General features: G+C 72.5%; 58 protein-coding genes, 5 tRNA genes and 1 riboswitch (2 of these 64 cut by a window edge). Of the genes, 41 read left to right on the top strand and 22 right to left on the bottom strand.

The features are described from left to right. The 7 genes from ACPCK6_RS05215 to ACPCK6_RS05185 form a co-directional block, all read left to right on the top strand. A protein-coding gene (locus ACPCK6_RS05215) for an NADH-quinone oxidoreductase subunit J family protein (RefSeq protein WP_396881082.1) crosses the window boundary here: on the top strand, positions 1-449 show its 3' portion. 76 nt of this gene lie to the left of the window's left edge; only the last 449 of its 525 coding nucleotides appear in the window; its start codon lies beyond the left edge, outside the window; the stop codon is at positions 447-449. Continuing rightward, positions 446-826 (top strand): NADH-quinone oxidoreductase subunit NuoK, encoded by a 381-nt coding sequence (nuoK, locus tag ACPCK6_RS05210; RefSeq protein WP_396881083.1) that lies wholly within the window; start codon positions 446-448, stop codon positions 824-826. The genes ACPCK6_RS05215 and nuoK overlap by 4 nt, the downstream gene beginning before the upstream one ends. Beyond that, positions 823-2,748: an NADH-quinone oxidoreductase subunit 5 family protein gene (locus tag ACPCK6_RS05205; protein ID WP_423480468.1), complete on the top strand. Its 1,926-nt coding sequence runs from the start codon at positions 823-825 to the stop codon at positions 2,746-2,748. The genes nuoK and ACPCK6_RS05205 overlap by 4 nt, the downstream gene beginning before the upstream one ends. Next, positions 2,745-4,250: a complex I subunit 4 family protein gene (locus ACPCK6_RS05200; RefSeq protein WP_423480467.1), complete on the top strand. Its 1,506-nt coding sequence runs from the start codon at positions 2,745-2,747 to the stop codon at positions 4,248-4,250. The genes ACPCK6_RS05205 and ACPCK6_RS05200 overlap by 4 nt, the downstream gene beginning before the upstream one ends. After that, entirely contained in the window at positions 4,247-5,713 is a 1,467-nt protein-coding gene (locus ACPCK6_RS05195; RefSeq protein ID WP_423480466.1) for an NADH-quinone oxidoreductase subunit N, read from the top strand. Before ACPCK6_RS05200 ends, ACPCK6_RS05195 begins: the two co-directional genes overlap by 4 nt. A 149-nt stretch (positions 5,714-5,862) precedes the next feature. Further along, positions 5,863-6,741, top strand: a complete 879-nt coding sequence (htpX, locus tag ACPCK6_RS05190; protein ID WP_194801442.1) for a zinc metalloprotease HtpX — start codon at positions 5,863-5,865, stop codon at positions 6,739-6,741. A gap of 137 nt (positions 6,742-6,878) precedes the next feature. Continuing rightward, the gene (locus tag ACPCK6_RS05185) at positions 6,879-8,138 is read left to right on the top strand and encodes an MFS transporter (protein ID WP_396881087.1); all 1,260 of its coding nucleotides are present in this window, start codon (positions 6,879-6,881) and stop codon (positions 8,136-8,138) included. Between the two features lie 4 nt (positions 8,139-8,142). Here the strand turns inward: ACPCK6_RS05185 and ACPCK6_RS05180 are convergent, their stop codons facing one another. From ACPCK6_RS05180 to ACPCK6_RS05165, 4 genes are all read right to left on the bottom strand, one after another. Next, positions 8,143-8,658 (bottom strand): hypothetical protein, encoded by a 516-nt coding sequence (locus ACPCK6_RS05180; RefSeq protein WP_423480465.1) that lies wholly within the window; start codon positions 8,656-8,658, stop codon positions 8,143-8,145. Beyond that, on the bottom strand, positions 8,639-9,145 hold the full coding sequence (locus tag ACPCK6_RS05175) for a SigE family RNA polymerase sigma factor (protein WP_423480464.1): 507 nt from the start codon (positions 9,143-9,145) through the stop codon (positions 8,639-8,641). Before ACPCK6_RS05175 ends, ACPCK6_RS05180 begins: the two co-directional genes overlap by 20 nt. Positions 9,146-9,596: 451 nt before the next feature. Further along, complete coding sequence (locus ACPCK6_RS05170) at positions 9,597-10,040, bottom strand: YunG family protein (protein WP_423480463.1); 444 nt, start codon at positions 10,038-10,040, stop codon at positions 9,597-9,599. A 231-nt stretch (positions 10,041-10,271) separates the two neighbouring features. Then, entirely contained in the window at positions 10,272-10,766 is a 495-nt protein-coding gene (locus ACPCK6_RS05165) for a YajQ family cyclic di-GMP-binding protein (RefSeq protein WP_128137601.1), read from the bottom strand. A 147-nt stretch (positions 10,767-10,913) separates the two neighbouring features. Between ACPCK6_RS05165 and ACPCK6_RS05160 the strand changes: the two genes are divergently transcribed. Next, positions 10,914-10,997 (top strand) — tRNA-Tyr (locus ACPCK6_RS05160). Between the two features lie 368 nt (positions 10,998-11,365). Continuing rightward, a complete protein-coding gene (locus ACPCK6_RS05155; RefSeq protein ID WP_423480462.1) occupies positions 11,366-12,715 on the top strand; it encodes a pentapeptide repeat-containing protein in 1,350 nt (449 codons plus the stop codon). 19 nt (positions 12,716-12,734) lie between these two features. Here the strand turns inward: ACPCK6_RS05155 and ACPCK6_RS05150 are convergent, their stop codons facing one another. After that, positions 12,735-13,214, bottom strand: a complete 480-nt coding sequence (locus ACPCK6_RS05150) for a hypothetical protein (protein ID WP_423480461.1) — start codon at positions 13,212-13,214, stop codon at positions 12,735-12,737. Between the two features lie 492 nt (positions 13,215-13,706). Between ACPCK6_RS05150 and ACPCK6_RS05145 the strand changes: the two genes are divergently transcribed. The 14 genes from ACPCK6_RS05145 (at position 13,707) to ACPCK6_RS05080 (ending at position 22,591) form a co-directional block, all read left to right on the top strand. Then, entirely contained in the window at positions 13,707-13,844 is a 138-nt protein-coding gene (locus tag ACPCK6_RS05145) for a hypothetical protein (RefSeq protein WP_175438858.1), read from the top strand. 50 nt (positions 13,845-13,894) lie between these two features. Further along, the gene (locus ACPCK6_RS05140) at positions 13,895-16,417 is read left to right on the top strand and encodes a putative bifunctional diguanylate cyclase/phosphodiesterase (RefSeq protein ID WP_396883402.1); all 2,523 of its coding nucleotides are present in this window, start codon (positions 13,895-13,897) and stop codon (positions 16,415-16,417) included. A 96-nt stretch (positions 16,418-16,513) separates the two neighbouring features. After that, positions 16,514-16,586, top strand: a tRNA-Thr gene (locus tag ACPCK6_RS05135). 25 nt (positions 16,587-16,611) lie between these two features. Beyond that, a tRNA-Met gene (locus ACPCK6_RS05130) sits at positions 16,612-16,684 on the top strand. Between the two features lie 132 nt (positions 16,685-16,816). Beyond that, entirely contained in the window at positions 16,817-16,984 is a 168-nt protein-coding gene (gene rpmG, locus ACPCK6_RS05125; RefSeq protein ID WP_013288652.1) for a 50S ribosomal protein L33, read from the top strand. A gap of 119 nt (positions 16,985-17,103) precedes the next feature. Continuing rightward, on the top strand, positions 17,104-17,550 hold the full coding sequence (locus ACPCK6_RS05120) for an FAS1-like dehydratase domain-containing protein (RefSeq protein ID WP_135242083.1): 447 nt from the start codon (positions 17,104-17,106) through the stop codon (positions 17,548-17,550). Between the two features lie 4 nt (positions 17,551-17,554). Continuing rightward, positions 17,555-17,947 carry a MaoC family dehydratase gene (locus tag ACPCK6_RS05115; RefSeq protein ID WP_396883401.1) on the top strand — a complete coding sequence of 131 codons (393 nt, stop codon included), beginning with the start codon at positions 17,555-17,557 and terminating at the stop codon, positions 17,945-17,947. 127 nt (positions 17,948-18,074) lie between these two features. Continuing rightward, positions 18,075-18,147: transfer RNA gene (locus ACPCK6_RS05110), tRNA-Trp, on the top strand. Between the two features lie 213 nt (positions 18,148-18,360). Further along, positions 18,361-18,753 (top strand): preprotein translocase subunit SecE, encoded by a 393-nt coding sequence (secE, locus tag ACPCK6_RS05105; RefSeq protein WP_269697666.1) that lies wholly within the window; start codon positions 18,361-18,363, stop codon positions 18,751-18,753. A 35-nt stretch (positions 18,754-18,788) separates the two neighbouring features. After that, on the top strand, positions 18,789-19,511 hold the full coding sequence (gene nusG, locus ACPCK6_RS05100) for a transcription termination/antitermination protein NusG (protein WP_030501618.1): 723 nt from the start codon (positions 18,789-18,791) through the stop codon (positions 19,509-19,511). A gap of 187 nt (positions 19,512-19,698) precedes the next feature. Then, positions 19,699-20,130, top strand: a complete 432-nt coding sequence (rplK, locus tag ACPCK6_RS05095) for a 50S ribosomal protein L11 (RefSeq protein ID WP_013288647.1) — start codon at positions 19,699-19,701, stop codon at positions 20,128-20,130. 88 nt (positions 20,131-20,218) lie between these two features. Beyond that, complete coding sequence (gene rplA / locus ACPCK6_RS05090; protein ID WP_135242081.1) at positions 20,219-20,935, top strand: 50S ribosomal protein L1; 717 nt, start codon at positions 20,219-20,221, stop codon at positions 20,933-20,935. A gap of 82 nt (positions 20,936-21,017) precedes the next feature. Then, positions 21,018-21,905, top strand: coding sequence for an ATP-binding cassette domain-containing protein (locus ACPCK6_RS05085; RefSeq protein WP_396883400.1), 888 nt, complete (start codon positions 21,018-21,020; stop codon positions 21,903-21,905). After that, positions 21,902-22,591, top strand: coding sequence for a hypothetical protein (locus tag ACPCK6_RS05080; protein ID WP_423480460.1), 690 nt, complete (start codon positions 21,902-21,904; stop codon positions 22,589-22,591). The genes ACPCK6_RS05085 and ACPCK6_RS05080 overlap by 4 nt, the downstream gene beginning before the upstream one ends. Positions 22,592-22,681: 90 nt before the next feature. Here ACPCK6_RS05080 and ACPCK6_RS05075 read toward each other — a convergent pair whose 3' ends face one another. Then, on the bottom strand, positions 22,682-23,305 hold the full coding sequence (locus ACPCK6_RS05075; protein ID WP_423480459.1) for a lysozyme family protein: 624 nt from the start codon (positions 23,303-23,305) through the stop codon (positions 22,682-22,684). Positions 23,306-23,543: 238 nt separating this feature from the next. Continuing rightward, a riboswitch (cyclic di-AMP (ydaO/yuaA leader) is annotated at positions 23,544-23,678 on the top strand. 13 nt (positions 23,679-23,691) lie between these two features. Here ACPCK6_RS05075 and ACPCK6_RS05070 point away from each other — a divergent pair. Continuing rightward, positions 23,692-24,723 carry a C40 family peptidase gene (locus ACPCK6_RS05070; protein WP_396881740.1) on the top strand — a complete coding sequence of 344 codons (1,032 nt, stop codon included), beginning with the start codon at positions 23,692-23,694 and terminating at the stop codon, positions 24,721-24,723. Positions 24,724-24,787: 64 nt separating this feature from the next. Here ACPCK6_RS05070 and dcd read toward each other — a convergent pair whose 3' ends face one another. Further along, entirely contained in the window at positions 24,788-25,366 is a 579-nt protein-coding gene (gene dcd, locus ACPCK6_RS05065; protein WP_043327610.1) for a dCTP deaminase, read from the bottom strand. 78 nt (positions 25,367-25,444) lie between these two features. Here dcd and ACPCK6_RS05060 point away from each other — a divergent pair, with 78 nt between their 5' ends. Next, a complete protein-coding gene (locus tag ACPCK6_RS05060) occupies positions 25,445-25,990 on the top strand; it encodes a pyridoxamine 5'-phosphate oxidase family protein (protein ID WP_423480458.1) in 546 nt (181 codons plus the stop codon). A gap of 68 nt (positions 25,991-26,058) precedes the next feature. Here the strand turns inward: ACPCK6_RS05060 and ACPCK6_RS05055 are convergent, their stop codons facing one another. Beyond that, positions 26,059-27,051, bottom strand: coding sequence for a zinc metalloprotease (locus ACPCK6_RS05055; protein ID WP_396881739.1), 993 nt, complete (start codon positions 27,049-27,051; stop codon positions 26,059-26,061). 267 nt (positions 27,052-27,318) lie between these two features. Here ACPCK6_RS05055 and ACPCK6_RS05050 point away from each other — a divergent pair. Then, positions 27,319-27,392 (top strand) — tRNA-Gly (locus tag ACPCK6_RS05050). Between the two features lie 293 nt (positions 27,393-27,685). Here the strand turns inward: ACPCK6_RS05050 and ACPCK6_RS05045 are convergent. Next, a complete protein-coding gene (locus ACPCK6_RS05045) occupies positions 27,686-28,423 on the bottom strand; it encodes a hypothetical protein (protein ID WP_423480457.1) in 738 nt (245 codons plus the stop codon). Positions 28,424-28,538: 115 nt separating this feature from the next. Between ACPCK6_RS05045 and ACPCK6_RS05040 the strand changes: the two genes are divergently transcribed. Next, positions 28,539-29,084: an SMI1/KNR4 family protein gene (locus ACPCK6_RS05040; protein ID WP_423480456.1), complete on the top strand. Its 546-nt coding sequence runs from the start codon at positions 28,539-28,541 to the stop codon at positions 29,082-29,084. Positions 29,085-29,163: 79 nt separating this feature from the next. After that, positions 29,164-29,775, top strand: a complete 612-nt coding sequence (locus tag ACPCK6_RS05035; protein ID WP_423480455.1) for a dihydrofolate reductase family protein — start codon at positions 29,164-29,166, stop codon at positions 29,773-29,775. Here the strand turns inward: ACPCK6_RS05035 and ACPCK6_RS05030 are convergent. Together ACPCK6_RS05030 and ACPCK6_RS05025 are read right to left on the bottom strand one after the other, a co-directional pair. Further along, entirely contained in the window at positions 29,754-30,260 is a 507-nt protein-coding gene (locus ACPCK6_RS05030; RefSeq protein WP_396881734.1) for a GNAT family N-acetyltransferase, read from the bottom strand. The two genes, ACPCK6_RS05035 and ACPCK6_RS05030, sit on opposite strands and share 22 nt — an antisense overlap. A gap of 9 nt (positions 30,261-30,269) precedes the next feature. Continuing rightward, entirely contained in the window at positions 30,270-30,665 is a 396-nt protein-coding gene (locus ACPCK6_RS05025; RefSeq protein WP_423480454.1) for a VOC family protein, read from the bottom strand. Between the two features lie 88 nt (positions 30,666-30,753). Here ACPCK6_RS05025 and ACPCK6_RS05020 point away from each other — a divergent pair, with 88 nt between their 5' ends. The 4 genes from ACPCK6_RS05020 (at position 30,754) to ACPCK6_RS05005 (ending at position 34,305) form a co-directional block, all read left to right on the top strand. After that, positions 30,754-31,647: a LysR family transcriptional regulator gene (locus tag ACPCK6_RS05020; protein WP_423480453.1), complete on the top strand. Its 894-nt coding sequence runs from the start codon at positions 30,754-30,756 to the stop codon at positions 31,645-31,647. Between the two features lie 29 nt (positions 31,648-31,676). Beyond that, the gene (locus ACPCK6_RS05015; protein ID WP_396881732.1) at positions 31,677-32,243 is read left to right on the top strand and encodes an NUDIX hydrolase; all 567 of its coding nucleotides are present in this window, start codon (positions 31,677-31,679) and stop codon (positions 32,241-32,243) included. Between the two features lie 76 nt (positions 32,244-32,319). Then, complete coding sequence (locus ACPCK6_RS05010) at positions 32,320-33,372, top strand: MerR family transcriptional regulator (protein WP_423480452.1); 1,053 nt, start codon at positions 32,320-32,322, stop codon at positions 33,370-33,372. A 21-nt stretch (positions 33,373-33,393) separates the two neighbouring features. Further along, on the top strand, positions 33,394-34,305 hold the full coding sequence (locus ACPCK6_RS05005; protein WP_396881730.1) for an LLM class flavin-dependent oxidoreductase: 912 nt from the start codon (positions 33,394-33,396) through the stop codon (positions 34,303-34,305). Here ACPCK6_RS05005 and ACPCK6_RS05000 read toward each other — a convergent pair. Together ACPCK6_RS05000 and ACPCK6_RS04995 are read right to left on the bottom strand one after the other, a co-directional pair. Further along, the gene (locus ACPCK6_RS05000) at positions 34,302-34,715 is read right to left on the bottom strand and encodes an ASCH domain-containing protein (RefSeq protein WP_151500991.1); all 414 of its coding nucleotides are present in this window, start codon (positions 34,713-34,715) and stop codon (positions 34,302-34,304) included. The genes ACPCK6_RS05005 and ACPCK6_RS05000 overlap by 4 nt on opposite strands. A 53-nt stretch (positions 34,716-34,768) precedes the next feature. Then, positions 34,769-35,317 (bottom strand): phosphoribosyltransferase family protein, encoded by a 549-nt coding sequence (locus ACPCK6_RS04995; protein ID WP_396881728.1) that lies wholly within the window; start codon positions 35,315-35,317, stop codon positions 34,769-34,771. 160 nt (positions 35,318-35,477) lie between these two features. Between ACPCK6_RS04995 and ACPCK6_RS04990 the strand changes: the two genes are divergently transcribed. From ACPCK6_RS04990 to ACPCK6_RS04975, 4 genes are all read left to right on the top strand, one after another. Beyond that, positions 35,478-36,110 (top strand): septal ring lytic transglycosylase RlpA family protein, encoded by a 633-nt coding sequence (locus ACPCK6_RS04990; protein ID WP_396881727.1) that lies wholly within the window; start codon positions 35,478-35,480, stop codon positions 36,108-36,110. 68 nt (positions 36,111-36,178) lie between these two features. Further along, entirely contained in the window at positions 36,179-37,306 is a 1,128-nt protein-coding gene (locus ACPCK6_RS04985) for a PP2C family protein-serine/threonine phosphatase (RefSeq protein WP_396881726.1), read from the top strand. A 116-nt stretch (positions 37,307-37,422) separates the two neighbouring features. Beyond that, positions 37,423-39,279 (top strand): acyl-CoA dehydrogenase, encoded by a 1,857-nt coding sequence (locus ACPCK6_RS04980; protein WP_396881725.1) that lies wholly within the window; start codon positions 37,423-37,425, stop codon positions 39,277-39,279. A 184-nt stretch (positions 39,280-39,463) separates the two neighbouring features. Further along, entirely contained in the window at positions 39,464-39,733 is a 270-nt protein-coding gene (locus tag ACPCK6_RS04975; protein WP_013283345.1) for a DUF6458 family protein, read from the top strand. Between the two features lie 9 nt (positions 39,734-39,742). Here the strand turns inward: ACPCK6_RS04975 and ACPCK6_RS04970 are convergent, their stop codons facing one another. Further along, positions 39,743-40,609, bottom strand: coding sequence for an aldo/keto reductase family oxidoreductase (locus ACPCK6_RS04970; RefSeq protein WP_423480451.1), 867 nt, complete (start codon positions 40,607-40,609; stop codon positions 39,743-39,745). 129 nt (positions 40,610-40,738) lie between these two features. Here ACPCK6_RS04970 and ACPCK6_RS04965 point away from each other — a divergent pair, with 129 nt between their 5' ends. Continuing rightward, entirely contained in the window at positions 40,739-41,149 is a 411-nt protein-coding gene (locus ACPCK6_RS04965; protein WP_396881723.1) for a winged helix-turn-helix transcriptional regulator, read from the top strand. Positions 41,150-41,159: 10 nt separating this feature from the next. Here the strand turns inward: ACPCK6_RS04965 and ACPCK6_RS04960 are convergent, their stop codons facing one another. Beyond that, the gene (locus ACPCK6_RS04960) at positions 41,160-41,696 is read right to left on the bottom strand and encodes a SixA phosphatase family protein (RefSeq protein ID WP_423480450.1); all 537 of its coding nucleotides are present in this window, start codon (positions 41,694-41,696) and stop codon (positions 41,160-41,162) included. Between the two features lie 117 nt (positions 41,697-41,813). Here ACPCK6_RS04960 and ACPCK6_RS04955 point away from each other — a divergent pair, with 117 nt between their 5' ends. Continuing rightward, on the top strand, positions 41,814-42,104 hold the full coding sequence (locus tag ACPCK6_RS04955; protein ID WP_423480449.1) for a DUF6458 family protein: 291 nt from the start codon (positions 41,814-41,816) through the stop codon (positions 42,102-42,104). Between the two features lie 65 nt (positions 42,105-42,169). On the opposite strand, the gene trhA is transcribed toward ACPCK6_RS04955, so the two are convergent. Beyond that, the gene (trhA, locus tag ACPCK6_RS04950) at positions 42,170-42,847 is read right to left on the bottom strand and encodes a PAQR family membrane homeostasis protein TrhA (protein WP_262012817.1); all 678 of its coding nucleotides are present in this window, start codon (positions 42,845-42,847) and stop codon (positions 42,170-42,172) included. 75 nt (positions 42,848-42,922) lie between these two features. Here trhA and ACPCK6_RS04945 point away from each other — a divergent pair, with 75 nt between their 5' ends. From ACPCK6_RS04945 to ACPCK6_RS04935, 3 genes are read left to right on the top strand one after another with little or no spacing between them, the layout of a single operon-like run. Beyond that, positions 42,923-43,537, top strand: a complete 615-nt coding sequence (locus ACPCK6_RS04945; protein ID WP_396881720.1) for a 5-oxoprolinase subunit B family protein — start codon at positions 42,923-42,925, stop codon at positions 43,535-43,537. Further along, positions 43,534-44,397 carry a 5-oxoprolinase subunit C family protein gene (locus ACPCK6_RS04940; protein ID WP_423480448.1) on the top strand — a complete coding sequence of 288 codons (864 nt, stop codon included), beginning with the start codon at positions 43,534-43,536 and terminating at the stop codon, positions 44,395-44,397. Before ACPCK6_RS04945 ends, ACPCK6_RS04940 begins: the two co-directional genes overlap by 4 nt. Next, a complete protein-coding gene (locus ACPCK6_RS04935) occupies positions 44,381-45,130 on the top strand; it encodes a LamB/YcsF family protein (RefSeq protein WP_071097253.1) in 750 nt (249 codons plus the stop codon). The genes ACPCK6_RS04940 and ACPCK6_RS04935 overlap by 17 nt, the downstream gene beginning before the upstream one ends. Before the next feature lie 60 nt (positions 45,131-45,190). Here ACPCK6_RS04935 and ACPCK6_RS04930 read toward each other — a convergent pair whose 3' ends face one another. From ACPCK6_RS04930 to pdhA, 6 genes are all read right to left on the bottom strand, one after another. Further along, on the bottom strand, positions 45,191-47,023 hold the full coding sequence (locus tag ACPCK6_RS04930; protein WP_423480447.1) for an NHL domain-containing thioredoxin family protein: 1,833 nt from the start codon (positions 47,021-47,023) through the stop codon (positions 45,191-45,193). A 118-nt stretch (positions 47,024-47,141) separates the two neighbouring features. Beyond that, positions 47,142-49,994, bottom strand: a complete 2,853-nt coding sequence (locus ACPCK6_RS04925) for an LppU/SCO3897 family protein (RefSeq protein WP_423480446.1) — start codon at positions 49,992-49,994, stop codon at positions 47,142-47,144. 348 nt (positions 49,995-50,342) lie between these two features. Further along, positions 50,343-50,480, bottom strand: coding sequence for a hypothetical protein (locus ACPCK6_RS04920; protein ID WP_013283356.1), 138 nt, complete (start codon positions 50,478-50,480; stop codon positions 50,343-50,345). Between the two features lie 224 nt (positions 50,481-50,704). Next, complete coding sequence (locus tag ACPCK6_RS04915) at positions 50,705-52,168, bottom strand: dihydrolipoamide acetyltransferase family protein (protein ID WP_423480493.1); 1,464 nt, start codon at positions 52,166-52,168, stop codon at positions 50,705-50,707. 5 nt (positions 52,169-52,173) lie between these two features. Continuing rightward, positions 52,174-53,163, bottom strand: coding sequence for an alpha-ketoacid dehydrogenase subunit beta (locus ACPCK6_RS04910; RefSeq protein WP_030269708.1), 990 nt, complete (start codon positions 53,161-53,163; stop codon positions 52,174-52,176). Then, on the bottom strand, positions 53,163-53,345 hold the 3' portion of the coding sequence (gene pdhA / locus ACPCK6_RS04905) for a pyruvate dehydrogenase (acetyl-transferring) E1 component subunit alpha (RefSeq protein WP_013473399.1). 996 nt of this gene lie beyond the right edge of the window; 183 of the gene's 1,179 nt are visible here — the last part of the coding sequence; its start codon lies beyond the right edge, outside the window — the gene reads right to left on this strand; its stop codon occupies positions 53,163-53,165. The genes ACPCK6_RS04910 and pdhA overlap by 1 nt, the downstream gene beginning before the upstream one ends.

Genomic DNA, 53,345 nt, shown 5'->3' with positions numbered 1-53,345 from the left:
GGCACCTGGTCCGGGCCGGGCTGTGGCTGGTGGTGTGCCTGGGCGCGCTGGCCGGTGACTACCTGGTGCTGACCGCCGAGCTGGTGGCCTGGGTGCAGGTGCTCATCTACGTCGGCGCGGTGGTGGTGCTGCTGCTGTTCGCGGTGATGCTGACCCGCGCGCCGATCGGCCCGTCGGACGACCTGGACCGGCCGGGCTGGGCGGCAGCGCTCGTCGGCGCGGGCAGCGGCCTGGGCCTGGCGGTGCTGCTGATCGACGCGTTCCGCTGGTCCCGGGTGGACCTGCCGGCCGCCGGTACCGCCGAACGCCTCGGCGAGCAGATGTTCCGTTCCTGGGTGCTGCCGTTCGAGGTGCTGTCGGTGCTGCTGCTGGCCGCGCTGGTCGGCGCGATCGTGCTGTCCCGCCCCGACATCGGCCGACCGGCCGACGACGAGGGCGGGCGCCGGTGAGGCCGGTCATCCCGTACGTCACCGCCGCGCTGCTGTTCGGCCTCGGCGTGTACGGCGTGCTGCGCCGCCGCAACGCCGTCCTGGTGCTGATGGCGGTGGAGCTGATGCTCAACGCGGTGAACCTGGTGCTGGTCACCGCCGACACCACAGTCAAGGCCGTGCTGCCGCACTCCGGGCAGGTGTTCGCGCTGTTCGTGATCGTGCTCGCCGCCGCCGAGATCGGTGTCGGGCTGGCCATCGTGCTGCAGCTCTACCGGCTGCGCGCCAGCGTCACAGTCGACGACGTCCCGCTGGCCGAGCCGGCACCGGCGGTCGCGGCGGCCCCGGGCGGGCTGCCGGCGCCGGAAGCGCCGGGCACGGAAGGAGCGGTCCGGTGAGCACGCCGACGCTGTGGCTCGCGGCGGTGCTGCCGGCGGCGCCGCTGGTCGCCGGGCTGCTCGGCCTGCTGCTGCCACCGGCCCCGCGTCAGGACCGGGCGACGGCCCGGCGGGCGGCGGTCGCGCTGGGCGTGGCCGGTGCCGCGGTGTCGCTGCTGGCCGCGCTGGCGCTGCTGGTCCGCGTGGACGCCCCGGTCGAGGCGTCCACCACCTGGGTCGATCTGGGCGGGCTGCGGGTCACGCTGGGACTGCGGCTGGACGGCGTGGCGGTGCTCGTCGCCACCGCCGTCGCGGCTGTCGCGCTGGCCGTGCAGGTCTACTCGATCGGCTACCTGCGCCGGGGCCCGCACGACGACGTGGACGTCGACCACCGCTACCCGCCGTACGCGGCGCAGTTGAGCCTCTTCACCGCCGCGATGCTCACCGTGGTGGTGTCGGGCGACCTGATCATGCTGCTGGTCGGATGGGAGGTGATGGGCGTCTGCTCGTACCTGCTCATCGCCCACGACCGGCGGCTGCCCGAGGCACCCGGCGCGGCGGTGAAGGCGTTCCTGGTCACCCGCGTGGGTGACGTCGGCTTCCTGCTCGGCATCGCGCTGCTCGGCGTGAACGCGGGCAGCTTCCGGATCGCCGACGTGCTGGCCCACGACTACGGCACCGGCACGCTCACCGCCGCCTGCCTGCTGCTGCTCGCCGGGGTGGCGGGCAAGAGCGCCCAGTTCCCGCTGCACACCTGGCTGCCGGACGCGATGGCCGGTCCCACGCCGGTGTCCGCGCTGATCCACGCCGCCACCATGGTCGCCGCCGGGGTGTACGCGGTGGCCCGCCTGTTCCCGCTGTTCGAGCGCGCACCGGCCGCGCTCGCCGTGCTGGGCGTGATGGCGTCGGTGACCATCCTGCTCGGCGCGTTCGCCGCCACCGCGCAGGACGACATCAAGCGCGTGCTCGCCTGGTCGACCGTGTCGCAGATCGGCTACATGACCGGCGCGCTGGCGGTCGGTGCCCCGGCTGCCGCGCTGTTCCACCTGCTCACCCACGCCGCGTTCAAGGCGCTGCTGTTCCTCGCCGCCGGTGCGGTGATCCACGCCGTCGGCACCACGCTGATGTCCCGGATGGGCGGCCTGCGTACCGCCATGCCCGTGACGTTCTGGTGCATGGTGGTCGGCCTGGGCGCGCTGGCCGGCGTACCCCCGCTCTCGGGTTTCTGGAGCAAGGACGGCGTGCTGGCCGCTGCCGAGGCGGCCGCGCTCGACGGCGCCGGGCCGACCGCCGCCTGGGTCGGCTGGCTGGTCTGGCTGGCCGGGCTGGTCGGCGTCGCGGTGACCGCCTGGTACGCGACCCGCCTGCTGCTGCGCACGTTCCTCGGCGCGACCCGCACGCCGCTGCTGCGCCCGCACGACCCGCCCGCGCTGCTGCGCTGGCCGGTGCTGCTGCTCACGGTCCCGGCCGCGCTGCTCGGCCTGGCCGCGTTCGCGCGGTGGTTCGCCGACCGGCTGCGCGTGCCCGGCGACGACACCGGCGAGGCGGTCGAGCTGGTGCACCTCGCACCGAACCTGATCCTGCCGTTCCTGTTGCTGCTCGCCGGGGCGGGCGTCGCCTGGGCGGGATGGCGCCGCGACCCGGCCGCCGACCCGGCCCGCTTCCTGGGTCCGCTGCGGCCGGTCTTCGCCCGCGCGTTCCGGCTCGACGACGTCCAGCACGCCCTCGTCGTACGCCCGGCGGGCGCGCTCGCGCGGGTCGTGCGTACCGGTGACGAACTGGGCGTGGACGGGCTGGTCGAGGGCACCGGCCGGACGGCGGTCGAGGTGGGCGGAGGCCTGGCCGCGCTGCACCGGGCGGCGCTGCCGCGCGCGGCGGCCGGGGTGCTCGCGGGCGCGCTGCTGATCGGCCTCGCGGTCGCGCTGATCGGAGTGACCTCATGACGTTCGGGCAGGTCCTGCTGGTCGCCGTGGTGGCGGTGCCGGCGCTCGGCGCGCTGGCCGCCGCCGTCGTGCCCGGTGACCGGGCCGGCCGGGTGGCCGGCACCGCTGCGGCCGCGCTGACTCTGCTGGCGACGCTGCCGCTGGTCGGCGGCGACCACGGCTGGTTCGGGTACGGGCCACGCCCGGCGGTGCAGCCGTGGCACCAGCTCGACCTGCAGTGGGTGCCCGGGCTCGACCTGCGCTTCCACCTGGGCGTGGACGGGATCTCCTGGCCGCTGGTGGTGCTGACCGCGCTGCTGACGTTGCTCTGCTGCGCGTACACGCTGTGGCGGGTGCCGCCCGGCGGCGGCAGCGGGCGGGCGCTGGTGGCGCTGCTGCTGGTGGTCGAGGTGGGCATCCTCGGCACGTTCCTCGCGCTCGACCTGGTGTTGTTCTTCCTGTTCTTCGAGGTCGTCCTGCTGCCGATGTACGCGGTCATCGCCGGCTGGGGTGGTGCGGACCGTCGCCGGGCGGCCCGCAAGTTCGCGCTCTACACGCTGTTCGGCTCGGTGCTGCTGCTCGTCGGCGTCTACGTGGTGGTGGCCGCCGCGGGCACCGCCGACCTGGTCGCGCTCACCGGCGGCGCCGGGCTGTCCCGGGGCACGCAGCTCGCCGCGTTCACGCTGCTGGCGCTCGCGTTCGCGGTGAAGAGCCCGCTCTGGCCGCTGCACTCGTGGCTGCCCGACGCGCACACCCAGGCGCCCACTGTCGGCAGCGTGATCCTCGCCGGGGTGCTGCTCAAGATGGGCACGTACGGGCTGATCCGGGTCGCCGTCGGGGTGGCCCCGGAGGGCGCCCGCTGGGCCGCGCCCGTGCTCGGCGTGCTCGCCGTCGCGGCCATCCTGATCGGTGGCCTGGTCTGCCTGGCGCAGGACGACCTGAAGCGGCTGATCGCGTACTCCAGCGTCGGGCACATGGGCTTCGTGCTGCTCGGGGTCGCCACGCTCACCGCCACCGGGATCCAGGCCGCGCTGATCGGCAACATCGCCCACGGCGTCATCACCGGCCTGCTGTTCTTCCTGGCCGGGGCGGTCAAGGACCGCGCGCACACCGGTTCGCTGGCCGAGCTGTCCGGGCTGCGGGAGACCGCGCCCCGGCTGGCCGGGCTGCTCGGGTTCGCGGCGGTGGCCTCGCTGGGGCTGCCCGGCCTGGCCGGGTTCTGGGGTGAGGCGTTCGCCGTGGTGGCCGCCGTGCAGCGGGGCGGCCCGCTCTGGCTGACCCTCGCCGTGCTGGCCGCGCTGGGTGGGGCGCTCACCGCCGCGTACTTCCTGCGGCTGCTGCGCCGGGTCACGCACGGGCGGCCCAGCCCGGCGGTGGCGGGGCTCGCACCCGGGCTGGCCGGGGCGGAACTGACCGCCTGGGCACCGCTGGTGCTGCTCGCGCTCGCGGTCGGCCTGGCCCCCGCGCTCGTGCTGTCGTACGCCTCCGGTCCGGTGGAGGCGCTGCTGGGGGTCGTCCCATGAGCCTGGTACAGAGCGTCGACAACGTGGCGATGCTGCCCGCGTACCTGGCCGCCGGCACGGCCGTGCTGGTGCTGCTGGTCGACCTGCTGGTGGCCCGGCCCGCCGTCACGGTCGCGGTGGCGACGCTCGGCGCGGCCGGCACCGCGGCTGGCGCGGCACTGGTCGGGGCGGCCGGTGAGCGGCGCACGTTCTGCGTCGGCGACGACTGCTCGTGGGTGTGGAACGGCCGGGCCGCCCTGGTCGGGGCCGTGATCGCCCTGCTCACGCTCGGCGTGCTGGCGCTGTCCGGTCCGCTGCTGCGCGCCGGGCGCACCCCCGTCGGCGAGTACTGCTTCCTGCTGGCCTGCGCGATGACAGGCGGCGTGGTGCTCGGCGCCGCCGGTGACCTGATCACGCTGATCGTGGCGCTGGAGACGCTGACGCTCCCGCTGTACGTACTGGTCGGCCTGCGCCGGGGCAGCCTCGCGGGCGCCGAGGCGGCGGTGACGTTCTTCGTGGTCAGCGTGGTCGCCACCACTGTGACGCTGCTCGGCGCGGCACTGCTCTACGCGGTCGCCGGCACGCTGCACCTGGACCGGCTCGGCGCCGCCCTGGCCGACCGCACCGACCTGACCGATCTGCCGCTGACCGGCGTCGCGGTGGCGCTCGTGGTGGCCGGGCTGGCGTTCAAGGTCGCCGCCGTGCCGTTCCACGCCTGGGCCCCCGCCACGTACGACGGCGCGCCGCTGCCGGTGGCCGCGTACCTGTCGACCGCCTCGAAGCTCGGTGGCGTGGTGGCGCTGCTGGCGGTGGTGCAGCGGGCACTGCCGGGTGACCTGACCGGCCCGGTGCTGGCGGCGCTGGCGGTGCTGACCATGACCGTCGGCAACCTGGTGGCGCTGCGCCAGCGGCGTACCGTGCGGTTGCTCGCCTGGTCCTCGGTGGCCCAGGCGGGGTACATCCTCGCGCCGCTGGGCGCGCTGGCGCTGGCAGCGGGCCGGACCGGTGACGCGCGGTCGGCCGCGTACGCCGCAGCCGTCGCGTACGCGATCTTCTTCGTGCTGCTGGAGCTTGCGGCGTTCGCCGCGGTGGTGGCGTTGCGCCCGGCGGACGGTGACGGCGGCACGCTGGCCGACCTGCGCGGCGCGGCGCGGCGGCACCCGTGGGTGGGTGGCGCGTTCGCGCTGGCGCTGATCGGGCTGGCCGGGTTGCCGCCGGGCCTGGCCGGCCTGTTCGCCAAGGTGACAGTGGTACGCGCGCTGCTGGCCGGGCACGCGGGATGGCTGGCGCTCGTGGTGGCGCTGAACGCGGTGATCGGCCTGGCGTACTACCTGCGGGTCACCGCCTCCCTCTACGCGACGCCGACCGGCGCGGCGACGGTCCGGCCCGCGCGGACCGTGGCGCTGGCGCTCGGCGTGGCCACGGTCGCCGCGGTGGTGATCGGTTTCGCACCGCAGCTCGTGCTGGACGTGGCGTCGCGCTGACCGGTTGCTGCCCGGATGGGCGACCGCTTCAGCCTGCGCACAGCAACATCCAGCCAACTTTCAGCCATGAGCCGGATGGTTGACGGGTACCGGTGTGTTGAACCGGTCAGCGGGCCTCCCGCAAGGGCCCGTGCACCGAAGGAGAGATCGTGCATCACAACCGTCTCAAGACCGCAGCGCTGCTCGGCCTGTTGACCTCGCTGATCCTCGCGATCGGCTACTGGTTCGGCGGTAGCGGCGGTCTCGTCATCGCCGTCGTCGTGTCGTTGCTGATGAACGGCGTCACCTACTTCTACTCCGACAAGCTCGCTCTGCGCTCGATGAAGGCGCAACCGGTCAGCGAGGCACAGTTCCCCGAGCTGTACCAGATGGTGCGGGAGCTCTCCACGCAGGCCGGGAAGCCGATGCCCCGGCTCTACGTGAGCCCGACCGCGCAGCCCAACGCGTTCGCCACCGGTCGTAACCCGGAGAACGCGGCGGTCTGCGTCACCCAGGGCATCGTGGAGATCCTGGACTACCGGGAGCTGCGCGGCGTGATCGGCCACGAGCTGTCCCACGTCTACAACCGGGACATCCTGATCTCCAGCGTGGCGGCCGGCCTGGCCGGCATCATCACCATGCTGGCGAACCTCGCCTGGTTCATCCCGCTGGGCTCCTCGGACGACGAGGACGGCCCGAACCCGGCCGTGCTGCTGCTCACGCTGATCCTCGGCCCGATCGCCGCCACGGTGATCCAGCTCGCGATCAGCCGGAGCCGGGAGTTCCAGGCCGACCAGTCCGGCGCCGAGCTGAGCCGCGACCCGCTGGCCCTGGCCAGCGCCCTCCGCAAGATCCACATGGGTACGCAGGCGCGTCCGCTGGCACCGCAGGGCCAGCTCGCCAGCACCGCGCACCTCATGATCGACAACCCGTTCAAGCGGGGCGGCGGCATCGCCGCGATGTTCGCCACCCACCCGCCGATGGAGCAGCGGGTGGCCCGCCTGGAGCAGATGGCCCGCAACTCCGGGCCGGTGCAGTTCCAGCGCTGACCCGCCGTACCGCCTGCCGCGCCCGCGTCACACGACGCGGGCGCGGTGGTGTGTCCGGGCACAATGCGTTTCCCCCGGTGATCCCGCGCCGTTAGGGTCGAAACGTCTCCCACCCATTACTCCGACGGAGGTCGATCGTGGCCGCACTGCGCCAGTACCAGGGCGTCTGGCGGATCCCCGGCGCGCCGATGCTGCTGATCCTCGGCATCATCGGCCGGCTCGGGATCGGCATGACCCCGCTGGCGCTGCTGCTCGTCGTCGAGCAGGTCACCGGCCGGTACTCGCTGGCCGCCGTCGCCGGCGGCATCTACGCGCTCTCCGGCGCCGCGCTCAGCCCGGTCGCCGGCCGGATCGCCGACCGGGTCGGACCCACTCCCGTCCTGCTGCTCACCGCGGTCGCCCACCCGCTCGCTCTGATCGGGCTGCTCGTCGCCACCCGCTCCGACAGCGGCAACCTCGGGCTGATCTACCTGGCCTCGGGCGTCGCCGGAGCCACGTACCCGCCGCTCACCGCCGCGATCCGGGGCGCCTGGAACGACCTCACCGCCCCCGCCACCGGCCGGGCGCACCTGCGCAACACCGCGCTCGCCGCCGAGACCACCCTGTTCGAGGTCGTGTTCGTGATCGGCCCGCTGCTGGTGGCCGGCTTCGTACTGCTCGCCGACGCCTCCGCCGCGCTCGTCGGCGCCGCGGTGGTCACCCTGGTCGGCACCGGCACCGTCGCGCTCGGCCGGGTCATGCGCGGCTGGCGTCCGCACCCGCGCGAGCACCACGCCCGGGGCCTCGGCCCGCTGCGGCTCGGCGGCTTCCCCGCGCTGCTGCTCTGCGTGGCGAGCCTCGGCATCGCGTTCGGCGCCTCCGGCGTCATCGTCCCGGCCTTCGCTGGGAACTCCGGCGCCGACGACCCGGAGAGCCTGGCCGGCGTGCTGCTCGCCGTCTGGGGCATCGGCAGCGCCATCGGCGGTTTCTGGTTCGGCGTACGCAAGCCCGCCGCCAACATGACACGCCAGTTCGCCTGGCTGCTCGGCACCGTCGCGGCCAGCTTCGCCGTCTTCGCGGTGATGCCCGGCCCGGCCGCGCTCGGCGTCGCGCTGGTGCTCGGCGGCGCGGCCATCGCCCCCGCGCTCACCCTGGAGAACACGCTCGTCGGGCGGATCACCCCGGCCGGCATGCTGAACGAGGCGTACACCTGGGTGGTGACCATGTCGGTGGCGGCGAGCGCCGCCGGCGGCTCGATCGCCGGCCTGATCATCGACCACGCCGGCGGCGTCTCCTGGGCGTTCGTCTTCGCCGGGGTGGCGGTCGCCGTCGGGGCCGCGGTCGCCGCGCTACCAGGCGGCCCGATCGCCCGGGCCGAGGCCACAGCGGTACGCGCCGAGCAGACGCTCGCCGCCTGACCGCTCACCCGCCCGCGGTCACCACCCGCTCCACCCCGGGCAGCTTCTCCACCGCGGCCCGGATCGGCGCCGGATCCTCACCGTGCGCCAGCAGCACCGACAGGACGACCCGGCCGTCGCCGTCCGGCCGAGCCGCGACGGTCCTGCCACCGCAACGCAGCCCGGTGTCCCCGCGCGCCTGCCCGATCCGGTAGTCGACCTCCCCGATCTGCGGCGAGCCGGTGCCCGGCCGGAACACGACGTCCAGCCGTACCGGAGGGTCGGCCTGACATGCGGCCGACGCCGTGGCGGACGGTGTGGCCGCGCCGCCGGCGGCCGGCATCGGCGCCGCCGGTCCGGACAGCGCCGCCATGGTCGCGGCGCCGCCGGTGACGGTCACCGCGGCCACCCCCGCCAGCACCGCGGCCCGCCGCCGGCTCCTGGCGCGCCCCCGTGCGCGCACCTCGGCCGCCGGGCGCAGCCGCAGCCCGGTCATGTCCTGCTCCAACTCCCGCAGAGCCTCACCAATGCGTGCCGACATCGACTTCCTCCTTGTCGTCGGTCAGTAGAACGGCGAGCGCGGCGCGGCCCCGGGACAGGTACGACTTGACAGTCCCCTCCGGCATGCCTGTGGTCCGGGCGATCTCCGCCACCGGCAGGTCGTGGAGGTGGTACAGGACGATCACCTGCCGTTGCGCGTCGGGCAGTCGCCGTAACGCCGCCAGCAACGCCACCCGGTCCGGGTTGGGCCCGGGCGCCGGAGTCTCCCGGCCCAGCCGGGCCCGCGCGGCGAACCAACGGCGCAGGCCGCGCCACCGGTTGGCCGTCAGGCGCCAGGCCACCGCCCGCACCCAGCCCTCCGGATCCTCGTACGCCCCGACTGCCGACCAGCGCTGCCAGGCCCGCGCGTACGCCTCCTGCGTCACGTCCTGGGCCTCGGCCAGGTCGCCGCAGAGGGCGTAGACGTGGTGCACGACCCGCCGCGCGGTCGCCGTGTAGAAGGCGTCGAAGTCCTCGGGGCCGTCCATGCCCACCTCCCGTGTCCGCTCTCACCACACGACACCCCGATGCGGCTCCGCCGGTTGCACCCGGATCAGGACGCTCCGGGTCGTACCCGATCCGGCCTTCACCCGGCCCTGCTGGTCGTGCGGACCGTCGTCTGTGGGCCGGGCTGCTCGGTCCCGGACGGCCGCGGCCAGGTGGTGCCGCTGCGGCAGAAGCTCCGCCACGAGCGTGAAGCGACCGGCCGACCCCGGCCGGGGCGAGTTGCAGGGCCAGCCAGGTCACCGCGACAAGAGCGAGTCCGTCGTACCGGTTGACCGAGGACCGGGCGGTAGGGGCGGAGCATCGCGGGGGTCATGGCTCCCACCCGACCTCATGCCCGGCCCGTACCCGAGGAAGTCGCCCGACGGCCGAAGAGGGCCGTGGCGTTCCGGCCCGCCGGTCGTGGCTGCACCGCGGTCTGTCGCGACGTCGCCGTCACGGTTGTGCGGGCCGGGTCGGTTCGCCGCCGTAGAGAGCTGCGAAGACGCGGTGCCGCAGGATCTCGTACTGCCGGCGGCATCGCCCAGGTGGGCCCGGCGGGCGTTGCTGGACCTGACCGCCGACGACGAGCTCCGGCGGCTGGAACTGGTCGGCCGTCAGATCGACCTCGCGGCCGTCGGCCAGTCGATTCCAGTAGTGGTAGCCGATCTTGGCGTCCCCGGCGAGGACCTCGCCCAGGATCAGCTCTCCGCCGAGCAGATCCTGAATGATCAGGGCGGTCACTCCGCATTGACCACGGGCCGGGTTGCCGGCGTGCCAATCCCGCACATCATGTGGGTCGCAGGTGTCCGCTCCCCAGCCGCTGCGTAGTACCGGCCGCAGCATCTCCAGGTCGATCACGAGCGGGACTGATTGCTGGGCGGGCTCTTCAGGCGTCATCCGGGAAGGGTCGGCCCTCGACCGGGTCGAGAGTCAAGAACATCCCCGCCAGCGGGCGCTCATCAAGTGATGCCCGGCACCGGCTTTATTCACGGTTGTCTGAGCGGGTGGTGCGGGGTCGCCGCCCGGCCGTCGGTCGCCACACAGCAGTGACGAACGACGACCAGTGGCGACGAAGCCCGCGAGGCCAGACGGCGTGACCGATGCCCTGACCTGCCAGGTGGTCGAGCCTTACCGGTAGTTGGTGAACTGGAGCGCCAGACCGAAGTCCTCGCCCTTGAGCAGGGTGATGACGGCCTGGAGGTCGTCCTTCTTCTTGCCGGTGACGCGGAGCTGGTCGCCCTGGATCTGCGCCTGCACGCCCTTCGGGCCCTCGTCGCGGATCTTCTTGCTGATCGCCTTGGCCTTGTCCGAGTCGATGCCCTGCACCACCTTGGCGTCGATCTTGAAGATCTTGCCCGACTGGCGGGGCTCGCCGGCGTCGAGCGACTTCAGCGAGATGTTCCGCTTGACCAACTTCTCCTTGAAGACGTCCAGCGCGGCCCGGACCCGCTCCTCGGTCTCCGCCTGGAGGCTGATCGCCTCCTCGCCCGACCAGGAGATCTCCGCGCCGGTGCCGCGGAAGTCGAACCGCGTCGCGAGCTCCTTCTCCGACTGGCGGACGGCGTTGTCGACCTCCTGCCGGTCGACCTTGCTCACGATGTCGAACGACGGGTTCGCTGCCATGCTTCTGCTCCTGCTGTCCGGCGGTCTGTCCTGGTCCGTCCCCCGCTGACCAGCGTGGGACCTCCTGACGGTACCCGGTTGCGGCAGTGCCGGGGGCAACCGCTATCCTTGCTTCCGCCGCCGCGTTGCGACGCGGTGGGGTGCCCTGGCGGGTTGCCCGAGCGGCCAATGGGAGCGGACTGTAAATCCGTCGCGAAAGCTACAGAGGTTCGAATCCTCTACCCGCCACCAGGTGCAGATGCGGCCCCTGACCAGCAGGAATGCTGATCGGGGGCCGTTGTCGTTCGTCTAGTCCTGGCCTCGCGGAATCGTGTGTGCAGGGATCGACTGAGAGCTACCGGCGTCGCCGGCCGGATCAGGACTCGGGCGGCGATCCGGCCCCCTGTCGGCGCCGGCGGCGTCAGGCCTGGGACCGAGGACGGTACGTCAGGAGCTACTCCACCAAGCACGCCGGCGACCGGCTACTGGCCGCAGGCGAGGTGCTGAGCGTTGACATTGACGGCGTGCGCTAGAAGGAGAGGGTGGAGTCGCCCGAATCGCCGCGCGTGGCCCGGCCCGAGCCCCATGTCACGGTTGGTTCCGTCCCCGCCGGTAGTCCGGTGCCGGAGCTGCGGCTCTGGGGCATCCGCCGGTCGATCGCCCTGGCGGTCGTGGCGGCCTTGCTGCTCGTCGGAGGGCTGGTCGTTGCGGCGTTCTGGTACGCCGCCTGGCCTGGTTTCGAGCGCGACGAAACCGTCACTGTGGCCACGCTGTTCGATCTCTTGAAACTTGTCTTCGCAGTCGTGGCGGGGATCGGCGGTGTCGCCGCCTTGGTGGTCGCCTACCGGCGGCAGCGGGTGGCGGAGCACACGAACGCGCTGGCCGAGTTCGCTCACCAGCTGGCGCACGCTGCTGATCTGCGCGCCGAGGTCAGCAAGGCTCTCGCCGAAGCGGCCGACGAGCGGGCAAAGGTCGAGAGCGACCGCAATGGGGTCCGGCTCTTCAACGAACGCTTCGCCAAGGCATCTGAGCAGCTCGGTTCGGAGAAGGGAGCCGTACGCCTGGCAGGTGTCTACGCCATGGCAGGCCTTGCTGACGACTGGCGGGAGGGGCGGCAGACGTGCATCGATGTCCTCTGCGCCTATATCCGCATGCCCTACACCCCGCCCCCGGACGCTCCGGGTGAGACGGCCGGGCAGGATGAGGATCAGGCGCCCGTAAGGGATGCGGACGATGTCCGAGCCGCCCGTGAGGAGCGGGAGGTTCGTCATACCGTTGTCCGCCTCGTTGGGCGGCACTTGAGCCTTGCCGAGGACGACGCGGCCTCCTGGTGCGGCTACGACGTCGACTTCACTGGTGCCGTCTTCGACGGCGGGGACTTGTCGGGGGCGAATTTCAGTGGCGGGGGCGTCTACTTCGACGGTGCGACGTTCGTCGGTGGGGACGTGTCCTTCGGCGGCGCGTCGTTCAGCGGCGGAAAGGTCTCCTTCGTCGGCGCGTCGTTCAGCGGCGGAAGAGTCTCCTTCAGCGGCGCCTCGTTCAGCGGCGGGCAGGTCTCCTTCTTCGGTGCGTCGTTCATCGGTGGGGAGGTGTTCTTCGGCCTCACGAGCTTCAGTGGCGGGGAGGTGCTCTTCGACCGGGCGACGTTCAGTGCTGGGAAGGTGTTCTTCGACAGGGTGACGGCCAGTGGCGGGAAGGCTGTCCATGTGACGTGGCCGAAGGGCGAGCAGGTGACCTTCGTGCAGCCGGCGTCCAGTGACGGGTCCGTCATCTTCAGCGGGGCGCGGTTCAGTGGTGGGGTGGTTTCTTTTGAGAGAACCACATTCAGCGGTGGGGAGGTGTTCTTCAACTACGTGACGTTCTGTGGTGGGAGAGTCTCCTTCCGTACGGCCAGATTCCAGGTTCCGCCGAGATTCGACGATGGGCTCATGGAGGATCCGCCGGACGGTCTGACCCTGCCGGAGAAGTGACGCCCCTGGACGTGGGCGATCAGTGGTGGCCCGCGGTCAAATGCCGCGCTTCGGCGAGAACGCGTGCATCGATGTCCGCTTCGGTCTCCTCGCCGTACTCCAGCGTGTCGTAGACGTCGTCGAGCATCACCAGCTCTTCCGCGAGCGGCGTGCCGTCGTGTCCGATCACCGAGTGGGCCCACCGTGCCAGCTCGCGCGCGGAGAGAGCGTCGGCGAGAAGCCTGGTCGCCATGACGCGTACGGCAGCGTCCTCACCCTCCTGACCGCCTTCGGGGAAGTAGGTCAGGCCGAGTTCGTCGAGGGTCGGTTCGAGCCACTGGATCAGTTCCTGACTGCCGGCCGCGGGTGAGACGCCGGCCAGGATTCGCAGCGACGGGCTGTCGACGCCTGCCACGAGGCAGTCGCAGGCAGCCTCGATTACCTCGGCTGCCGTGCCCTGGCGGATGCTCCAGAGGGCGGTGGCGTCCTGGAGGCGAGTGAGCGGGTCGTCGACGGGCACCGGCACATGGTCCGCCGCCGGAGCCGGACCGGTCATCCCGATATCGGCCACCGCCTGCCGTCCGGCGACAACCCGGCCCCGGGGCCCTGGCGGCCGTCTGGTGCACCCTGAGCTGTTCGGGCGTGAATGAGGGAATCATCCTCTGGCGTTCATGACAGGGGCAGGTATGGTGGTCAATGCCCGCGGGTCCGGTGGCGGTCCACCGGACGGATCGGCCAGGCGGAGCCGGCCGGGTGGCCCGGGGTTGGTGGGGTGGGGTTTCGCGTGACTTGATCCCCTTCGTGGGTGAAGGTGGGAATCCGCAGTGGACGAAGCGGCGGATGTCCCTTCACCCCCATGACCTGGCTGCGTGTCGTGGGTGGCCGGGCCGAACGGCGGAACCTGACAGCTACTCGGGCTGGGCGGGTCCTCTCCGCTTTTCTGCCCCTCGGGCTTGTGGCACGATCGGGAAACCTTCACCATCCCTGTGGCAATCTCCCGACAGGAGCAATCATGTCTGGTCGAACGCTGGGCCGGCTGCTTGGCTCGCTCCTCGTGCTCGCCGCCGTCGCAGGTGCCTTCGGCATCCTTCCCGGTACCGGTGCGGTGCAACTCGCCGACATCGTCTGGACGATGGACACCCCGCGCTGAATCATCGAGTCGTCCGCTAGCCGGCGGACGACGTCTCGGGTAGGAGGGGCATGGCAAGCCAGGGCCGACCTCGTAGGTCAACGGAACGTGCCTGGCTCGTCACCGCCCCTCTGGCGCTGCTGGCGGTGGTCTTCAGCACGTGCATCGCCCTGGTGGCGGACCACCCGTTCGGCAAGTGGCCGCTCGCCTTCGTGTTCTTCGTCGTCATGGCGGGGATCAGCTTCGCGGTGCTGAACGTCTACGTCCGGCGCCAGTCGGTGGGCGTGACGCTCACCGAGGTGCCACTGATCGTGGCGCTCTACTTCCTGCCCCCGTTGAGTGTCGTCCTGATCTACACGCTCTCGGTGCTGATCTGGAGCGCCTCGCATCGCTTCGGTGCGGCGAAGCTCTGGTTCAACGTCGCCAAGGCCGCCGCCGCCACCTCGCTGGCGAGCCTCGTACTCCTGGCACTGCCGCCGCTGAAGAACGTCGGGCCGGGCACCTGGGGCTCGCTGTTCCTCGCCGTCTGTGTGGTCACGCTGGTCAGCCTCGTGAGCGTGGTCGGCGTGCACGTGCTGCTCCAGGGCTGGCAGGCCGGGCGGGACGCGCTGCGCAGCATGCCGACGGCTCTGCTCACCGCCGGCATCAACGTGGCGATCGGCCTGCTCGTCCTGATCGCCCTGAAGACGACGTGGTGGTCGGCGCTGCTGCTCGCCGCCCTCTTCAGCGGCCTGGTCCTGGTCTACCGCTCCTACTCCCAGTTCTTCCGGCAGCACCGGACGCTGGCCGGGATGTACGAGCTGACCCGTCTCCTCGCCTCCGGCACCGAGCGGTCGCTCGCCGACATCCTGCTCGACCGGGTGCGCGCGCTGATGCAGGCCGAGTACGCGACGCTCTGGCTGCCCGCCCAGGGGCGGCATCCCGAGGTGCTGCTCACCGCCCGGGTGGACACGCCGGGCCTGCTGGACCTGGCGCCCACTCCGGCGAGCCTGCGCCAGCAGGTGCACAAGAAGGGTCGTACCCTCTCGATCGGCCGCTGGCTCGGCGGAGATCCGGCGTTGCGGCAGGCCGCGGGGGAGGAGCGGGTCAAGGACGCCATCGTCGTGCCGCTGCGCTCCGGCCAGGCCGTGATCGGCACGCTGGAGGTGACCAACCGGCTCAGCGACATCGGCCACTTCGCCCCCGGTGACATCCCCGTGTTCGAGACGGTCGCCGCGCACGCCGCGGTGGCGCTGGAGAACTCCCGCCTGGTCGACCGGCTGCGGCACGACGCCGACCACGACGCGCTCACCGGGCTGCCCAACCGGCGGCGCCTCACCTCGTCGGTGGCGGAGGCGGTCAAGATCCGCGCGCCGGGTGAGGTGGTGGCGCTGCTGCTCTTCGACGTCGACCGGCTCCGCCAGGTCAACGAGTCGCTGGGCCACGCCGCCGGTGACAAGGTGCTCATGGAGGTGGCCGAGCGGCTGCGGGCGTGCGCGCCCTCCTCGGCGCTCGTCGGCCGGGCCGGCGGGGACGAGTTCCTGGTGACGCTCCGGCTGGAGAGCACCGAGGCGGCCCTGGAGCTGGCGGCCCAGCTGCGGGAGCAGATCCGCGACGAGATGGTCTTCGACTCGCTGACCCTGGACGTCGACACTGTCGTCGGGGTGGCCGTCCACCCGGACCACGGCAGCGACGCGGTGGCGTTGCTGCAACGCGTCGACCTGGCGGCCACCGCGGCCAAGTCGGTGCCGGGCAGCGTGCAGCTCTACAGTCCGGCGCTGGAGTCCCGGTCGCTGCGCCGGCTCGGCCTCGCCGGCGACCTGCAACGGGCGCTGGACGAGGGCGAGCTGGAGGTCTACTTCCAACCCAAGGTCACGCTGCGGGACCGCCGCCTGGTGGGTGTGGAGTGCCTGGCCCGGTGGGAGCACCCGGCGCACGGCACTGTCGCCCCCGACGACTTCGTGGCGGTGGCCGAGCACACCGGCCAGCTCGGCCGGCTCACCGAGTTCGTGCTCCGGGAGAGCCTGCGGCGCAGCCGCGACTGGAGCCACGGCGAACAGCCGCTGTCCGTCGCGGTCAACCTCGCCGCGCGTACGCTCACCGACCAGCACTTCCCGGCGCTGGTACGCGACCTGCTGGCCGAGTACGGCGTACCGCCGCAGCGGCTGACGCTGGAGGTCACCGAGGCGGGTGTCCTGGACGGCACCGAACGTCCCATACCGACCCTGCGCAGCCTTCGTGACCTCGGTGTCCGGCTCTCGGTCGACGACTTCGGCACCGGTAACTCGTCGCTGGCGCAACTGCGTCGGCTGCCGGTGCACGAGGTGAAGGTGGACCGGTCGTTCGTGCAGGGCATGGCGACCGATCCGGGCGACCTGGCGATCGTCAACGCGGTGGTGACGCTGTCCCAGCAGTTCGGCCTGGCGGTGGTGGCCGAGGGCGTGGAGAGCGAGCTGACGCTGGAGCTGCTCCAGGACATCGGCTGCGAGATCGGCCAGGGTTTCCTGTTCAGCCGCCCTCTGCCGTACGAGCGGCTGGAGGCCTGGTTCGGCGCCCAGGTCGACCCGGAGACGGTGGTCGCGGGGGAGCTGCCGCGCCTGCGAGTGGTGCCCTGACCAGGGCGGACACGCACCCGGGGGATCCGATTTCACCTGCGCGACGCGGTCGTGTACTGTTTCCCCTGCGCGACACCCCCCGGGGTGATCGGGCAGGCCCCCTTAGCTCAGTCGGCAGAGCGTCTCCATGGTAAGGAGAAGGTCTACGGTTCGATTCCGTAAGGGGGCTCAGAGGGTCCGGCTGGACCCGCCACGGCGGTGTAGCTCAGATGGCAGAGCAAGCGGCTCATAATCGCTGTGTCGCCGGTTCAAGTCCGGCCACCGCTACTCTCGTCCTCCGGGCCCAGCCCGGTGGCCGGTGGGATGGGCGCCACAGGCGCCCACTTTGCATGTCCGCGTCGTCAGCGCGTACGCTGACACGCCGTAGTTGTTATCCGTGAGCGAGGAAGGCACTCCGCCGTGGCGAAGGCGACCGATGTCCGGCCGAAGATCACTTTGGCGTGTGTGGAGTGCAAGGAGCGCAACTACATCACGCGCAAGAACCGTCGTAACGACCCGGACCGCATCGAGCTGAAGAAGTTCTGCCCCCGGGACGGCAAGCACACCGTCCACCGCGAGACCCGCTGACCGCTGCCGGCGCAGCCGGTTCGCAGCAGCTTCTCGAACGCCGATCCACCTGACGGGTGGCCTCCGGGCCGCCCGACCGGGCGGATCGGCGTTCGTGTTTTCCGTGTAGGTTCGGCGGCATGTCCCTGGACCCGTCCTTCGTCGGCCGGACGTACCCGCCGACCGCCCCCTATCAGGTGGGCCGAGAAAAGATCCGCGAGTTCGCCACCGCCGTCGGTGCCACCGAACCGGCCCACCACGACCCCGAGGCGGCCCGGGCGCTGGGCCACCGCGACGTGGTGGCGCCCCCGACGTTCCCCGTGGTCGTCACGATGGCGGCGAACCGGCAGATCGTCGAGGATCCGGCGCTCGGCGTCGACTACAGCCGTGTGGTGCACGGCGACCAGCGGTTCGCGTACACCCGGCCGGTGGTGGCCGGGGACGAACTGGTGTGCGTGAACACCATCGAGGAGGTCACCACCCGGGGCGGGCACGGCTTCCTGACCACCCGCACGGACGTGAGCACCGTGGACGGTGAGCCGGTGGTCGCCGTGTGGTCCAAGATCGTCGTACGCGGAGAGGGCTGAGGACATGGAGCTGCCCACCCAGACGTTCCGGGTGACCCGCGCGGACCTGGTCCGCTACGCGGGCGCCTCGGGCGACTTCAACCCGATCCACTGGAGCGACCGCACCGCCACCGGCGTGGGCCTGCCGGGCGTCATCGCCCACGGCATGTTCACCATGGCGCTGGTCGGCCGGGCGGTGGCCGGTTGGGCCGGCGCACCGGACGCGGTGGTCGACTTCGGTGTCCGGTTCACCCGCCCGGTGGTCGTCCCGGACACCGACGAGGGCACCGAGATCGAGGTGTCCGCGGTGGTCAAGGAGGTCACCGATGCGGGTCTGACCAGGCTCGACATCACCGCCACCTGCCAGGGCGAGAAGGTGCTGTCGCAGGCTCGGGCTCTGATCCGCACGACGCGCTGAGGGTTCGTCCGACGCGCGAGGGGCAGACCGGTTGGGAAAGTCGCACGACTACCCGTACACTGGTCCGCCGTGGGGCAAGTGACCCCCGCTCGGCACAGCGTGTCCGGGTGGAGGTGAGTTGCCGCACAGGGGTGTAGCTCAATTGGCAGAGCAGCGGTCTCCAAAACCGCAGGCTGCAGGTTCAAGTCCTGTCACCCCTGCGCCTCAGGCCTGACCGTTCCGTGGGTCGCGCCACCCTCACCGGTGGCGTCCGGCCCGTGGTGGTGGCATCGGTGGGGTGGTTCCGAGGCGTTCGGGCCCTCCCGGCCGGTCCGCCGGCCGCGGCCCGTCGCGGGACGGTTGGTCCGGCCGGCGTGACCAACACGCCGCGCACGCCGCCCGGCGTGCGACCCCATACCCGCACGGAGGGCGAAGTGGCCGAGAGCAAGCGCCGCGGCGAGGACGACGGCGACGAGCGTCTGAACGACGACGCGACCGTCGACGACGTGGCCGACGACGACGCCACCGACGCGGACGAGCCGGTCTCCCGGGGCGGCACGGCGACCCGCAAGCGGGCGCAGGCCGAGCCGGCCGAGGGCCGGAAGACCCGCAAGGACACCGAGCGGATCGGGCTGTTCGCCCGCATCGCGCGGTTCTTCCGCGAGGTCGTGGCAGAGCTGCGTAAGGTCATCTGGCCGACCCGCAAGGAGCTGCTGACCTACACGGCCGTGGTGGTCACCTTCGTCGCGGTGATGCTGGCGATCGTGGCCGGCCTGGACTACGGCTTCGCCAAGGCGGTGCTGTGGGTCTTCGGCGAGCCCAGCTGACCAGCGGACAGCGATACTGACGGAAGTGAGCGAGCGTGCCTGAGTACGACGAGACCGCCGGAACCCCGGACGACCAGTCCACGGTGGCGACGGCGGCCAACAACGAGTCGGTCGAGGCCGCCAGCGAGCCGGAGTTCCCGACCACCGAGCCGGCCCCGGACGAGGACTTCGACCCGGTCGCCGAGCTGCGCCAGAAGCTGCGCTACGCGCCCGGCGACTGGTACGTGGTGCACTCGTACGCCGGCTACGAGAACAAGGTCAAGACCAACCTCGAGACCCGGATCACCTCCCTCGACATGGAGGACTTCATCTACCAGGTCGAGGTGCCGACCCGGGAAGAGGTCGAGGTCAAGAACGGCAAGCGGTCGCAGGTCCAGGCGAAGGTCTTCCCGGGCTACATCCTGGTCCGGATGGAGCTGACCGCCGAGTCCTACTCCTGCGTCCGGAACACCCCGGGGGTCACCGGCTTCGTCGGCGCCACCGACCGGGCCGACCGGCCGGCGCCGCTGAGCCTCGACGAGGTTCTCAAGTGGCTGGCCCCGGCGGTCGAGACCGAGCAGAAGAAGGCCAAGCCCGAGGTCAAGGTCCTCGACTTCGAGGTCGGCGACTCGGTCACCGTCACCGACGGCGCGTTCGCGTCGCTGCCGGCGACGATCAGCGAGATCAACGCCGACCAGCAGAAGCTCAAGGTGCTGGTGTCGATCTTCGGCCGGGAGACGCCGGTCGAGCTGAACTTCAACCAGGTCGCCAAGATCTGACGTACGTCGGCACCGGCGGCCCGCCCCTTTCGGGGTGGCCGCCGGTGCGCCGTTTCGCCGCCCGCCGACCTCGGCGCGGAGGGTGGCCGACGGCTGCGCTACCCTAGAACGTCGGCTGTCCGCACCGTGCTGACCGTGCGCGCCCGCGGACCGGCGAGAATCCCAGTTCCAAGCCCCAGGAAGAGACATGCCTCCGAAGAAGAAGCTCGTCAAGACGTTCACGCTTCAGCTCCCGGCGGGCCAGGCCACCCCGGCGCCGCCGGTCGGCCCCGCGCTCGGCCAGCACGGCGTGAACATCATGGAGTTCTGCAAGTCCTACAACGCGCAGACCGAGTCCCAGCGGGGCGACATCGTCCCCGCCGAGATCAGCGTCTACGAGGACCGCACGTTCACCTTCGTGCTGAAGACCCCGCCCGCCGCCCGGCTGCTGATCAAGGCCGCCGGCGTGCAGAAGGGCTCGGGCGTCCCGCACAAGGAGAAGGTCGGCTCGGTCACCCGCGCCCAGCTGCGTGAGATCGCCGAGAAGAAGATGGCCGACCTCAACGCCAACGACATCGACCAGGCCGAGAAGATCATCGCCGGCACCGCCCGGTCGATGGGCCTGACCGTCGCCGACTGATCTCGCTCCACCGCTCCACCCGATCTTTCTGTTCGTGGGAGGGCCGCGCACGCCGCGCGCCCGCCAGAGACCACAGGAGTCACCAGAAATGCAGCGCAGCAAGAGCTACCGCAAGGCCGCCGAGGTCATCGACCGGTCGAAGCTCTACACCCCCGTCGAGGCCGTCAAGCTGGCCAAGGACACCACCAACACCAAGTTCGACGCCACGGTCGAGGTCGCGATGCGCCTCGGCGTCGACCCCCGCAAGGCGGACCAGATGGTCCGCGGCACGGTCAACCTGCCGCACGGCACCGGTAAGACCGCCCGCGTGATCGTCTTCGCCGCCGGCGCGAAGGCCGAGGAGGCCGTCGCCGCGGGTGCGGACGAGGTGGGCACCGACGAGCTGGTCGCCCGCATCCAGGGCGGTTGGCTGGACTTCGACGCGGCGATCGCCACGCCCGACCAGATGGCCAAGATCGGCCGGATCGCGCGGATCCTGGGCCCGCGCGGTCTGATGCCGAACCCGAAGACCGGCACCGTGACCATGGACGTCACCAAGGCCGTCTCGGACATCAAGGGCGGCAAGATCACCTTCCGGGTGGACAAGCACTCCAACCTGCACCTGATCATCGGCAAGGCCTCCTTCTCGGAGAACCAGCTGGTGGACAACTACGCCGCGGTGCTGGACGAGGTGCTGCGGGCCAAGCCGTCCGCGGCCAAGGGCACGTACCTCAAGAAGGTCACCCTCACCACCACGATGGGCCCGGGCGTCCCGGTCGACCCGAAGGTCGTGAAGAACTTCCAGGAGGGCTCGGCCGAGGGCTGAGCACGCGTACTCCCGGACGGGGCCCCGCCACCACGCTGTGGCGGGGCCCCGTCCGTCTGTCCGGTGTGGCACGCTCGGGCGCATGCGGCTCGACGGCGTCTGGCTCCGCTACCACCGGCACGGCCCGTGGGTGCTGCGGCAGGTCGACGTCGCGGTCGGCCCGGGTGAGGCGGCGGTGGTGCTGGGCCGCAACGGCGCCGGCAAGTCCACGTTGCTCCAGCTCGCCGCCGGGGTGCTGCGCCCGGGCCGGGGCCGGGTCACCGACCGGCCGCCGGTCGTCGGCTGGGTGCCGGAACGCTTCCCCGCCGACCAGCCGTTCACCGTCGGGGCCTACCTGTCCGCGATGGGCCGCGTCGCCGGCCTGCCCGGCCCCGTCGCCGACCGGGCGGTGCGCCACTGGGTGGAGCGGCTGGGCCTGACTCCCTTCCACGACGTACGCCTGCCGCGGCTGTCCAAGGGCACCGCGCAGAAGGTCGGCCTGGCTCAGGCGCTGCTGCGCCCGCCCGGCCTGCTGGTGCTCGACGAGCCCTGGGAGGGGCTGGACGCCACCGCCCGCGAGGCGGTCCCCGAGATCATCGGTGAGGTGCTGGCCGGCGGCGGCACGGTGCTGGTCAGCGACCACCGGGGCGAGACGGTCCGGCTCCCGGGCGCTCGGCACCTGTCGGTCACCGGCGGCACGGTGACCGAGGAGGCGTCGTCGGGCGGCGCGGCCGTCGCCGTGGTCGAGCTCGCGGTGCCGGCCGCCGGGCTGGCCGCCGCCGTCGCCCGCCTGCGCGCCGACGGCCACCAGATCCTTCGGGTACGCGAACACGCCGTCCCGCCCCCGGCCACGCACCCGGTGCCGGCCTCCGCCGGCCCGTCGGGCACCGGCGGGCCGGGCGGCGCGTCCGCCGCTGGTTCCCCGGACCAGGCCGGTGCCGAGGCCGAGGGCTCCGCCCGGCCCGGGCCGGCGTCCGAGGTGACCCGGTGATCGCGCTGGTCCGGCTGCGGTTGGCCGGCTTCCTGCGTACCGGACGGGCGCTCGCGCCGGTCCTGGCCGGCCTGCTCGTCCTCGGCGTCCTCTACGGCGGTGGCCGGGCCCGACCGGCGGAGGCCTACGGCGTCTCCGCCGTGGTGCTGTTCCCGGTGCTGGCCTGGCAGACCAAGATCCTGCTGGACGTGGAACCCGACGTGCAGCGCCGGATGGCCCGGGTGGTGGCCGGCCCGGCCCGGGAACGGGCGGCCGGGCTGATCGCGGCGCTGGTGGCGGGGCTCGCCGTGGTGCTGCTGGCGCTGGCGCTGCCGTGGCCGCTGGGCGGGGTCACCGCTGCCGTCGGGCCGGGGGAGCGGCCGGTGCTCGCCGGGGTGGCCCTGGGGCTCTGGGCACACCTGCTCGCGCTGCCGGCGGCGGTGGCGCTCGGCGCGCTCGCCAGCCGGGCGGTGACGCGCAGCGCCGGCTACGGGGTCGCGGTGCTGGTCACCGGCGCGGTCGGGGTCGTGGTGCTCGGGCTGTCCGGCTCGGTCGTGCCGTGGCTGGCCCCGCCGGTGATGGCGACCGCGCGGGCGCTCACCGGGCCGGTCGCGGCCGGCGAGGGTCTGCTGCTGACCTGCTGGGCGGCGCTCTGGGCGGCGGTGGCGCTGACCGGCTACGCCTGGGCGCGGCGTACCCGGGCCTGAGCGACGGGTGACCGGGAGCACTCGGCACGATTTGGTGCTGCGGCGTACGTCGCGTAACCTGGTGCGGTAGTTCCACCCAAAGACCGCTGGTCACCGTGCTCCGGCACGGTCGAAGGTCCCGCGACGACGGGCGACCCGCGCAGGGCGGTAAGCGAAACTCGGTGTCACGCACGGCCCACCCAGCGCCTTCTGGTACGACGCCAGCAGCGCCGCGCCACCGCGGATGTTCGCGGCCGGGTCGGTGCGCAGCGTGCCCGCGTCGAGCCCGGTGAGCGCGGCGGCGGCGTCGAGCGTCTGGAGCGAGGCGGGCGGCAGCGGGGTCTCCCGCTCCGGTGCGGCGGCGGTGGCCGGGTCGAGCTTCAGCGGGCGGGAGTCGTCGCCGCGCGGGTCCTCGTCCTCGTCGACGTGGGCGCTGCCCGGCATGGCGAGGATGTGCGCGGCGTCGGTCAGGTGCATCGGGCCGTAGCCACCGCTGGTGCTCGGCTGTCCGGTGTGGGTGTCCCAGCGGGACTCCAGATAGGAGACGCCGAGCAGTACGTTCTGCGGCACGCCGTACTCGGCCGCGGCGGCGGCGTACTGTTGTTGCCTGTCGCTCGCGGGCGCGGACGTGTCCGGCGCGGCGGTCACCGGGCCGGTCGTCGCCAGCGCGGTGGCTGTCGCCACTGCGGCGGCGAGCAGTATCCGTCTGCCCGACGGCGGGGCGGAGAGGTGCATCGAACCTCCTGGACAGGGATGGGGGTCACTGCGTCTCCACCCTCACTCCGCACACCCGCGAGGGTCAATAGCTTTCCAGTGGGTAATCAGCCTTGAAAGAAAATTTCACCTCTATCCTCGGTGCGGCCCCGCATCGCGTACGGAGTGTCACGGCGCTGGAAGTTGCGGATCGATAACGGTGGTCCCTACTCTGGTGAATCGTCGGCCGCACGTCTCACCGTCCAACCCGGTCGGTGACGGTCCGACACCGCCGAGTCGCCTCCGGGCGAGCCGGGGAACCAGGTACCTGGGGTGAATCCGCAGCGATGCGGTAGGGCGGCTCCCTTCCCGCCCGAATCCGTCAGCTAACCCGGTAGGCGGTACGGAAGAAGGAGTACGGACGCCCGGTGGCACTCCATGCCCCGCGGCCGTCGTCGAGCCGGTCGGTCGACCGGTCCACGGCTGTGCCGCGTACCCGCTGGTCCCGCTTCACCACAGCCCTCGCCGCCCTGGTCGGCACCGCAGTCGTCCTGACCGGCGGCGCCACGGCGGCACACGCCGAACCCTCGGTCGCCGAGATCGAGGCCCAGATCGACCGCGACTGGAACAAGCTCGAACCGGTCATCGAACAGGTCAACGCCGTACGTGAGCAGCTCGCCGCGCGGCGCAAGCAGGCCGACGCGCTCGGCCGCCAGATCGCACCCCTCCAGGCCCGGGTGGACGCCGCCCTCGGCCAGGTCGGCGGGCTCGCCGCCGACGCCTACAAGGGCGACAACCTCTCCACAGTCAACGCGCTGCTGGGCAGCCGCTCGCCCGGTGACCTGGTCAACGGCCTGGAGCTGCTCGACCGCTTCGCGCACCGCCAGCACGAGCAGGTGCGCTCCGTCGCCGCGCTGCGCGACGAGCTGGCGGCGAAGAAGAAGCCGCTGGACGAGATGGTCGCCGGGCTGGCGCGTACCGAGGCCCAGCTCGCGGCGAAGAAGAAGCAGATCGACGCCGAGATCGCCAAGCTGGAGAAGCTGCGGCTCACTGTGTACGGCAAGGGTGGCGGCGGCCCGCTGCGCCCGGCGCCCTGTCCGTCCGGCTACCCCGGTGGCCCGGCCGGAGCGGCGGTCAAGTTCGCCTGCGCCCAGATCGGCAAGATCTACGTCTGGGGCGCGGCCGGACCGGACCACTTCGACTGCTCGGGCCTCACCATGGCCGCCTGGGCGAAGGGCGGCGTCTCGCTGCCGCACAGCGCACGCCAGCAGCACGGCGTGACGAAGCGGATCAGCCGGGCCGAGTTGCGCGCCGGTGACCTCGTCTTCTACTACGGCGACCTGCACCACGTGGCGATGTACGTGGGTGACGGCTGGGTGGTGCACGCCTCCCAGTCCGGCAAGCCGATCACCATGAAGCGGGTCGACGACGGCGACATCAACAGCTACGGCCGGGTGTAAGGAAGGGCCCCCTCTTAACGCCTCCGGTAGAGGAGGGGGCCCCTATTAACAACTGCGGGCGCGGTCAGCGCGTCGGCCAGGTGCGCCAGCTCTGCCAGGACCGGCTCGGCGTCGGACCGCGCTGCCCCTGGTAACGCGAGCCGTAGACGGCCGAGCCGTACGGGTGCTCGGCCGGCGAGGAGAGCCGGAAGATGCAGAGCTGCCCGATCTTCATGCCCGGCCAGAGCGTGATCGGCAGGTTCGCCACGTTCGACAGCTCCAGCGTGACGTGACCGGAGAAGCCCGGGTCGATGAAACCGGCTGTCGAGTGGGTCAGCAGCCCCAGCCGCCCCAGGCTCGACTTGCCCTCCAGCCGGCCGGCGAGCTGGTCACCCAGCGAGATCACCTCGAGCGTGGAGGCGAGCACGAACTCGCCCGGGTGCAGCACGAACGGCTGCCCCTCCGGCACCTCCACCATCGAGGTCAGGTCGTCCTGCTGGACCGACGGATCGATGTGCGTGTAGAGGTGGTTGTTGAAGACCCGGAACAGCCGGTCCAGGCGTACGTCGATGCTCGACGGCTGCACCAGCGTGGGCTCGAAGGGCTCCAGCGCGAGCGTGCCGGCCTTGATCTCGGAGATCAGGTCGCGGTCGGAGAGCAGCATCGGAACACCATAGCGACCGGTACGGGTGACCTGCGTGTCGCACTACATCTTCGTACACGTGTTCGATAGAGTGTCCACATGGCTTCCTGGTCCGAATTCGCCGCCGACGAGCCCCGCCTCGCCGGCGAGATCCGCCTCCTTATGCAGCAGTACGGGCCGGGCTTCGGCTACCTCGCCACGGTCCGCGCCGACGGCGGCCCCCGCGTCCACCCGGTCTCCCCGGTGATCACCGCCGACGGCCTCTGGTGCTTCGTCATCGACTCGCCGAAGCGACGCGACCTCGAACGCGACGGCCGCTACGCGCTGCACTCGTTCCCGCCGGAGGAGAGCGACGACGAGGCGTACATCGCGGGGCGCGCACGGCCGGTGACCGACCCGGCCACCGTGACGCGGCTGGCCCGGATCGCCCGCGCGTCGCCGCAGGGCGACTGGCGGCTGTTCGAGTTCACCGTCGAGGTGGCGATGCTGACCCGGCGCGACCCGGTGGCCCAGCCCGGCGCCGCCCCGCCGCAGGTGCGGGTCTGGCTCGACCCCCGCGGCGACGCGCCGGCCCGGCGCGACCCGCTCGCCGCCGAGGGCCGGCGCGGCCGGCACGGCTTCGACACCCGACGCCCGGCCGCCTGACTTGGCCCACGACGAACGGTGCCGGCCCCGTCCGAGGACAGGGCCGGCATCGGTACGCGGTACGACGGTCAGGCTGCGCGGTAGGCGTTCCACGCGGTGAGCATGCGGCTCGCCTGGCCGGCGGTGAACTGGTACATGCAGGAGTCGTACGTGTAGTCCATGAAGTTGGTGATCGGGTCCTTGCCGGCGGTCGAGCAGGTGTCGCGGCCGGTCGGGCACTGGTACGCCGGGGACGCCTCGGCCGGGGTGTCGGAGACGCTGTCGCCCGAGCCGGAGCAGCCGCCCTGGAAGGTGTGGTAGAGGTTCAGCCAGTGGCCGACCTCGTGGGTGCCGGTGTCACCCTGGTTGTAGTTGGTCGCGGTGCCGCCGGGCAGCGACTCGTTCAGCACGACCACGCCGTCCATCTTGTCCAGCGTCCGCTTCGGGAACGTCGCCCAGCCCAGCAGGCTGTCGCTCAGCTCGCCCAGGTAGATGTTCAGCGTGTTCTTGCCGCCCTCGCGCAGCGAGGTCTTCATCGAGCGCTCGGCGGAGGAGCCCTGCACGATCGGGTACCACGACGGGTTCGTCACCCGGTTGATCTTCGTGAGCTGGAACCCGAACGCGGTGGCGGCGCCGCCGGTCGAGCCCGCGTACGCCTGGTTCAGCACGGTGATCTGCTGGTTGATCATCGAGTCGGTGATGTTGCCGCCGGCCCGGGTGCTGTTCTCCTGGATGACGTGCACGACGACCGGGATCGTCACGGTGGCCAGCGGGGCGACGGCGCCGGTCCGGAAGTTGGCCCGCTCGCGCTGCGCGGCGGCGAGGTCGGCCTCCCGGTCCTTGACCTGCTTGGCGGTCAGGTGGTTGGGGTCGAGCTTGGCGTTGCCGCCCTTCGCGACGCGAGCGTTCGCGTGCTCGTCGGCGTGGGCGTCAGCCGGCTCGGCGCAGACGCCGGCCGGGGCGGCCGAGAAGGCCGAAGCAGCGGGGACGACGCCGACGGCGGCGGTGCTGAGCAGCAGCGCGAGGGTCGACGTCGCGACACCGGCGGTACGCCGGGTCAGCAGGTTGGGACGGAGTCCCATGGGCCCACCTCTTTCTGACGGCGTGGCAGGGGGTGTGTCACGCCGGTTCGGAAACGTGGGGCAGACGTTACATCGCATCGACGCATTTGAGAACGCCCATACGTTTCCGACGTGCAACTTCGTGCCGACCGGCTCCGGTGAGTGCTTGATCCACTCCAGTTCGGGGAGGTGGCGGGGTCAACCGCCCGCCGATGCCGCCACCTCGCCGAGGTGGCGCGCGCACCTGACTGCACGGGGGTGGTGCCCTTCAGGTAGAGTGGTGCCGCTGCGGGTGTAGTTCAATGGCAGAACATCAGCTTCCCAAGCTGACAGTGCGGGTTCGATTCCCGTCACCCGCTCCACGCGAGAGGCCCTGGTCAGGACGTGAGTCCTAGCCAGGGCCTTCGACGTTCCGTAGCCTCCGCTCCGAGGTGAGCGAACTGGCAGCAAAGCTGACCTGGGACGAGGCCGTCGCCCTCGTCGAGCGGATCATGAGTGTCGACTACGCGGACGACGATGAGTTGGGCGGCTGCCGAGGTTGTCGACCGGGCCTTGGCCTACCAGCCGATCCAGATGCGGTCCGCGCCATGGACGTAGCCGTCGCCGGGGCTCCCACCGCTTGGTGCCATGAGCGTCGGGCGCGTCATCACGATGGCTATCTGTCCCACCGATCGGCGTAGGGCAGGCTGAGCAGGCCGATGTGATCGGACACGTCGCTCGACGCGTTGTGCTCCCGCAGTACGGCAGGCGCGTGCCGTATCACCCATAGCGACAGCGCGGCGTCCCACGTGTCCTCCTTCTGCCAAGTCGACCAGGGGAGCCTGTCGCCCAGCAGGTCGTCCATCCACTCCTCCACGGCGGTGGCCAGCCGCCGTCGAGCCACCGCGTCGACCAGCGACTCCGTCCAGACGGCCAACCACGGGCTGAGCGTGGTGGTGGTCTCGGCGACGAACGCCAGCGCCTCATGGGCGGGCACCTTCGCGTCGGGCTCGACCAGGATGTGCAGCCACCAGGCGTCCAGGAACTCCCGCAGAGCGCTCCGTTGCCCGACGGGCCACTCCTGCCAGCGGGCGGTGGTGAAGAAGTACCCGAGGCTGTCCATCCCGGCCATCGGCATCACGCGGCCCGCCACGAGGCTCCGGGTCAGTTGGGGCAGGATCCGGCGCAGCAGCGGGCCGGGATAGCGCCAGTCCGTGGTCCAGTACGTGCGACGGAGCAGGTCCTCGTCGAGCGGCACGTCCGGCGTCTTCAGCAGTGCCAGTTCCTCCGCGCTGCCCCAGTGGCACTCGCAGTTGGACTCCTGCCGGTGCGCCGTCATGCCCTGGAACGTGGCGGCCACACCCGCCAGCGCCTTCTCCAGGAGGTCGCTTACCTCAGTCCGATCGGGGATCATGGCGAATCCGCCTTCGAGGACTCCGGAGGCGTACGCCTGCCGAAGAGAATGATCTTACGGTGAAGGCGAGGTGGGACGTGCACCCGACCAACGATCATCTGCCGGAGGAAGCCGAATGACACCGAATGCTTCGCCGACCGTGGATCGACTCGCCGACCTGTTCGACTGGGACGGGTCGACGGAGACGGAGATCGACTGGCCGGCTCTCACCGAGGCGGCAGGCCATCCCTTTCCCGAGGACTACCGACGCTTCGTCGAGCGCTTTCCACACGGCAACATCGGCTTCCTGGAAGTGCTTCATCCTTCCGACTGGGGCGTACCGGAATTCCTCCGGTACGCGCGGAACTGGCATCACGCGATGAACGAGAGGGCGGAGTGGACAGGAGGGTTCCCGTACCACTTCGGCACCTCACCGGGAGACCTCCGGGTCTGGGGAGCCGTGAACCTCGACTATCTGCTCTGCTGGCACCTGGACGACGGTCCTCCCGAGCAGTGGCCGACGGTGGTCTGCGATACCGCCCTGATCGACCCGCCCCAGCCCTACGCCGGCACTGCCACCGCATTGCTTGTCGAGATCGCGGAACTGAGGAACCCGGTGCCGGTGATCGGGTACGTCACGGAGATCGACGGGTTGCCCTTCAGGCTCGTCCGGCACGAGTAGATCGGCTCGGTGGCGGCGATGAGTTGCGGGTCGTTGACGGGTCTGACGGGGGACGAGCGCAAACCGGAGGAGCGGACCCATGGGCAAGCTGATCGTGACCGAGTTCCTGACCCTCGACGGCGTGGCGCAGGCGCCCGGCGAGCCCGACGAGGACCGCGAGGGCGGCTTCAACCACGGCGGCTGGCAGATGCCGCTGCTCGACGACAAGTCCGGCGCGGTGATGTTCCAGCAGGCCAGCAGCATGGACGCGCTGCTGCTGGGCCGCAAGACGTACGACATCTTCGCCGGATTCTGGCCGAAGGCGCCAGCGGACATCCCCTTCACCGGCCTGCTGAACGGCGTGCCGAAGTACGTGGCCAGCCGCACTCTCACCGAGCCGCTGGCCTGGGCGAACTCGTCGCTGGTGTCCGGTGACCTCGCCGAGCGCGTCACCGAGATGAAGGCCCGCCACGACGAGGTGCACGTGATCGGCAGCCTGGACCTGGTGCAGTCGCTGCTGCGCCCCGGCCTGGTCGACCGGCTCAACCTGTGGGTGTACCCGGTGGTGCTCGGCACCGGCAAGCGCCTGTTCGGCGAGGGGACGGTGCCGAGCGCGTTGCGGCTCACCGAGTCGGTCACCCACGCCCACGGCACGCTGCAACTGACGTACGAGCCGGCCGGAGCGCCCACCTACGGGGACGCGGCGGCGTAGGGCGCGCCGAGGTCGAGCACGTGCCGCAGGCCGGGCTCCCCGTCCAGCTCCACCCGATGATCCGGCACGAAACCGGCGCGCTTGAGCACCGCCAGCGAGGCCGGGTTCGCCAGCGCCGCCGAGGCGACCAGCCGGCGCAGCCCGTACTCGGTGCGGGCCAGTTCGCAGACGCGCCGTACGCCTTCACTCGCGAGCCCGCGCCCGGCGGCGCGTTCGGCCACCCGGTAGCCCAGCTCGGCGCTGCCGCCTGCGACGTCGACCAGGTTGAACCGTCCGAGCACGGCGCCGTGGTCGCCGACCAGCACGTGGAAGTGGCAGGTGCCGCGTTCCTGCTCATCCAGCAGGGCCGCGTGCCGGGCGGCGTATCCGGTGAAGAAGTCGTCGCCCCGGTCGGGGACGTACCGGGCGAAGTAGGCCCGGTTCTCCCGCTCGAACCGCAGCACGGCGGGTGCGTGGTGGGCGGCGAGTCGTTGCAGCTCCGGCATCGGCCCAGGCTAGGCGTCGGCCGGGTAGCAGCGCAGTTCGATTGTGTTGCCGTCCGGGTCGCTGACGTAGATCGAGGTGCCGGTGCCCCGTGCCCCGAACCGCGGGACCGGGCCGGTCAGCACGGTGAACACCCCGGAGTCGACCACCCGCTGCCAGTCGACCGGCTCCACCACCAGGCAGAAGTGATCCACGTTGGACTGGTCCGGGCCGCCGCGTAGAAGGTCGATGATGGTGCCGGCGTCGACGCGTACGGACGGAAAGGTCACCTCACCGGCCCGCCACCTGTCGACCCGCACCGGGGCCAGGCCGAGCGTGCCGCAGTAGAAGTCGAGGGAACGCTCGACGTCGCTCACCGAGAGGACGAGGTGGTCGAAACCGGTCACCGTCACGAGATGGTTGTGCATGACGTCAACCCTGGTCCGGCGCGCCGTCCGGACCAACCCCGATCCGGACTACGATCGTTTACCCGCAGGCAACGACGGAGGTGCTCCGGTGCTGGAGCGGTACGAGGTCGAGACGTTCCTGACCCTGGCCGAGGAACTGCACTTCGGGCGGACCGCCGAGCGGCTGCGGGTGAGCACCGGCCGGGTCAGCCACGTGGTGCGCAAGCTGGAACGCCGCATCGGCGCGCCGCTGTTCGAGCGCACCAGCCGGGTCGTCCGGCTCACCCCGATCGGTGCCCGCCTGGCCGACGAGATGCGCCCGTTGGTGGCCGGCATCGAGGCGGCGGTGCAGCGGGCCGTCGACGCCGGGCGCGGGCTCACCGGCGAGCTGCGGGTGGCGTACGTGGGTGAGTCGACAGCTCCGGTGCTGCTGCGCGCGGTGGCCCTGTTCACCGAGCGCCATCCGGACTGCGAGGTGCACGTGCACGAGGCACCGCTGGCCAGCACCCGGTCGAGCCTGCGGGACGGCACGATCGACGTGTTGATCGCCTCGTACCCCTTCGACGGCATGGCGAACGGCCCGGTGCTGCTGCGCGAGCGCCGGGTGCTCGCGGTGGCCGCGGGCCATCCGCTCGCGGCCGAGGCGTCGGTGTCGCTGGAGGTGCTGGGCGACCATCCGGTGGTGCAGTACCCGGCGGTGACCTCGGCCGCGTTCAAGCAGGACCGCACGCCGGACCGCACCCCGTCCGGCCGTCCGGTGCCGAAGGGCCCGGTGGGCGGCAGCTTCTCCGAGATGCTGGCGCTCGTCGCGCTGGGGCGCGGGGTGCTGCCGGTGGGTGAGCAGGCCCGGCAGTTCCACGCCCGCCCGGACGTGGCCTACGTGCCGATCCACGACGCGCCGCCGATCTGTCGCGGTCCGGTGTGGCCGGCCGGGAACACCACCACCCGGGTACGCGAGTTCGTCCGCGCTGCTGCCGACGCCAACCCGCTGCCGCCGGAGTGACGTCGTACCCGGCTGGCAGCATCGGCGGGATGCGGGACGAGATCCGGGCACTGGTCGAGGAACTGCCACCGGGGGACGAACTGGAGGTGCGGCACCGGGAGGCGGCGCTGACGTGGCTGGCCGGCACGGAGGACATCTTCCGCCGGGCCAAGCCGCGTACGCCGTCGCCGCACCTGGTCGCGTACTTCCTGCTCCGCGACCCGGCCGACGGCGCGGTGCTGCTTGTCGACCACCGCCTCGCCGGCATGTGGCTGCCCAGCGGCGGGCACGTCGAGCCCGGCGAGCACCCGGCCGACACGGTGCGCCGCGAGCTGCGGGAGGAACTGGGCGTGTCGGCGGTCTTCGCGCCGCCGTTCGGTGAGCGCCCGGCGTTCCTCACCGTCACCGAGACGGTCGGCCCGCCCGAGCACCGGCACACCGACGTGAGCCTCTGGTACGTGCTGTCCGCCGACCGTGGCCGGCGGTTCACGCCCGATCCGGTGGAGTTCGCCGGCATCCGCTGGTGGACGCCGGCCGAGGTGAACGAGGCACCGGCCGGCACGGTCGAGCCGCATCTGGGCCGGATGCTCGCCAAACTGGCGGCTACGACGCCTTGACCCGTCCCCTGCGGCAAGGCCCAGCGTGATCGGTGCCGGTCGCGGTGACCGGCACGAGGAGCGCGAGGGAGGCACGGTGCGACTGCTGACCATCGGCGCGTTCGCCCGGGCGACCGGCCTGAGCGCCAAGGCGCTGCGCATCTACGACGACTGCGGGCTGCTGCCCCCGGCTGCGGTGGACCCGCACTCGGGCTACCGCTACTACGCGCCGGAGCAGGCGGACCGGGCACGGCTGATCGCCGGGCTGCGCCGGGCCGGAATGCCGCTGGCCGAGATCCGTACCGTCTGCGGCCTTCCGCCCGCTGCCGCCGCCGAAGCGCTCGACGCCTGGTGGCGGCGGGTCAGCGCGGACACCGCGGCGCGCGGCCGGACCGTCGCGCTCCTCGTCGGCAGGCTCAGCGAAAGGGGTACCACCATGTCCGAGACCACCTTCCGGTACGCGACGCGCTGCGAGACCGGCACGGTCCGCGATTCCAACGAGGACACCGCGTACGCGAGCGCCACGCTGCTCGCGGTCGCCGACGGCGTGCGCGGTCCGGCCGGGTCCACCGCCAGCGCGGAGGCGGTGGACGCGCTGCGGCCGTTGGAGCAGGCGGACACGCCGGAGGCCGATCTGCTCGGCGCGCTGGCCGACGCGGTGACCCGGGCCGACCGGGCGGTACGCACGCACGCCACCGACGCCGACCAGCCCGCCACCACGCTCACCGCGCTGGTGCGGCGCGGCACCCGGCTCGCGCTGGTGCACGTCGGGGACAGCCGGGCGTACCTGCTGCGCGGCGGCGAGCTGTCCCGGCTCACCCAGGACCACACGTACGTGCAGACGCTCGTCGACCAGGGACGGCTCACCCCGGCCGAGGCGGGATCGCATCCGCAGCGGGCGCTGCTGGCCCGGGCGCTCGGCGCGGGCGCGGAGGTGGAGGCGGACCTGGCGCTGCGGACCGCGCTGCCCGGCGACCGCTACCTGCTCTGCTCCGACGGCCTCTCCGCCGTGGTGGATCCGGGCGCGCTGCACGCCGCGCTGGCCGAGGCGGACGATCCGGCGGCCGCCGTCGAGCGTCTGGTCGAGCTGGCGTACGCGGCCGGTGCGCCGGACAACATCGCCTGCGTGGTCGCCGACCTGGCGGCCTGATCCCCCGCGACCCGGGCCGGGATGTCCGGCCCGGGTCGTACCCTGGCGGGCATGCGAATCGGCATCGTGATCCTGCCCGACCAGCGCTGGTCGGAAGCACGCCGGCGGTGGGCACAGGTGGACGAGTGGGGCTTCGACCACGCCTGGACCTACGACCACCTGGGCTGGCGTGACCTGGTCGACGGGCCGTGGTTCGACTCGTGGACGACGCTGACCGCGGCGGCCGGCGTGACGTCCCGGGTGAAGCTCGGCACGCTCGTGGCGTCGCCGAACTTCCGGCACCCGGCGGCGTTCGCCAGGCAGGTGACCGCGCTCGACGACGTGTCGGACGGCCGGGTGCTGCTCGGCCTGGGCGCCGGCGGCATCGGCTTCGACTCGGCGGTGCTCGGCGGCGAGACGCTGCCGCCCCGGCAGCGCGTGGACCGGTTCGCCGAGTTCACCGAGCTGCTCGACCTGATCCTGCGGGAGGACGGCACGACCTGGCGCGGGGAGTGGTTCACCGCCGTGGACGCGCGCAACAACCCCGGGTGCGTGCAGCAGCCCCGGGTGCCGTTCGTGATGGCCGCGAACGGTCCCCGCTCGATGCGGCTGGTCGCCCGGTTCGGGCAGGGCTGGGTCACCACCGGGCTCGGCGGCGACGACGTCGAGGCGTGGTGGGGCACGGTGACGGAGCTGTCCGAGCGGATGACGCGGACGCTGGAGGAGGCCGGCCGTGACCCGGCGACGCTCGACCGCTACCTGTCGCTCGACTCGGCGCCGGTGTTCTCGCTGACCAGCGCCGACTTCTTCGCCGAGCAGGTGGCCCGGGCGGCCCGGCTGGGCTTCACCGACGTGGTGACGCACTGGCCCCGGGCCAGCAGCTGGTACGCGGGTGACGAGGCGGTGCTGCTGGAGGCGGCGGCGCTGCTGCCGGAGCTGCGCCGGGCCGGCTAGGTGCCGACGCTGCCCTCGGTGGAGACCAGCCGGAACCGGAGGCAGACGATCCGGGTGTCGTCGGTGACCGGGGTGCCCTGCCGGGCCCAGTAGGCGCCGTGGCCCTCGCGCCACTCCTCGATCGACCGGTCGCCCTCGCCCTCCGCGCGGGCGAAGTCCCACGGCACGTCCGCGAAGCGCACCACCTCGACGCCGGTGACCTCCACGACGCCGACGAGCGCGTCGTTGTCGTCGACCAGGACCAGTCGCTCGCCGACGTACTCCAGTTCCTCGTTCTCGTCGTCGTACTCCTGCACGAGGCCGGCGGTGGCGGTCTTCACGCCGGAGAGCACGAGGGTGTTGAGCCGGGTGCGCAGCTCGCCGGGTGTGCCGAGGGCGAGTGCGCGCAATCCACCGATGCGGGGCCACATGCTGCCGACGCTACGGCACCGTACCGCCGTCGCTCATCCGGTTTCGCGGCGTCTCACGGCAGTTGGTCGCCGGTGAGCAGGGCGCGCAGCCTGAGCCGCGCGGCGACCTCGGGCGGGCAGGTCGCGACGAGCGTGGCGGCGCCGATCAGGTCGGCCCCGGCGTCCCGGACGACCCGGCTGAGCGCGTCGAGCTGGGCGCCGGTGTCGACCCAGTCGTCGACCAGCAGCACCCGGTCGCCGGTGCCGATCCGGCGGCCGTCCACGCCGACCCGCAGCCGCCGGCCCCGGTAGTCGGGGGGTGTCTGCGCCCAGCGCGTCGGCCCGGCCCGCCGCCGTTCGCCGCCGTCCTTGTACGCGGGCAGGAAACCGGCGCCGGCGGCGACCGCGACGAGCGGACCGAGCAGCAGCCCGGTCACCTCGGGGGCGATCACGACGGTCGGGCGATCCTCGGGGAACAGCCCGGCCACCGCCGGCCCGACCTGGGCCAGCACCTCGGGGTCACGCCACCAGCCGGAGATGTCGCTGACCAGGTGGGTGCTGCCCGGGCCGGGGTCGATCCACCCGAACAGCTCGACCAGGCGACGACTCAGCACGTCTTCCATCCTGGCGGATCGGTGGGCCGTTCGGCCGATCGACTGTGGCGTGATCGGCTACACGTACCAGGGTAAATGCGGGCATAGCACCATGATCACGTTGACTTCGGAAGTGCTTCTCTCGTTACGGTCCGGGCCGGTTTGTTCAGTTGACGAAAGGACCGGGCTGGTGGCTGCTAGGCACCTTCGTACCCGCAAGTTCTCCTCGCCCGCGGCCATCGCCGCCACCGCGGCGGTCGGTGTGGCGCTCGCGGTCGGCGGTACCGTCGGCGCGGTGCGGCTCACCTCCGCCGAGCCGCCCGCCGAGCCGGCCGTGGTCGAGACGCTGCCCAGCACGCCCGCCCCCACGTCGGTCGCCCCCTCGCCGAGCGCGTCCGCCTCGCCGAGCGCGAGCCTCAGCCCGTCGCCGAAGGCCACCCCGAGCCCGAAGTCGAGCCGCACCCAGGCGGCCTCCCGGAGCAAGGCCCGGACCGCCTCCCCGTCGCCGACGGCGAAGAAGACGAGCAGCCCGAAGGTCGTGGACAGCGGCTCCTGCGGCGCCTCCTTCTACGCTGAGGGCCAGATGACGGCGAACGGCGAGACGTTCAACCCGGACGCGCTCACCGCCGCGCACAAGACGCTGCCGTTCAACACCAAGGTCCGGGTGACCAACCCGGCAAACGGCAAGTCGGTGGTGGTGCGGATCAACGACCGTGGCCCGTTCATCGACGGCCGGTGCCTGGATCTGTCCCGCGCCGCGTTCGCGACCATCGCCGCCACGAGCCTCGGTCACGTGAACGTCCGGTACGAGGTGCTCGGCTGACCGGCCACTCGGGCAGAACTTCCACGACCGACGGGCCAGGTTCATTCTCCCGTTCACGTCCATCAGGCATGCTGTCCGATGTACGCACGCAACCCTTCCAGCCGGGCCGAGGCCCGCTGAGTCCCGGATCCCGCGCCGGTCTCGGCGCGGCCCTTGCGCTGCTCGCGATCGTGGTCGCGGTGGAGCTGGCCGACGGCCGTCCGGCGCACTACCTGGCGCTGATGGTCGTCGCGCCGTTCCTCGCGGCGGCACTGGCGTCCTGGCGGGTGGTGCTCGCGGTGGGCGGCCTCGCCACCGCGATCGGGATCGGCTTCGCCGTCGCCGAACGGGGCAGCCCGCTGGTGACAGTCGTCAATGTGACAGCGGTCGGCGTGGCCACCGCGATCGCGGCGGCGACGGCGGCGGTACGCCAGCGCCAGGCGGACCGGATCACGGAGCTGTCCCGGCTCGCCTCGGTCGCCCAGCAGGCGGTGCTGCGACCGCTCGGCCCGCAGGTCGGCACGCTGGCGGTGGCCGCCCGGTACATCTCCTCCACCGCGACGGCCGAGATCGGCGGCGACCTGTACGAGGTGATGGACACCCCGTACGGCGTTCGCATGATCATCGGTGACGTACGGGGCAAGGGGCTGGACGCGGTCCGCCTGGCCAGCATCGTGCTCGGTTCCTACCGGCACGTCGCGTACGAGCGGGCCGACCTGCGCGCGGTGGTGACCGACCTGGACCGAGCGGTGGCCCGCAACGTGGGCGACGAGGACTTCGTCACGGCGGCCCTGGTCGAGGAGCGCGGCGGCACGCTCACCATCGTCAACTGCGGGCACCCGCCACCGTTGCTGCTGCGCCGGGGCGCGGTGATCCCGCTGGAGCCGCCCGCGCCCGCGCCGCCGCTCGGTTTCATGCCCGTGGTCCGGCCCCGGGTGGAGCGGCTGGAGCCGGGCGACCGGCTGCTGCTGTTCACCGACGGGCTGGGCGAGGCGCGCCGGGACGGCGAGTTCTTCCCCACCGCCGACCGGGCCTGGCGGCTGCTCGGCCACGGCACCGTCGCGGACGGGCTGGCCTCGCTGGAGACCGCACTGGTCGAGTGGGTGCACGGCCGGCTCGACGACGACATCGCGCTGGTCCTGATGGAGTACGTCGGCCCGCGCAGCACCACCGCCACCCCGGTTCCGAGCTGGGAGGTCGGCGCCGCCGACGGATGAACGGGAAGTGTGTAATCGCTGTCACTTCCGAGATCGGCTTGTCGTTGCCTACCGGCGAGTAATACAGTCTGGAGTTACTGATCGGTAACACCTGTCCGGAAGCGGGGCCAGCGAGCATGACCCACTACAAGAGCAACGTGCGGGACCTCGAGTTCAACCTGTTCGAGGTATTCGGGGCGGACCGGACGCTCGGCCAGGCCCCGTTCACGGACCTGGACGTCGACACCGCCCGCAGCTTCCTCGGCGAGGTCGACCGCCTCGCCCGCGAGGACCTGGCTGCCAGCTACACGGACAGCGACCGCAACCCGCCGGTCTTCGACCCGGCGACGTTCACCGCGCCGCTGCCGGAGTCGTTCAAGAAGTCGTACAAGGCGTTCATGGACTCCGAGTTCTGGCGCCTCGACCTGCCGGAGTCCCTGGGCGGTACCAACGCCCCGCGCGCCCTCTGGTGGTCGCTCGCCGAGCTGGTGCTCGGCGCCAACGCCCCGATCTGGATGTACGCCTCCGGCCCGTCCTTCGCCCACGTGCTGCACGTCGAGGGCACCGAGGAGCAGAAGAAGTGGGCCCGGCTGTTCATCGACAAGCAGTGGGGCTCGACCATGGTCCTCACCGAGCCGGACGCCGGCTCCGACGTGGGCGCCGGCCGTACCCGCGCGATCCAGCAGCCGGACGGCTCGTGGCACATCGAGGGCGTGAAGCGCTTCATCACCTCCGGTGAGCACGACCTGAGCGACAACATCGTCCACTACGTGCTGGCCCGTCCGGTCGGCGTCGAGGGCGTCGGCGGCCCGGGCACCAAGGGCCTGTCGCTGTTCGTCGTGCCGAAGTTCCACTTCGACGCCGAGACCGGCGAGCTGGGCGAGCGCAACGGCGTCTACGCCACGAACGTCGAGCACAAGATGGGCCTGAAGGTCTCGAACACCTGCGAGGTGACCTTCGGCGAGCACGGCGTACCGGCCAAGGGCTGGCTGCTGGGCGAGAAGCACGACGGCATCCGCCAGATGTTCATGATCATCGAGTACGCCCGGATGCTGGTCGGCACCAAGGCGATCGCCACGCTCTCCACCGGCTACCTCAACGCCCTGGAGTACGCCAAGAACCGGGTGCAGGGCGCCGACCTCACCCAGATGACCGACAAGACCGCCCCGCGGGTGACCATCACCCACCACCCGGACGTGCGCCGCTCGCTGCTGCTGCAGAAGTCGTACGCCGAGGGCCTGCGCGCGCTGGTCTGCTACACCGCGAGCTGGCAGGACAAGGTCGCGATCGCCGAGGCGGCCGGTGACGAGAAGGCCACCAAGCTGGCGAAGCGGGTGAACGACCTGCTGCTGCCGCTGGTCAAGGGCGTCGGTTCGGAGCGGGCGTACGAGCTGCTCGGTCACGAGTCGCTCCAGACGTACGGCGGCTCCGGCTTCCTCCAGGACTACCCGCTGGAGCAGTACGTCCGGGACGCCAAGATCGACACCCTGTACGAGGGCACCACCGCGATCCAGAGCCTCGACCTGATCTTCCGGAAGATCGTCCGGGACAACGGCAAGGCCCTGATGGCTGTCGCCGCCGAGATCCAGGAGCACATCGCCTCCGAGGCCGGCAACGGCCAGCTCAAGGAGGAGCGTCAGGCGCTCGGCAAGGCGCTCGCCGAGATCCAGAACATCCTCGGTGTGATGACCGGCTGGCTGGGCGAGGCCCAGGGCGGCGACACCCGCGCGCTCTACAAGGTCGGCCTGAGCAGCCGCCGGTTCCTGCTGGCGATCGGCGACCTGGTGGTCGGCTGGCTGCTGCAGAAGCAGGCGGACGTGGCGCTGAAGGCGCTGGCCGGCGAGGTCTCCGCTGCCGACAAGTCCTTCTACACCGGCAAGGTCGCCGCCGCCCGGTTCTTCGCCCGCGAGGTGCTGCCCCGCATCGGCGCCGACCGGCGGATCATCGAGGGCGCCGACCTGGAGATCATGGACCTCCCGGAGGAGGCTTTCTGAGCCCTTCCGGGGGCTTTCACCCCTGAAACGTCACTCTCCCCCTCATGACGACGGCCGGCGGGCACCAGCCCGCCGGCCGTCGTCGTGCGCGCGGCCCGGGTGGATAGGCGGCCCGGTGGCGGGTAACCGTCGCGGACCACGACCGAGTACGCCCAAGGCCATCGCACGGGGGAGTGCAGCGCACATGGGCATTGGTAGCGCCATCTTTCTCATCGCGCTCGGCGCGATCATGACCTTCGCCATCCGGGCCAACGTCTGGTGGATCGACCTGCGCGCGGTCGGCTGGGTGTTCATCCTGGCCGGGCTGGGCGTCCTGCTGACCACGCTGTGGTTCTGGCAGGACCGCCGCAAGCGGGCCCGCACGCTCATCGTGGAGGAGAACCGGCTCTCGCATCCGACAGCGATGATGCCGCCGCCGCCCGACCCGCCGCCGCCGACGGCACCGCCGTCCTGACGCCGCGTCTCAGTCGCCGATCCGGTCCAGCTCGGCGAGGTCGTCGCCGGAGAGGGCCAGCCCGGCGCCGGCGACGTTCTCGCGCAGGTGCGCGACGGACTTGGTGCCGGGGATCAGCAGGATGTTCGGCGAGCGCCGCAGCAGCCAGGCCAGGGCGACGCCCATCGGCGTCGCCCCCAGGCGTCCGGCGACCGCCGACAACGCCGAGGACTGCACCGGGGTGAACCCGCCGAGCGGGAAGAACGGCACGTAGGCGACGCCCTGCCGGGCCAGCTCGTCGATCAGGTCGTCGTCGCTGCGGTGGGCCAGGTTGTACTGGTTCTGCACGCAGACGATCGGCGCGATCGCCTGCGCCTCGGCCACCTGTTCCGGCGTCACGTTGCTCAGGCCCAGGTGGCGGATCAGGCCCTCCTGCCGAAGCGCGGCGAGCGTCTCCAGCGCCTCGGCGAGCGACCCGGGCTGCGGGCCCGTGGCGTCGCCGAGCCGCAGGTTGACCACGCCGAGCGCGTCCACGCCGAGCGTCTCCAGGTTCTCCCGCACCTGTCGCCGCAGGCTCTCCGGATCCCGGGCGGTGGGCCAGCGGCCCTGCTCGTCCCGGTCCGCGCCGACCTTCGTGACGATGTGCAGCGACTCCGGGTACGGGTGCAGCGCCTCCCGGATCAGCCGGTTGGTGACGTACGGCCCGTACGCCGCGCTGGTGTCGATGTGGGTGATGCCGAGCGCGACCGCCTCGCGCAGCACCGTCAGGGCGCCGTCGTGGTCGGCTGGTGGTCCCATGACCCACTGGCCGGCGAGCTGCATCGCGCCGTAGCCGAACCGGTTGACGGTCAGGTCTCCCAGCGTCCAGGTGCCGCCGGGAAGGGTGGTGGGAGCCATGCGTGTACCTCTCGTCGTCCGTACCGTGGCGCCGCCGGGTCGCGGCACCGGTTTCCACTATCGGGGTGTTACTTTCTGGTGGGAAGTAGGCACCTGAAAGTGCGTAGCTCACCGGTGGCAGGAGCAGGGATGAGCAAGGCGGAGTACGACGCGTTCCTGGCCGGGTGCCCGAGCCGGCAACTGCTCGACCGGATCACCGACAAGTGGGTCACGCTGGTGCTGGCCGCGTTGCGCAGCGACGGCTCGCACCGGTTCGGGGCGGACTGCGCGGGTGACCCGCGGCCGAGGCGGTACTCCGAGCTGTTCCGCACGCTCCCCGGGGTCAGCCAGAAGATGCTCACCCAGACGCTGCGCGCCCTGGAACGCGACGGCATGATCACCCGCACCGTGGAGCCGACGGTGCCGGTGACGGTCACCTACGAGCTGACCGACCTCGGGTACTCCCTGCACGAGATGATCCGCGGCTTGAAGTCCTGGGCGGAGGCGCACATGGACGACGTGCTCGCCAACCGGGCGGCGTACGACACCCGCGCCGGCTGAGCCCGGCCGCTCAGGCGCGCGCGGTATGGCGGCCGGTGATCGGCGCATTCCCCGGCGCGAGGTCGGCCCACCGGGTCGTCGGCCGGTGCACCACGAGATCGGTGGTACGCAGACCGTCCGGGTCGGCCCGCTGCGGGTCGAGCAGCGCCGAGAGCAGCGAGACACCGGGGTTGTGCGCCACGAGCAGCACCGTGCCGGCCGTCGGCTCGACCGTCCGCAGCAACTCCAGCAACTGGTCCGGGTGCGCGTCGTACGCGGTCGCCTCGTATCGCACCGCCGGGCGCGAACCTGCCGGGCCGCCCTCGGGCGGCGAGCCGGTCATGCCCATCGCCACGTCGTGCCAGGTCTGCCGGGTGCGCCGGGCGGGCGAGCAGAGGACCACGTCGGGGAGCAGCGCATGCCGGGCCAGCCACGCGCCCGCGGTGGCGGCGTCGGCGTGCCCCCGCGCGGTGAGCGACCGCTCCGCGTCCGGGCCGTCCGCGGACTGCTCGGCCTTGGCGTGCCGCAGCAGCACCAGCGTCCGCTGCCCGTTCCTGCCGTCCGTCATACCGCCCAGCTTGCCTGATTGACGATCAAAGCGCCTGGGTATGTCGATGTGTGCCGCTACCTCATCCATGGCCGCGGCGGGCAGGAAACGCCAGCAGGACGCCAAGGAGGCGACGTCATGGGCATCGGTGCCAGCATCTTCCTCATCGCGCTCGGCGCGATCTTCGCGTTCGCCGTCGACGCCGATCTCGGATGGCTGAACCTCAACGTGGTGGGCTGGGTGCTCATGCTCGCCGGCGTCGCCGGCCTGCTCACCACGCTCTACTTCTGGAACAGCCGCCGCCGTGTGGTGGCCGCTCCGGTACGCGAGCAGGTCGTCGCCGAGCCGGTGGTGCCGGTGCGCGGCGACCGCGTCGTGCGCGAGGAGTACCGCGAGGTGCGCCGTCCGGGCTCGGGCTACCCGGCCTGACCCCCGAGAACCCGAGGGCCCCGCAACGGTGCGGGGCCCTCGCGCATGTCCGGGGTCCGCCCGGGTCAGGCGAACAGCGCGAAGTAGATCGCGATGTGGTGGCAGATCGCCGCGACGAGCGTGCAGGCGTGGAAGAACTCGTGGTGGCCGAAGACGGTGGGCCACGGGTTCGGCCGGCGCAGCGCGTAGAACACCGCGCCGACGCTGTAGATCGCGCCGCCCACGCTCAGCAGCACCAGCGCGGTCACGCCACCGGAGTGCAGGATCTGCGGCAGCATGGCCACCGCTACCCAGCCGAGCGCCAGGTAGAGCGGGGCGGAGACCCAGCGCGGCGCGTGCGGCCAGATCAGCTTCACCGCCACGCCCGCGATCGCGCCGCCCCAGACCAGGCTCAGCATGATCGTGGCCTGCCGGGTGTCCAGCAGCAGCGCGCAGAACGGTGTGTAGGTGCCGGCGATGAACACGAAGATCATCGAGTGGTCCATCCGGCGCATGATCTGGTAGCCGCGTTCGGACCAGACCCGCCGGTGGTAGAGCGCGCTGGTGCCGAACAGCCCGCACACGGTGAAGCTGTAGATCAGGCAGCTCACCAGCGGCGCCCAGCCGGGACGACCGGCGGCGATCGAACACAGCACGATGCCGCAGACGAGAGCGGCGAAGAACGCGTAAGCGTGCAGCCAGCCGCGCATGCGCGGCTTCCCGATGTCGGCCGGCCGGAGCCGGAGCGGTGCGGAGGTCGTCACCTCAATAGGTTACGACGGCGTAGGTTACTTGCAAGTAGTGTGGACCGTCACCTCACCCGGCGGGAGGATGACCGGATGCTGATCCGGCCGGTCGGGGCGTACGCCCTGCTCCTCGACTGCGACGACGCGGAGCAGGCACAGGCGTGGCGGGCCGAGCTGTGGCACCGGCGCGAGGCGGGCGAGCTGACCGCCACCGAGATCGTCCCCGGCGCGGTCACCGTGCTGCTCGACGGCGTACCGGACCCGCAGGCGGCAGCCGCCCGGATCGCCGCCTGGCACCCCCGGACCGCCGCCTCCGGCGCGACCACCGCCGAGGTCCGGGTGCCAGTCGTGTACGACGGCGAGGATCTCCCGCGAGTCGCCGACCACTGGCAGGTGGACGTGCCCGCCGTCGTGGACCGGCTGCGGCGTACCGAGTTCCGGGTGGCGTTCTGCGGGTTCGCGCCGGGGTTCGCGTACCTGACCGGGCTGCCGCCCGAGCTGGCGGTGCCCCGGCTCGCCACGCCCCGTACCCGGGTGCCGGCCGGCTCGGTCGCGCTCGCCGGCCCGTACGCGGGCATCTACCCCGCCGCGTCACCCGGTGGCTGGCTGCTCGTGGGTCGCACCGACCTGCCGCTGTTCGACGTGCACGCCGACCCGCCCGCCCGGCTCACCCCCGGCACCCACGTCCGGCTGGTTGACGCGCCATGATCGAGGTGCTGCGGGCCGGGGCGCTCACCACCGTCCAGGACCAAGGGCGGCCCGGGTGGGCGCACCTCGGCGTACCCCGCTCCGGCGCGCTCGACCCGGCCGCCCTGCGCCTGGCCAACCGGCTCGCCGGCAACGACGAGGACGCCGCCGGGCTGGAGATCACCATGACCGGCTGCGCGCTGCGCTTCACCCGGGCCGTGGCCGTCGCCCTCACCGGCGCCCCGGCCGACGTGGTCGTCGAGTGGCGGACCGGGGACCTCCGGCCGGGGGACGTGGGACGGCCGCTCTCGCTCCCGGCGGGTGCGGTGCTGCGCGTCGGACCGGCCCGCGCCGGGGTACGGACCTGGCTGGCGGTCAGCGGTGGGATCGCCGTCGAGCCGGTGCTCGGCAGCCGCGCCACCGACACGCTCTCCGGCCTCGGACCGCCGCCGCTACGCGACGGGGACCGGCTGCCGCTCGGCACCCCGGCCGGCCCACCCGCACCCGTCGACCTCGCCGTCACCAGGCCGGTCCCGGACGAGCTGCGGCTGAGCGTGCGCCCCGGCCCCCGGCAGGACTGGTTCACCCCCGAGGCGCTCGACCTGCTGTGCCGCGCCGCGTACACGGTGAGCCCGGACAGCAACCGGGTCGGCGCGCGGCTGGCCGGCGCGGCGCTGACCCGCGCGGTGCCCGGCGAACTCCCCAGCGAGGGCCTGGTGCTCGGCGCGGTGCAGGTGCCGCCGGACGGCCGGCCGCTCGTCTTCCTGGCCGACCACCCCACCACCGGCGGGTACCCGGTCATCGGAGTGGTGGACGACGTGACAGCGCTCGCCCAGGCCCGGCCAGGCACTACGGTGACGTTCCATGGACCTCAACGCTGACCTGGGCGAGGGATTCGGAAGCTGGCGGCTCGGCGACGACCACGCGCTGCTCGACCTGATCAGCTCCGCGAACGTCGCCTGCGGCTTCCACGCCGGTGACGCGGCCACCATGCACCGGGTCTGCGCCGGCGCCGCCGAACGCGGCGTCGCGGTGGGCGCGCAGGTCGGCTACCGGGACCTCGCCGGCTTCGGCCGGCGGCACATCGCGTACGACTTCGCCGAACTACGCGACGAGACGATCTACCAGCTCGGGGCGCTCGACGCGTTCTGCCGCCTGTACCGCACCCGGGTCCGTTACCTCAAACCGCACGGCGCGCTCTACCACGCGGCAGCCCGCGACGAGGGCCAGGCCGCCGCGCTGGTGGCCGCGATCAGCGGATACGACCACGAGCTGCCGGTGCTCTGCCAGCCCGGCACGGTGCTGGCCCAACTCGCTGCGGGCGCCGGGCTGCGGGTGGTGGCCGAGGGCTTCGCCGACCGCAACTACCTCCCCAACGGCACGCTCGTGCCGCGCAGCTCACCGGACGCGCTGGTGACCGACCCGGAGCAGGTCGCCGTCCGCGCGGTACGGATGGCCGTCGAGCGCACGCTGGTCGCCGTCGACGGGACGGTGATCCCCGCCCCGGTCGAGTCGATCTGCCTGCACGGGGACACGCCGGGTGCGGTGCGGTGCGCGGAGCTGGTACGGGCCGCGCTCATCGACGCGGGTGTCACGCTCACCCCGTTCGCGTGAAAGGAAGGGCCCCCTCTTAGCGCCTCCGGTAGAGGAAGGGGCCCTTCTTAACACGTACCGTCAGGCGTCCATCCCGCGCAGGACCAGCGGCACACGGGTCGCGCCACCGGTGACCACCCGGACCGGCACGCCCCAGTCCTGCCGCGTCAGGTGGCAGGCCGCGTGCTCCACGTCGGCGTCACAGGTCGCCGCCTGGGCGGTCACCTGGAGCACCCCCTGCGCCACGTCGCCGCTGACCACCAGCTTGCGGGACAGGTCGGTGGTCGTGCCCGCACCCTCGACCAGCAGCTCCGGCGGGGACGCCGAGACCACCAGCCGGGTCGACGGCCCGTACGTCTCGTCGAGCTTCTGCCCCGGCGCCGGCGTGAAGATCACGTCCAAGGTCAGCTCCCCGGCCGCCACGTCGGTGGGCTTGCGCTCCAGCCGGTGCCGGGGGCCGTCCACCGTGTTCGCGCCGGCCGAGGTCAGCGCGCCCGGCGCCAGCCGGGTCAGCCGGTGCGCGGCCGACTCGACCACCAGCACGTCGCCCTCACCGGTGAGCACCAGGTCGCTCGGCTCGGCCAGCCCGTCCGCCACGGTGCCCACCTGGCCGGTCTCCGGGTCGAAGCGGCGCACCGCCCCGTTGTACGTGTCGGCGATCAGCACCGAACCGTCGGGCAGTGCGCACACGCCCAGCGGGTGCTGGAGCAACGCCTGGTCGGCCGGGCCGTCGACGTGCCCGAAGTCGAACAGGCCCTGACCGACGGCGGTGTGCATCTCGCCGCCGGAGACCCACCGGATCGCGCTGGTCTCGCTGTCGGCCACCCAGAGGCGGGCGCCGTCGGCCGAGACCGACAACCCGGACGGCTGGGCCATCCACACGTCCGGCAGCGGGCCGTCGCGCAGCGCCTCGACAGTGGTCCCGGCGTACATGCCGGCGGTCCGCTTCATCGGGTCGAACCACCAGAGCTGGTGGATGCCGGCCATCGCCACGATCACCCGGTCGTCGTACCAGGCCACGTCCCAGGGGGAGGACAGGTCGACGGCGCGGGCGTCGTGCGCGTGGTCGTCGACTGTCGAGCGCCACTGCCGCCCGGTGCCGGCCACGGTGACCACCTCGCCGGAGGACAGCCGTACGCCGCGCAGCAGGTGGTTGACGGTGTCCGCGACGACCACGTCGTAACCGGCCACCTCGGCCACGTGCGGCGGCAGCAGGCAGAGCCCCTGCGGCTCGGCGAACGTGGCAGCGGAGGCCGGGCCGTCCGTACGACGCCGGGAACCGGCGCCGATGCGGCGGACCACCGTCTCGCCGTCGGCTGCCAGCTCCACCAGCGAGTGCCGGGCCGAGTCGCTGACCAGCAGGTTCCCGCCGTCGAGCGGCAGCGCCTTGCCGGGGAACCGCAGCACGGTGTCCGGCTCGGCCGGCGGCACGTACGGGCCCTCGCCCCGGTGCAGCGTGCCCTTCGTCTCGTGGCCGGCGATCAGCTCGTCGATCAGCCGGGCCAGCCCTTCGGCATGCCCCTCGCCGGCCATGGTGGCGACCACGTAGCCCTCGGGGTCGACCACGGCGAGCGTCGGCCACGCCTTGGCCGCGTACTGCTGCCACATGTCCATCTCGGCGTCGTCGAGGACCGGGTGGTGCACGCCGTACCGCTCGACGGCCGCGGCCAGCGCCGCCGGGTCCTTCTCGTGCTCGAACTTCGGCGAGTGCACGCCGATCACGACCAGGACGTCGCCGTACTTGTCTTCGAGCGGGCGCAGCTCGTCGAGCACGTGCAGGCAGTTGATGCAGCAGAACGTCCAGAAATCAAGCAGAACGATCTTGCCGCGCAGGTCGGCCAGCGTGACGGCCTTGCCGCCGGTGTTCAGCCAGGCCCGACCCCGCAGTTCCGGTGCCCGTACGCGTGCGCTCATGCCCCCATCGTGCCGCACCGGCCGGGCGCGCTCGCGACGATCCCCTGGTGAACAGACGCACACCGGAACGGCGCGGAGCGCCCACCCGTCAAGGGGTGGACGCTCCGCGTACGTGCGGTTACTGGCCGGCGGGCTTCAGGCAGAGCACCCGGGTGGTCCCGCCGCCCTCGACCGAGACCGAGGGCTGCGACAGATCGGCGCACTTGTCCTTGTTGTCCACCTTCGACACCACGCTGAACGCACCAGGCTCGCCGCAGTCGGCGGCCACGGCGCTCGTGCCGGACTGCTTCACGCAGGAGCCGACCGCCGGGTCGAAGCCCGCGGACTTGTCGCCGCCGACCTTGCCGAGCAGCGTGAGCAGACCCAGCGGTACGGCGAGGATGAGCACCGCCGCGATCAGCACTGCGGCGAGCACCCGGCCGTTGCGGACCTTCGGCGGGGGTGCCTCGGTCTGCGACTCGGCGGCGTCCGGCTTGAACGCGTCGAAACGGCCCTGCTCCGGCTCGGCGCCGGGACCGTCCTGCGCCCAGGCCGGCGGTGCCTGCTGGGGCGGCGGGAAGGCGTTCGGGCCCGCCGGGCCCTGGCCGGGCACCGCGACCGAGGCGCGTCCCCCGGCGGACGGGCCGAACCGGTCCGGCTCACCGAACGGCTCGGGCCGCCCGGCCGGGCTGCCGAACGGCGCCTGCTGCCCACCGAACGGATCCTGCTGACCGCCGGGGCCACCGAACGGATCCTGCTGACCGCCGGGGCCACCGAACGGGTCCTGCTGACCACCCTGCGCGCCGAAGGGCTCGGGCTGGCCGCCCGGGCGCCCGAACGGGTCCGGCCGGCCACCCGGGCCGCTGAACGCGTCCTGGCCGCCGGGAGCGCCGTACGGGCTCTGCGGGCCGCCGAACGGGTCACGGGAGGCGTCGGGCTGCTCGCCGCCCGGGTGCACGCCGTTTGCGGGGCGGGTGTTTCCGGGCGGGTCCACGAAGGACGGCACACCCACCGGGAACGACGGCGGCGCGGCGGGCGAGGAGGGCGCTCCGGCGTACCCGTGCGGGCCGTCGGCGTCCTCGGACCGCGACTGCGGGCCGGGGAAGCCGTTGCCGTGCGGCCCGTCCTGGCCGGGGAACCGGGACTCGTCCTGCTCGGGGGCGTCCTCGGGCTCCGGGCGGGCGGGCCGGCCGTACACGCGGGGCTGCGGCGTGGGGCCGCCGGTCGGTAGCGGCTGGTCGGACGGCGGGGTGACCCGGCTGGCCACCGGCACCGACGCGCTCGCCGAGACCGGGCCGCCCTCCGGGGAGGTACGCGGCCCGGGCACGGCCGGCGACTGCGGCTCTTCCGGGCGGGACGCGTTCCAGCCGCCGTCGCCGCGCTCCGGCTCGTACCCCTGGGGTTCGGTGCCCGGGTGGTCGGCGGGCGACGACGCGGCCAACGCGGCGCCCGGCACCCGCTGCTGCTGTGCCGGCAGCGGCACCGCGTTGCCGGGGGAGATGCCCGGCGCGGGCGCGGGCTGGTAGGCCGGGGCGGAGTCCTCGGACCGGCCCCACGCCTCGGCCTGCGGCCACGGCTCGGGCGCCGGCGCGGCCGGACGCTCGTCCTGGTTGCCGCCCCAGCCGGCGGGCGCGTCGGACGACGGCACGGACACGCTCGCGCGGGCCTCGGCCGGCGCGGCGGCGCCCCAGGCGGGCTGCGCGGGCTCGTCCGCCGGCCGCGCGGGCTCGTGCTGCTGCGGTACGGACGCCGCGCCGCTCCAAGCGCCGCCCTGCTCACCGCCGTCACGCTGCTGCGGTACGGCGGCGCCGTCACCCCAGCCGCCGGACTGCCGGCCCTGGTTCGGCTCCCAGCCGCCCGGCTGTGCCGCCTCGGCGGGGTTCGCGGCGCGCCCGGCGGCCCAGCCGCCCGAGCGGTCCGGGTCCTCCGCGCGGGCGGGCTCGTCCCAGCCGCCGGACCGGTTCTCGGCCTGCGGGGCGGGCCAGCCACCGGAACGCTGTCCCTCGTCGTGCTGCGGACCGCCGGTCGCGCGCCAGCCGCCGCTGTCCTCGGCCGAGCGGTTGTCCTGATCGGACTGCTCCGGAGTGGACCAGGCGTTGTCCGGCCGGGTGGCGCCAGGCACCGAGACCGATGCGGCGGCCCGGGCGGGCGGGTCGGCCGGCGGCCAGGTGGCGCCGGTCTGCTGACCCGGCGCCCAGGCCGGCTGGCTCTCCCGCGGGTTCCAGCCGCCCGAGCGGTTCGGGTCGTCGGACGTGGCGGGCTGCTCGTCGCGCGGGGCCCAGCCGCCGGAGCGGTTCGGGTCGTCCTGCTGCTGCTGCTGCGCGGAGGCCCAGCCACCGGCACGACCGGAGGCGTCCTCGTGCTGCCCGCCGGTGGGCGCGAAACCGCCGGAGCGGTGCGGGTCGTCAGCGGGGGCGGGCGTGACCCAGGTCTCGTTCGGCACGGTGGCCGGGGCGGGCACGTAACCGGTGCCGCGGGCGGCCGGGTCACCGGACGGCGACCAGCCCTGCTGCTGCTCGCCGGCGTTCCATCCCTGACGGTTCTGCTCGGCGGCGGCCCAGGGGGCCTGCGACGGCTCGGCCGGGCTGCCCGGCGGCGTGGCGGCCCAGGCGGGCGGCGCCTGCTCGGCGCCGCGATCAGGGCCGGGCTGTTCCTGGTTGCCCCAGGCGGGGCCACCGGAGCCGGACCAGGCGGGGTTGCCCTGGTCGTTGCCGCCCCAGGCGGGCTGCGGGACCTGGGCGGTCGCCCGCCCGGTCACCGGCTGCCCGGCGGGCGGGGCCCACGCGGGTGGCTGGTCGTCGTTCGCGGCCCAGGCCGGGGCCGGCTGCGCGGGCCGACCGGCCGGCGGGGGCGGTGCCCAGCCGAGGTCGGGTGCGCCGTTGTACCCGTTGTCCTGCTGCGCCGGCTGATCGCCGTACGGCACCGGTCCGCCGGTGCCCGGCGACACCTCGCCCGGCTCCTGGCCGGGGCGGTGCGGAGCCTCGGACGTCATGGGTGCGCCTCCTCCATCACAGGTCGGCCGCCGATGCCGGTCGGGAGAACCGTCGGCACGACTACCGGCGTCGCCGGCGGGTACCGGCCGTGCGGGCTCCCCGCACCGTATCCGGTGGTCGCCCGAGGCCGCTCGGGGGAGCATCAGCGGTCACCGAAAGTCACCGGACGACGTCGATGGGTTTCACTGCCTCGTGTCCGTCCGGAGTCAGCCGGTTGGCGACCGTGCCAACCGTACCGGGCGGTGAAGCGAGGTGGAATCCCGGTGCCGACCGATGCCGGTACGCCGAAGACCCGCCCGGAGTCGGGCGGGTCTTCGGACTGGAGGAGGTGAGAAAGGTCTGTGGCGTCAGCTCATGTGACGCTGGGCGATGGCGAGAAGCTCCTCGCGGACCGCGGGCGAGTTGGCGGAACGCAGCGCGTGCTCGATGGCGCGGGCGCGGCGGTTGGCGTCGCGGCGGGTGCGGATTCGCTCGATCATGCTCATCTTGGGTCTCTCCTCCTGGCTATTCGGTTGTCAGCCCCTTGATGTCTCTATTTAAGCGCACCGAGCCCGTCATTGCCATCGATTATTAGGTGAGCTGAACCACGTACCTACGGATCGTAGGTCCATCCGCCCCTGAATCCTATGATTCCGTTCCCACAACGGCCACGGCCGGTGTGCCGGGCGTTCACCCGTGGCACACCGGCCGTGACCGGAGCGGTGGTCCGTCAGGTCCAGGCGAGCAGCGCCGCCTCCGGGTCGGCCAGGAAGTCCCCGATGTCGCGGAGGAACTTCGAGCCCAGCTCACCGTCGATGATCCGGTGATCGAAGGACAGACCCAGCGTGGTCACCAGGCGCGGCTTCACCTTGCCCTTGTGCACCCACGGCTGCTCCCGTACCGCGCCGAAGGCGAGGATCGCCGACTCGCCCGGGGGCAGGATCGGCGTACCGGTGTCGACGCCGAAGACGCCGACGTTGGTGATGGTGAGCGTGCCGCCGGACATGTCCGCCGGGGACGTCTTGCCCGACTTGGCGGTCTGCACCAGTTCCGTCATCGCGTCCGCCAGCTCGCGCAGCGAGAGCCGCCCGGCGTCCTTGATGTTCGGCACGATCAGGCCGCGCTCGGTGGCCGCCGCGATGCCGAGGTTGACGTACTCCTTCACCACGATCTCGTCGCCGGCCCAGGTCGAGTTGACCATCGGGTGCCGCTTGACTGCCAGGAGCACCGCCTTGGCGACCAGCAGCAGCGGCGAGACGCGCACGTCCCGCCACTCGCGCCGGTCACGCAGCCGGTCCAGCGCCTTCATCGCCCGGGTCACGTCGACGGTCAGGAACTCCGTCACGTGCGGGGCGGTGAACGCCGAGCGGGCCATGTTCTCCGCGGTGAGCTTGCGTACCCCCTTGACCGGGATGCGCTGCTCGCGGTCCGCGCCGAAGCTCGCGGCCGACGCGGCCGGTGCCGCGACCGTCAGCGGCTCGGCCGCCGCCGGGGTCGCGCTCGCCGCCCGCTGTACGTCCTCACGGCTGATCGAGCCGAGCGGACCCGAGCCGGTGAGCGTGGCCAGGTCGATGCCGAGATCCTTCGCCAGCTTGCGGACCGGCGGCTTGGCCAGCACCGGACCGGAGACCCGTCCGTTGCCGTTGACCGCCGGAGCGGGCGCCACCGGCGCAGGCGCGACAGGCGCGGGTGCCACCGGAGCGGCGGCCTGAGCCGGTGCCGCCGCCGGCGCGTCGCCCTTGCGGGGACGGCGCTTGGCCGGGGCGTTGCGCGGGCCGTAGCCGACCAGCACGGCGGTACGCCCACCCGGGGCCACACCACCGATCAGGCCCGGCTCGACCATGCCCTCGGCCGGCGCGACCTGGACCGCGGCGAGCGACGCCGCCGACGGCGCGGGCAGGTCCGACGCGGGGGTCGCGGTCGTCGACTCCTCGATCGGCCCGGCGTTCGGGTCGGTGTCGATCGCGATGATCGGCACGCCGACCTCGACAGTCGACCCCTCCGGGTGGAAGATCGCCTGCACTCGGCCGGCCCACTTCGCCGGGATCTCGACCGCCGCCTTGGCGGTCTCCACCTCGACGATCGGCTGGTTCAGCTCGATGTCGTCGCCGACCTTGACCAGCCAGGCGAGGATCTCGCCCTCGGTCAGGCCCTCGCCCAGGTCGGGAAGGTTGAACTCCTTGATCCGGGACATGCCGCTCACCAGCCGAACGTGCGGTCGACGGCGTCGAGCACCCGGTCCAGGTCGGGCAGGTACTCCTCCTCCACGCGGGCGGCCGGGTAGGGGGTGTCGAAGCCGGTCACCCGCAGCACCGGGGACTCCAGGGAGTAGAAGCACTCCTCGGTGATCCGGGCCGCGATCTCCGACCCGAGACCCAGGTTGCCCGGGGCCTCGTGCACCACTACGCAGCGGCCGGTGCGCCGCACCGACTCGTACGCGGCGGTCAGGTCCAGCGGCGAGATCGTCCGCAGGTCGATGACCTCCAGCTCGCGGCCGTCCTCGGCGGCGGCGGTGGCCGCGTCGAGCGCGGTGCGGACCATCGGGCCGTACGCCAGCACCGTCGCGTCGGTGCCGGGCCGCGCGACCCGGGCCGAGTGCAGCGGGTACGCGTCGGCGATCGGCGCGTCCAGGTCCACCGGACCCTTCTCCCAGTAGCGCCGCTTCGGCTCCAGGAACACGATCGGGTCGTCCGACGCGATCGCCTGCTGGATCATCACGTACGCGTCCTGCGGGTTCGCGCAGCTCACCACCTTGAGGCCGGCGGTGTGCGCGAAGTACGCCTCGGGCGACTCGGAGTGGTGCTCGACCGCCCCGATGCCGCCGCCGAACGGGATGCGGATGACCATCGGGATCCGCACCTTGCCCTGCGAGCGGTAGTGCATCTTCGCCACCTGCGACACGATCTGGTCGTACGCGGGGTAGACGAAGCCGTCGAACTGGATCTCGCAGACCGGCCGGAAACCGCGGATGGCGAGGCCGACGGCGGTGCCGATGATGCCGGACTCGGCCAGCGGGGTGTCGATCACGCGCTGGTCACCGAAGTCCTTCTGGAGGCCGTCGGTGATCCGGAACACGCCGCCGAGCTTGCCGACGTCCTCGCCCATGATGACGACCTTGGGGTCGTTCTCCAGGGCCCGCCGCAGGCCGGTGTTGAGCGCCTTGCCGAGGGTGAGCGTCTCCGTGGCCATCAGTGCGCGCTCCCCTCGAAGGACTCCATGTACTGCGTGAACCGGGCCCGCTGCTCGTCCAGTTCGGGAGAGCCGTTGGGGTAGACGTGGTCGAACATGGTCACCGGCTGCGGGTCGGGCATGGCGAGCACGCGCTCACGCAGGTGCACCGACTCGGTGCGGGCCTGCTCGTCGACAGCGGT

It is taken from the genome of Micromonospora sp. AB353, assembly GCF_049538395.1.
In the GTDB taxonomy this organism is placed as follows: Bacteria; Actinomycetota; Actinomycetes; order Mycobacteriales; family Micromonosporaceae; genus Micromonospora; species Micromonospora aurantiaca.
This window is presented reverse-complemented; position numbering and strand designations above follow the sequence as displayed.

Excerpts from the sequence above, each read along its gene's own strand:
- ACPCK6_RS05200 (WP_423480467.1), top strand. The coding sequence starts at position 2,745 with ATGACGTTCGGGCAGGTCCTGCTGGTCGCCGTGGTGGCGGTGCCGGCG.
- ACPCK6_RS05195 (WP_423480466.1), top strand. The coding sequence starts at position 4,247 with ATGAGCCTGGTACAGAGCGTCGACAACGTGGCGATGCTGCCCGCGTAC.
- ACPCK6_RS05180 (WP_423480465.1), bottom strand. The coding sequence starts at position 8,658 with ATGTCGGCACGCATTGGTGAGGCTCTGCGGGAGTTGGAGCAGGACATG.
- ACPCK6_RS05175 (WP_423480464.1), bottom strand. The coding sequence starts at position 9,145 with ATGGACGGCCCCGAGGACTTCGACGCCTTCTACACGGCGACCGCGCGG.
- ACPCK6_RS05170 (WP_423480463.1), bottom strand. The coding sequence starts at position 10,040 with ATGACGCCTGAAGAGCCCGCCCAGCAATCAGTCCCGCTCGTGATCGAC.
- ACPCK6_RS05165 (WP_128137601.1), bottom strand. The coding sequence starts at position 10,766 with ATGGCAGCGAACCCGTCGTTCGACATCGTGAGCAAGGTCGACCGGCAG.
- ACPCK6_RS05145 (WP_175438858.1), top strand. The coding sequence starts at position 13,707 with ATGTCTGGTCGAACGCTGGGCCGGCTGCTTGGCTCGCTCCTCGTGCTC.
- ACPCK6_RS05140 (WP_396883402.1), top strand. The coding sequence starts at position 13,895 with ATGGCAAGCCAGGGCCGACCTCGTAGGTCAACGGAACGTGCCTGGCTC.
- ACPCK6_RS05120 (WP_135242083.1), top strand. The coding sequence starts at position 17,104 with ATGTCCCTGGACCCGTCCTTCGTCGGCCGGACGTACCCGCCGACCGCC.
- ACPCK6_RS05115 (WP_396883401.1), top strand. The coding sequence starts at position 17,555 with ATGGAGCTGCCCACCCAGACGTTCCGGGTGACCCGCGCGGACCTGGTC.
- rplK (WP_013288647.1), top strand. The coding sequence starts at position 19,699 with ATGCCTCCGAAGAAGAAGCTCGTCAAGACGTTCACGCTTCAGCTCCCG.
- rplA (WP_135242081.1), top strand. The coding sequence starts at position 20,219 with ATGCAGCGCAGCAAGAGCTACCGCAAGGCCGCCGAGGTCATCGACCGG.
- ACPCK6_RS05085 (WP_396883400.1), top strand. The coding sequence starts at position 21,018 with ATGCGGCTCGACGGCGTCTGGCTCCGCTACCACCGGCACGGCCCGTGG.
- ACPCK6_RS05075 (WP_423480459.1), bottom strand. The coding sequence starts at position 23,305 with ATGCACCTCTCCGCCCCGCCGTCGGGCAGACGGATACTGCTCGCCGCC.
- dcd (WP_043327610.1), bottom strand. The coding sequence starts at position 25,366 with ATGCTGCTCTCCGACCGCGACCTGATCTCCGAGATCAAGGCCGGCACG.
- ACPCK6_RS05060 (WP_423480458.1), top strand. The coding sequence starts at position 25,445 with ATGGCTTCCTGGTCCGAATTCGCCGCCGACGAGCCCCGCCTCGCCGGC.
- ACPCK6_RS05055 (WP_396881739.1), bottom strand. The coding sequence starts at position 27,051 with ATGGGACTCCGTCCCAACCTGCTGACCCGGCGTACCGCCGGTGTCGCG.
- ACPCK6_RS05045 (WP_423480457.1), bottom strand. The coding sequence starts at position 28,423 with ATGATCCCCGATCGGACTGAGGTAAGCGACCTCCTGGAGAAGGCGCTG.
- ACPCK6_RS05040 (WP_423480456.1), top strand. The coding sequence starts at position 28,539 with ATGACACCGAATGCTTCGCCGACCGTGGATCGACTCGCCGACCTGTTC.
- ACPCK6_RS05035 (WP_423480455.1), top strand. The coding sequence starts at position 29,164 with ATGGGCAAGCTGATCGTGACCGAGTTCCTGACCCTCGACGGCGTGGCG.
- ACPCK6_RS05030 (WP_396881734.1), bottom strand. The coding sequence starts at position 30,260 with ATGCCGGAGCTGCAACGACTCGCCGCCCACCACGCACCCGCCGTGCTG.
- ACPCK6_RS05025 (WP_423480454.1), bottom strand. The coding sequence starts at position 30,665 with ATGCACAACCATCTCGTGACGGTGACCGGTTTCGACCACCTCGTCCTC.
- ACPCK6_RS05015 (WP_396881732.1), top strand. The coding sequence starts at position 31,677 with ATGCGGGACGAGATCCGGGCACTGGTCGAGGAACTGCCACCGGGGGAC.
- ACPCK6_RS05005 (WP_396881730.1), top strand. The coding sequence starts at position 33,394 with ATGTCCGGCCCGGGTCGTACCCTGGCGGGCATGCGAATCGGCATCGTG.
- ACPCK6_RS05000 (WP_151500991.1), bottom strand. The coding sequence starts at position 34,715 with ATGTGGCCCCGCATCGGTGGATTGCGCGCACTCGCCCTCGGCACACCC.
- ACPCK6_RS04995 (WP_396881728.1), bottom strand. The coding sequence starts at position 35,317 with ATGGAAGACGTGCTGAGTCGTCGCCTGGTCGAGCTGTTCGGGTGGATC.
- ACPCK6_RS04985 (WP_396881726.1), top strand. The coding sequence starts at position 36,179 with ATGCTGTCCGATGTACGCACGCAACCCTTCCAGCCGGGCCGAGGCCCG.
- ACPCK6_RS04980 (WP_396881725.1), top strand. The coding sequence starts at position 37,423 with ATGACCCACTACAAGAGCAACGTGCGGGACCTCGAGTTCAACCTGTTC.
- ACPCK6_RS04975 (WP_013283345.1), top strand. The coding sequence starts at position 39,464 with ATGGGCATTGGTAGCGCCATCTTTCTCATCGCGCTCGGCGCGATCATG.
- ACPCK6_RS04970 (WP_423480451.1), bottom strand. The coding sequence starts at position 40,609 with ATGGCTCCCACCACCCTTCCCGGCGGCACCTGGACGCTGGGAGACCTG.
- ACPCK6_RS04965 (WP_396881723.1), top strand. The coding sequence starts at position 40,739 with ATGAGCAAGGCGGAGTACGACGCGTTCCTGGCCGGGTGCCCGAGCCGG.
- ACPCK6_RS04960 (WP_423480450.1), bottom strand. The coding sequence starts at position 41,696 with ATGACGGACGGCAGGAACGGGCAGCGGACGCTGGTGCTGCTGCGGCAC.
- ACPCK6_RS04955 (WP_423480449.1), top strand. The coding sequence starts at position 41,814 with ATGGGCATCGGTGCCAGCATCTTCCTCATCGCGCTCGGCGCGATCTTC.
- ACPCK6_RS04945 (WP_396881720.1), top strand. The coding sequence starts at position 42,923 with ATGCTGATCCGGCCGGTCGGGGCGTACGCCCTGCTCCTCGACTGCGAC.
- ACPCK6_RS04940 (WP_423480448.1), top strand. The coding sequence starts at position 43,534 with ATGATCGAGGTGCTGCGGGCCGGGGCGCTCACCACCGTCCAGGACCAA.
- ACPCK6_RS04935 (WP_071097253.1), top strand. The coding sequence starts at position 44,381 with ATGGACCTCAACGCTGACCTGGGCGAGGGATTCGGAAGCTGGCGGCTC.
- ACPCK6_RS04930 (WP_423480447.1), bottom strand. The coding sequence starts at position 47,023 with ATGAGCGCACGCGTACGGGCACCGGAACTGCGGGGTCGGGCCTGGCTG.
- ACPCK6_RS04925 (WP_423480446.1), bottom strand. The coding sequence starts at position 49,994 with ATGACGTCCGAGGCTCCGCACCGCCCCGGCCAGGAGCCGGGCGAGGTG.
- ACPCK6_RS04920 (WP_013283356.1), bottom strand. The coding sequence starts at position 50,480 with ATGAGCATGATCGAGCGAATCCGCACCCGCCGCGACGCCAACCGCCGC.
- ACPCK6_RS04915 (WP_423480493.1), bottom strand. The coding sequence starts at position 52,168 with ATGTCCCGGATCAAGGAGTTCAACCTTCCCGACCTGGGCGAGGGCCTG.
- ACPCK6_RS04910 (WP_030269708.1), bottom strand. The coding sequence starts at position 53,163 with ATGGCCACGGAGACGCTCACCCTCGGCAAGGCGCTCAACACCGGCCTG.